The 57671-nt window shown below is 60.4% G+C and carries 49 protein-coding genes, 1 tRNA gene and 3 pseudogenes (2 of these 53 running past the window's edge); 29 read left to right on the top strand and 24 right to left on the bottom strand.

From position 1 onward, the window contains the following. Window positions 1-1117, bottom strand: partial view of an MFS transporter gene (locus tag JQ628_RS23835; RefSeq protein ID WP_212225832.1) — the 5' portion only. Its footprint begins 290 nt before the window's first position; only the first 1117 of its 1407 coding nucleotides appear in the window; it begins with the start codon at window positions 1115-1117; the stop codon falls past the left edge of the window. Window positions 1118-1284: 167 nt separating this feature from the next. On the opposite strand from JQ628_RS23835, the gene sthA reads away from it, so the two are divergent. After that, entirely contained in the window at window positions 1285-2676 is a 1392-nt protein-coding gene (gene sthA / locus JQ628_RS23830) for a Si-specific NAD(P)(+) transhydrogenase (RefSeq protein WP_212225831.1), read from the top strand. Window positions 2677-2776: 100 nt separating this feature from the next. Here the strand turns inward: sthA and JQ628_RS23825 are convergent, their stop codons facing one another. Both JQ628_RS23825 and JQ628_RS23820 read right to left on the bottom strand, forming a co-directional pair. After that, window positions 2777-3859 carry an acyltransferase family protein gene (locus JQ628_RS23825; RefSeq protein WP_212225830.1) on the bottom strand — a complete coding sequence of 361 codons (1083 nt, stop codon included), beginning with the start codon at window positions 3857-3859 and terminating at the stop codon, window positions 2777-2779. A gap of 79 nt (window positions 3860-3938) precedes the next feature. Continuing rightward, complete coding sequence (locus JQ628_RS23820; RefSeq protein WP_212225829.1) at window positions 3939-5567, bottom strand: hypothetical protein; 1629 nt, start codon at window positions 5565-5567, stop codon at window positions 3939-3941. Window positions 5568-5862: 295 nt separating this feature from the next. On the opposite strand from JQ628_RS23820, the gene JQ628_RS23815 reads away from it, so the two are divergent. Beyond that, on the top strand, window positions 5863-7104 hold the full coding sequence (locus tag JQ628_RS23815) for an LLM class flavin-dependent oxidoreductase (RefSeq protein ID WP_212225828.1): 1242 nt from the start codon (window positions 5863-5865) through the stop codon (window positions 7102-7104). A gap of 31 nt (window positions 7105-7135) precedes the next feature. Here JQ628_RS23815 and JQ628_RS23810 read toward each other — a convergent pair whose 3' ends face one another. Further along, window positions 7136-8128: an ABC transporter substrate-binding protein gene (locus JQ628_RS23810; RefSeq protein ID WP_212225827.1), complete on the bottom strand. Its 993-nt coding sequence runs from the start codon at window positions 8126-8128 to the stop codon at window positions 7136-7138. 258 nt (window positions 8129-8386) lie between these two features. On the opposite strand from JQ628_RS23810, the gene JQ628_RS23805 reads away from it, so the two are divergent. Next, on the top strand, window positions 8387-9760 hold the full coding sequence (locus JQ628_RS23805) for a cytochrome P450 (protein WP_212225826.1): 1374 nt from the start codon (window positions 8387-8389) through the stop codon (window positions 9758-9760). 171 nt (window positions 9761-9931) lie between these two features. Here JQ628_RS23805 and JQ628_RS23800 read toward each other — a convergent pair whose 3' ends face one another. From JQ628_RS23800 to JQ628_RS23790, 3 genes are all read right to left on the bottom strand, one after another. Next, window positions 9932-10429, bottom strand: a complete 498-nt coding sequence (locus tag JQ628_RS23800; protein WP_212225824.1) for a cupin domain-containing protein — start codon at window positions 10427-10429, stop codon at window positions 9932-9934. 173 nt (window positions 10430-10602) lie between these two features. After that, window positions 10603-11442 carry an SDR family NAD(P)-dependent oxidoreductase gene (locus tag JQ628_RS23795; protein WP_212225822.1) on the bottom strand — a complete coding sequence of 280 codons (840 nt, stop codon included), beginning with the start codon at window positions 11440-11442 and terminating at the stop codon, window positions 10603-10605. A 25-nt stretch (window positions 11443-11467) separates the two neighbouring features. Beyond that, window positions 11468-12727, bottom strand: a complete 1260-nt coding sequence (locus JQ628_RS23790; protein ID WP_212225820.1) for a serine hydrolase domain-containing protein — start codon at window positions 12725-12727, stop codon at window positions 11468-11470. 158 nt (window positions 12728-12885) lie between these two features. Between JQ628_RS23790 and JQ628_RS23785 the strand changes: the two genes are divergently transcribed. The 6 genes from JQ628_RS23785 to JQ628_RS23760 all read left to right on the top strand — a co-directional run bounded on the left by JQ628_RS23785 (window position 12886) and on the right by JQ628_RS23760 (window position 21085). Beyond that, complete coding sequence (locus JQ628_RS23785; RefSeq protein WP_249128304.1) at window positions 12886-13878, top strand: sensor histidine kinase; 993 nt, start codon at window positions 12886-12888, stop codon at window positions 13876-13878. 176 nt (window positions 13879-14054) lie between these two features. After that, entirely contained in the window at window positions 14055-15830 is a 1776-nt protein-coding gene (locus JQ628_RS23780) for an EAL domain-containing protein (RefSeq protein ID WP_212225818.1), read from the top strand. Window positions 15831-15974: 144 nt separating this feature from the next. Then, window positions 15975-19076 (top strand): bifunctional diguanylate cyclase/phosphodiesterase, encoded by a 3102-nt coding sequence (locus JQ628_RS23775; protein ID WP_433996159.1) that lies wholly within the window; start codon window positions 15975-15977, stop codon window positions 19074-19076. Then, window positions 19076-20149 (top strand): sensor domain-containing diguanylate cyclase, encoded by a 1074-nt coding sequence (locus JQ628_RS23770; protein ID WP_212225816.1) that lies wholly within the window; start codon window positions 19076-19078, stop codon window positions 20147-20149. Before JQ628_RS23775 ends, JQ628_RS23770 begins: the two co-directional genes overlap by 1 nt. 93 nt (window positions 20150-20242) lie before the next feature. After that, window positions 20243-20647, top strand: coding sequence for a YccF domain-containing protein (locus JQ628_RS23765; protein WP_212225814.1), 405 nt, complete (start codon window positions 20243-20245; stop codon window positions 20645-20647). A gap of 132 nt (window positions 20648-20779) precedes the next feature. Next, window positions 20780-21085 (top strand): DUF3303 family protein, encoded by a 306-nt coding sequence (locus JQ628_RS23760; RefSeq protein WP_349628111.1) that lies wholly within the window; start codon window positions 20780-20782, stop codon window positions 21083-21085. Between the two features lie 26 nt (window positions 21086-21111). Here the strand turns inward: JQ628_RS23760 and JQ628_RS23755 are convergent, their stop codons facing one another. Both JQ628_RS23755 and JQ628_RS23750 read right to left on the bottom strand, forming a co-directional pair. Then, window positions 21112-21630, bottom strand: a complete 519-nt coding sequence (locus JQ628_RS23755; protein ID WP_212225812.1) for a hypothetical protein — start codon at window positions 21628-21630, stop codon at window positions 21112-21114. Between the two features lie 69 nt (window positions 21631-21699). Beyond that, on the bottom strand, window positions 21700-22779 hold the full coding sequence (locus tag JQ628_RS23750; protein WP_212225810.1) for an LLM class flavin-dependent oxidoreductase: 1080 nt from the start codon (window positions 22777-22779) through the stop codon (window positions 21700-21702). A gap of 152 nt (window positions 22780-22931) precedes the next feature. Here JQ628_RS23750 and JQ628_RS23745 point away from each other — a divergent pair, with 152 nt between their 5' ends. Beyond that, the gene (locus JQ628_RS23745) at window positions 22932-23222 is read left to right on the top strand and encodes a type II toxin-antitoxin system RelE/ParE family toxin (protein WP_212225809.1); all 291 of its coding nucleotides are present in this window, start codon (window positions 22932-22934) and stop codon (window positions 23220-23222) included. Beyond that, on the top strand, window positions 23219-23539 hold the full coding sequence (locus JQ628_RS23740) for an addiction module antidote protein (RefSeq protein ID WP_212225808.1): 321 nt from the start codon (window positions 23219-23221) through the stop codon (window positions 23537-23539). The genes JQ628_RS23745 and JQ628_RS23740 overlap by 4 nt, the downstream gene beginning before the upstream one ends. A 5-nt stretch (window positions 23540-23544) precedes the next feature. On the opposite strand, the gene JQ628_RS23735 is transcribed toward JQ628_RS23740, so the two are convergent. After that, a complete protein-coding gene (locus JQ628_RS23735; RefSeq protein WP_249128302.1) occupies window positions 23545-25404 on the bottom strand; it encodes a patatin-like phospholipase family protein in 1860 nt (619 codons plus the stop codon). Between the two features lie 205 nt (window positions 25405-25609). On the opposite strand from JQ628_RS23735, the gene JQ628_RS23730 reads away from it, so the two are divergent. The 5 genes from JQ628_RS23730 (at window position 25610) to JQ628_RS23710 (ending at window position 33744) form a co-directional block, all read left to right on the top strand. Continuing rightward, window positions 25610-25686 (top strand) — tRNA-Arg (locus tag JQ628_RS23730). A 692-nt stretch (window positions 25687-26378) separates the two neighbouring features. Then, window positions 26379-28190, top strand: a complete 1812-nt coding sequence (locus JQ628_RS23725; RefSeq protein WP_212225801.1) for a hypothetical protein — start codon at window positions 26379-26381, stop codon at window positions 28188-28190. Beyond that, complete coding sequence (locus JQ628_RS23720) at window positions 28177-31800, top strand: AAA family ATPase (protein ID WP_212225799.1); 3624 nt, start codon at window positions 28177-28179, stop codon at window positions 31798-31800. Before JQ628_RS23725 ends, JQ628_RS23720 begins: the two co-directional genes overlap by 14 nt. 546 nt (window positions 31801-32346) lie before the next feature. Continuing rightward, window positions 32347-33120, top strand: coding sequence for a hypothetical protein (locus JQ628_RS23715; RefSeq protein WP_212225797.1), 774 nt, complete (start codon window positions 32347-32349; stop codon window positions 33118-33120). A 282-nt stretch (window positions 33121-33402) separates the two neighbouring features. Further along, window positions 33403-33744 carry a KTSC domain-containing protein gene (locus JQ628_RS23710; protein ID WP_212225796.1) on the top strand — a complete coding sequence of 114 codons (342 nt, stop codon included), beginning with the start codon at window positions 33403-33405 and terminating at the stop codon, window positions 33742-33744. Between the two features lie 682 nt (window positions 33745-34426). Here the strand turns inward: JQ628_RS23710 and JQ628_RS23705 are convergent. The 3 genes from JQ628_RS23705 to JQ628_RS23695 are packed head-to-tail and all read right to left on the bottom strand — an operon-like array spanning window position 34427 to window position 35132. After that, window positions 34427-34669 (bottom strand): hypothetical protein, encoded by a 243-nt coding sequence (locus tag JQ628_RS23705; RefSeq protein WP_212225794.1) that lies wholly within the window; start codon window positions 34667-34669, stop codon window positions 34427-34429. 11 nt (window positions 34670-34680) lie between these two features. Continuing rightward, on the bottom strand, window positions 34681-34905 hold the full coding sequence (locus JQ628_RS23700; RefSeq protein ID WP_349628110.1) for a hypothetical protein: 225 nt from the start codon (window positions 34903-34905) through the stop codon (window positions 34681-34683). Then, window positions 34899-35132 (bottom strand): hypothetical protein, encoded by a 234-nt coding sequence (locus JQ628_RS23695; RefSeq protein ID WP_212225793.1) that lies wholly within the window; start codon window positions 35130-35132, stop codon window positions 34899-34901. Before JQ628_RS23695 ends, JQ628_RS23700 begins: the two co-directional genes overlap by 7 nt. A 119-nt stretch (window positions 35133-35251) precedes the next feature. On the opposite strand from JQ628_RS23695, the gene JQ628_RS23690 reads away from it, so the two are divergent. Next, on the top strand, window positions 35252-35923 hold the full coding sequence (locus JQ628_RS23690) for an SOS response-associated peptidase (protein WP_212225791.1): 672 nt from the start codon (window positions 35252-35254) through the stop codon (window positions 35921-35923). 159 nt (window positions 35924-36082) lie between these two features. Here the strand turns inward: JQ628_RS23690 and JQ628_RS23685 are convergent, their stop codons facing one another. After that, the gene (locus tag JQ628_RS23685) at window positions 36083-38065 is read right to left on the bottom strand and encodes an acyltransferase family protein (protein WP_212225789.1); all 1983 of its coding nucleotides are present in this window, start codon (window positions 38063-38065) and stop codon (window positions 36083-36085) included. Window positions 38066-38397: 332 nt separating this feature from the next. Continuing rightward, window positions 38398-40008: a recombinase family protein gene (locus JQ628_RS23680; protein ID WP_212225786.1), complete on the bottom strand. Its 1611-nt coding sequence runs from the start codon at window positions 40006-40008 to the stop codon at window positions 38398-38400. 71 nt (window positions 40009-40079) lie between these two features. Here JQ628_RS23680 and JQ628_RS23675 point away from each other — a divergent pair, with 71 nt between their 5' ends. The 4 genes and pseudogenes from JQ628_RS23675 to JQ628_RS23665 all read left to right on the top strand — a co-directional run bounded on the left by JQ628_RS23675 (window position 40080) and on the right by JQ628_RS23665 (window position 44367). Continuing rightward, complete coding sequence (locus JQ628_RS23675) at window positions 40080-40262, top strand: hypothetical protein (RefSeq protein WP_249128300.1); 183 nt, start codon at window positions 40080-40082, stop codon at window positions 40260-40262. 420 nt (window positions 40263-40682) lie between these two features. Continuing rightward, a complete protein-coding gene (locus JQ628_RS23670) occupies window positions 40683-43247 on the top strand; it encodes an FG-GAP-like repeat-containing protein (RefSeq protein WP_212225785.1) in 2565 nt (854 codons plus the stop codon). Between the two features lie 405 nt (window positions 43248-43652). Then, window positions 43653-44061 (top strand): annotated as a pseudogene (locus tag JQ628_RS34585) (hypothetical protein). 42 nt (window positions 44062-44103) lie between these two features. After that, a complete protein-coding gene (locus JQ628_RS23665; RefSeq protein WP_212225784.1) occupies window positions 44104-44367 on the top strand; it encodes a hypothetical protein in 264 nt (87 codons plus the stop codon). Window positions 44368-45171: 804 nt separating this feature from the next. On the opposite strand, the gene JQ628_RS23660 is transcribed toward JQ628_RS23665, so the two are convergent. The 3 genes from JQ628_RS23660 to ligD form a co-directional block, all read right to left on the bottom strand. Further along, window positions 45172-45312: a hypothetical protein gene (locus tag JQ628_RS23660; protein WP_212225783.1), complete on the bottom strand. Its 141-nt coding sequence runs from the start codon at window positions 45310-45312 to the stop codon at window positions 45172-45174. 551 nt (window positions 45313-45863) lie between these two features. Continuing rightward, entirely contained in the window at window positions 45864-46019 is a 156-nt protein-coding gene (locus JQ628_RS23655) for a hypothetical protein (RefSeq protein ID WP_212225782.1), read from the bottom strand. A 259-nt stretch (window positions 46020-46278) separates the two neighbouring features. Further along, on the bottom strand, window positions 46279-47181 hold the full coding sequence (gene ligD / locus JQ628_RS23650) for a non-homologous end-joining DNA ligase (RefSeq protein WP_349628109.1): 903 nt from the start codon (window positions 47179-47181) through the stop codon (window positions 46279-46281). Between the two features lie 457 nt (window positions 47182-47638). On the opposite strand from ligD, the gene JQ628_RS23645 reads away from it, so the two are divergent. Continuing rightward, window positions 47639-47836 (top strand): DUF3606 domain-containing protein, encoded by a 198-nt coding sequence (locus tag JQ628_RS23645; protein WP_212225778.1) that lies wholly within the window; start codon window positions 47639-47641, stop codon window positions 47834-47836. A gap of 435 nt (window positions 47837-48271) precedes the next feature. Here the strand turns inward: JQ628_RS23645 and JQ628_RS23640 are convergent, their stop codons facing one another. Further along, window positions 48272-48892 (bottom strand): general stress protein, encoded by a 621-nt coding sequence (locus JQ628_RS23640; protein ID WP_212225777.1) that lies wholly within the window; start codon window positions 48890-48892, stop codon window positions 48272-48274. A gap of 16 nt (window positions 48893-48908) precedes the next feature. Then, the gene (locus JQ628_RS23635) at window positions 48909-49229 is read right to left on the bottom strand and encodes a hypothetical protein (protein ID WP_212225776.1); all 321 of its coding nucleotides are present in this window, start codon (window positions 49227-49229) and stop codon (window positions 48909-48911) included. A 221-nt stretch (window positions 49230-49450) separates the two neighbouring features. Here JQ628_RS23635 and JQ628_RS23630 point away from each other — a divergent pair, with 221 nt between their 5' ends. From JQ628_RS23630 to JQ628_RS34575, 4 genes and pseudogenes are all read left to right on the top strand, one after another. Continuing rightward, window positions 49451-49936, top strand: a complete 486-nt coding sequence (locus JQ628_RS23630) for a DUF421 domain-containing protein (RefSeq protein WP_212225775.1) — start codon at window positions 49451-49453, stop codon at window positions 49934-49936. Between the two features lie 479 nt (window positions 49937-50415). Next, window positions 50416-51405, top strand: coding sequence for an alpha/beta fold hydrolase (locus JQ628_RS23625; protein ID WP_212225774.1), 990 nt, complete (start codon window positions 50416-50418; stop codon window positions 51403-51405). A 489-nt stretch (window positions 51406-51894) separates the two neighbouring features. After that, window positions 51895-53127, top strand: a complete 1233-nt coding sequence (locus JQ628_RS23620) for a zinc-dependent alcohol dehydrogenase (protein WP_212225772.1) — start codon at window positions 51895-51897, stop codon at window positions 53125-53127. Between the two features lie 243 nt (window positions 53128-53370). Then, window positions 53371-53663: pseudogene (locus tag JQ628_RS34575) on the top strand (septal ring lytic transglycosylase RlpA family protein); the annotation flags it as partial. Between the two features lie 38 nt (window positions 53664-53701). Here the strand turns inward: JQ628_RS34575 and JQ628_RS34570 are convergent. After that, window positions 53702-53902: a hypothetical protein gene (locus JQ628_RS34570; RefSeq protein ID WP_249128329.1), complete on the bottom strand. Its 201-nt coding sequence runs from the start codon at window positions 53900-53902 to the stop codon at window positions 53702-53704. 487 nt (window positions 53903-54389) lie between these two features. Beyond that, window positions 54390-54647, bottom strand: a complete 258-nt coding sequence (locus JQ628_RS23610; RefSeq protein ID WP_212225976.1) for a hypothetical protein — start codon at window positions 54645-54647, stop codon at window positions 54390-54392. 610 nt (window positions 54648-55257) lie between these two features. On the opposite strand from JQ628_RS23610, the gene JQ628_RS23605 reads away from it, so the two are divergent. Beyond that, window positions 55258-55494 carry a hypothetical protein gene (locus tag JQ628_RS23605; protein WP_212225770.1) on the top strand — a complete coding sequence of 79 codons (237 nt, stop codon included), beginning with the start codon at window positions 55258-55260 and terminating at the stop codon, window positions 55492-55494. A gap of 65 nt (window positions 55495-55559) precedes the next feature. Here JQ628_RS23605 and JQ628_RS23600 read toward each other — a convergent pair whose 3' ends face one another. Both JQ628_RS23600 and JQ628_RS23595 read right to left on the bottom strand, forming a co-directional pair. Next, entirely contained in the window at window positions 55560-55748 is a 189-nt protein-coding gene (locus JQ628_RS23600) for a hypothetical protein (protein ID WP_212225769.1), read from the bottom strand. A 434-nt stretch (window positions 55749-56182) separates the two neighbouring features. After that, window positions 56183-56365, bottom strand: a complete 183-nt coding sequence (locus JQ628_RS23595; RefSeq protein ID WP_212225767.1) for a hypothetical protein — start codon at window positions 56363-56365, stop codon at window positions 56183-56185. A gap of 20 nt (window positions 56366-56385) precedes the next feature. On the opposite strand from JQ628_RS23595, the pseudogene JQ628_RS23590 reads away from it, so the two are divergent. Together JQ628_RS23590 and JQ628_RS23585 are read left to right on the top strand one after the other, a co-directional pair. Then, window positions 56386-56852, top strand: a pseudogene (locus JQ628_RS23590) (SOS response-associated peptidase family protein); the annotation flags it as partial. A 779-nt stretch (window positions 56853-57631) separates the two neighbouring features. Continuing rightward, a protein-coding gene (locus JQ628_RS23585; RefSeq protein WP_212225765.1) for a copper-binding protein crosses the window boundary here: on the top strand, window positions 57632-57671 show its start. 260 nt of this gene lie beyond the right edge of the window; only the first 40 of its 300 coding nucleotides appear in the window; the start codon lies at window positions 57632-57634; its stop codon lies off the right edge, out of view.

Here is a 57671-nt window from a genome sequence, read left to right as displayed (position 1 = left end):
CGAGCAGGGTTGCAGACGGCGCTTCGATGCACGCGATCGCGGCAATCAATACCGCAAGACCAACGAGCTGCAACACGCAGCCTTCGAGCAGCACCAGCATGCCGCGATGTTTTGCCCTGATACCGCTGTGGCGCGAGGCGACGACAAAGGCGAGCGCGAGCGGCAGGAACACCAGCCCCGCCTGTAGCGGCGGAATATTGAGCGCCTTCTGCATGAACATGGTCATGACGAGATAGAACGAGAGATTGGCGAAGAAGAAAAAGAATGCCGCACCGAGCCCGCGCATGAAGGTTTCATCCGACAGCAATGCAAGATCGATCAGCGGCATGCCGCCGCGCATCGCGACCGCGTGCTCGAGCCGCAGGAAGGCGGCAAGGATCGCAACGCCCAAACCCATCACCAGCCAGACCCATGGCGCCCAGTGCAAATCGTGGCCGAACAGCAGCGGCCCGATCAGGCACAACAAGCCCGCAAACAGCACGACGGCCCCGGGAATATCGAGCCGCGTGCCCGATCGACGGACGGCCTGCGGCATGATGCGAAGCGCACACGCCACGATCAGAAGTCCGAACGGGACGTTGACGAAAAACACCGTGCGCCAGCCGAAGCCGCCGGGATCGAGCGTCACCAGCACGCCGCCGAGTGCAAAGCCCGCAGCGCCGGCAAGGCCGAGTACGACGCCATAGATCGCAAAGGCGCGGGCGCGCGAGGAGTCCGAAAACAACAGATGCAGTGTCGCGAGCACCTGCGGCACCATCAGCGCCGCCGTCGCGCCTTGCGCCAGCCGTGCAACGATGAGCTCGGGGCCGGATTGCGCAAGGCCACACCACAGCGAAGTAGCGGTGAAGCCGAGCACGCCGGCGATGAAGACATTTTTGGTGCCGTAGATGTCGCCGAGCCGGCCGCCGGAGACGACCAACGTGGCATAGGCGATCAGATAGATCGCGATCACGGCTTCGATCTGCGCGGCGCTCGCGCGCAGTTCAGCCGCAATGGTCGGGATCGCGACGTTGACGATGAAGGCATCGACCCCGAACATGAACTGCGCGGCAACGACGGTCGCCAGCACCCACCAGCGGCTGATGGCGTTGGCTTCGGGCTTGACGATCTGGTGCATGGGCGCGCCTTGTCGGAAATCTGTTGCATCCGACCTTTAAGAATTTCGGTCATCCCGGCGATTACCTCGGAGGTAAGCGATCGCGGTATTGTGGCCCGATTGCTGCATGGCAATCCGGGCCGGTTTGCAGCTTGATTTTCAGAACCTTCGAGCGTTCGGGACTATCCATGTACGACTACGACATGCTGGTGATCGGCTCCGGCCCTTCGGGGCGCCGGGCCGCGATACAATTCGCAAAGCTCGGCAAATCGGTGCTGGTGGTGGAGAAAGGCCGGCGGGTCGGCGGCGTGTCAGTCCACACCGGCACCATCCCCTCCAAGACGCTGCGCGAAACCGTGCTCAACCTGTCGGGCTGGCGCGAACGCGGCTTTTACGGCCGCTCCTACCGGGTGAAGCAGGAGATCGCAGCCACGGACCTGATGATGCGGCTGCAAAAGACGCTCGACCACGAGGTCGAGGTGCTGGAGCATCAGTTCAGCCGCAACCTGGTGCGCACCGCCGCTGGCGAAGCGCGCTTTGCCGGGCCGAACCAGATCGAAATCACCTCGGCGCCCGGCGAGACCAAGCTGGTCACCGCAGCGAACATTCTGATCGCTTGCGGCACAAAGCCGTTCCGCCCCGGCTATGTCCCGTTCGACGGCAAGACGGTGTTCGACAGCGACGAGATCATCGACCTGCCGAAGCTGCCGCGCAGCCTCGCCGTGATCGGCGCGGGCGTGATCGGCGTCGAATACGCCACCATCTTCTCCGCGCTCGATGTCGCCGTGACCCTGATCGAGCCGCGGCCGAGCTTCCTCGACTTCATCGACAAGGAACTGATCGAGGAGTTCATGCATGAGCTGCGCGACCGCAACGTCGCGGTGCGGCTCGGCTCCGCGGTCACGTCGATCGAGCACACCGCCAGCGGAGCGATCCAGATCAGGCTCGCGGACGGCCGCGTGGTGGTGACGGAGATACTGCTATTCGCCGCCGGCCGTGTCGGCGCCACCGACCGGCTCAACCTCGATGCGGCCGGCATCACGGTCGATCACCGCGGACGCATCACGGTCGATCCGGTGACGCTGCAAACCTGCGTGCCGCATATCTATGCCGCGGGCGACGTGATCGGACACCCGAGCCTTGCTTCCACCTCGATGGAGCAGGGCCGCGTGGCGGCGTGCCATGCGCTCGGGATCGAACACCTGGCGCCGCCGGAATTCTATCCGTACGGGATCTACTCGGTGCCGGAAATTTCGACCACGGGCCTCACCGAAGAGGAAGTGCGCAGCCGCGGTATTCCCTATGAAGTCGGCGTGGCGCGATTCCGCGAGACCTCGCGCGGCCACATCATGGGACTGAACAGCGGCATGATGAAGATGATCTTTTCGACCAAGACGCGGCGGCTGCTCGGCGTGCATATTCTAGGCGAAGGCGCCACCGAATTGATCCATATCGGCCAAGCCGTGCTGAACCTGAAAGGCACGATCGACTATTTCATCCAGAACACGTTCAACTATCCGACGCTGGCGGAAGCCTACAAGATCGCCGGCCTCGATGCGTGGAACAGGATGAGCAGGTAGGGCCGTGGCTATTCGGTATTACATGGCTGCATCCCTGCGAATTTCGCCTGGTCGAACGTTCCGTCGTCCGGGCCCAGGCGATCGTGCAGTCAAGCTCGCATCAGCCGACGGCGCCCGCCGGCACCGGCGCATTCGCAGTGGAAGTGATTCTGGCCTGCCGCCAGCGCTCGATCGGGCGCTCGACGTAAACAACCAGCAGCGCCGCCGCAGCAACCGAGGCGACGGCCGGGACGATCCCCGGATATTGCGGCCATGGTGCCGGCGTGACGTCGCGAATGAAAAGCCACACCGGCCAATGCACCAGATACAGCGGAAACGACATGTCGGCGAGGAAGCGATCGACCTTCCATGTCCTGGTCAGGGAGAAAATGTAAGGGAGCAGCGCCGCGAATGCGAACAGATAGACAAAAACCAGCCGCGTCGATCCGCCCAACGGATAAAACAGAACCGCTGCCAGCACTGCCGCGAACATCGCATAGAGGGTCGCTCTGTTCGGTTTCCACGCGATGAGCCGCGAGACCCGATAGGTCACGACGCCCAGAAGGAACATGGCGATCTCGAAGGGAAAGAACCGGTAGGTCCACGGATCGGTGTCGTAGCCGATCGCATACCAGGCAAACCGCGCGGCAAGCGATACTGCAATGATCGCGACCAGGAGGCGCAGGCTGCGGCGTATCAGGAACGGCGCGATAAGATAGAAAAGCAGTTCGAGTTCCAGCGTCCACGCCGGGCTGAGCGTCATCGTTCGCCAGACCGGATAGGGCGAGGACTTGTAGTCCATCGTGAAGTACAGCGAGCCGTCATAGCCCAGCCACAGCGCTTCGGCCGATCCGAAGATGAAGAAGTTGGTGAAAATCGAATAGGCCAGCAATCCGCGCGGAGGAGTGCTGAAGAACCCCGGGTAATCCCTGGTCAGGTATTTGGTGACCAGCGCAACCAGGATGGAGATCACCAGCACGATCCAATAGAGGTAGTAAATTCGCGCCGCGCGGTTGGTGTAGAACAGGTACAGACCGTTGGGCTGGTCCGCATATTTGTTGTCCCAGACCAGCGCGATCAGAAAGCCCGAGATGATGTAGAACGACTGCACCGCCGTGTCGCCGCCGAGCGGAATTGCCCAGGGGAGATGGCCGACATGGGCCCCGACCACGGCGAATGCAAACAGAAAGCGAAGTGTCCCCAAACCCGGTCTCTCCCGCGAAGCCGCAAAGGCCTGCCGGAGGCCTTCTTAGCCGGTGAACCGGCCGGTCGCAACGCGGCTCCTACTCCGGAGCCGTGCTCGCGTAGCTCGCCTTGATCTTTTCGCAGGCGATGCCGACCGTATAGACGTTGATATCCCCGACCTTGCAATGCTCGGGCTTCAGTTCGAACAGGCCAATCGATGTCTTGGCGTCGAACTCGGCGAGAGTCCGTACCACGATGCAAGGATACTCTGCCGCCAGCTTTTGGTAGTCCGTAACCCGGAAATTCTTGAGAAGCTCGTTGCGGTAGAAATTGTGGTCCAGCAGCGGCGTCGTGTAGATGCGCTGATAGGCATTGGAGAAGCGGTCCACGAGCTCCTTCGTGCCAAATGTAAAGTCGCCGCCGAAGTTGAGCAGGTTTTCCGGGGCGCGCACGAACAGTCGCGAGACGTTGGCGCAAGTGGGGCCGGCCGCAACAATCGCTTTCGACAACCGGGCTCCAACCTGGTTGGCCGCGATCACGTTGATCGCCTGACGCCGGACAGTGTTCAGCGTGCTCGCGACCATCACGATACAGGCGAGCCCGGCGATGCCGGAGGCGAGGTACGGTGAACGGGCCGGCCACAGCCGCCTGGATTGGATGACGGCGAGCACGAGCACGCCGCCGGTCAGCACCCAGGAGGCGAGCATATAGTACAGATGAAAATGCTTCGCCGTTGCCACGGCTTGAGCGCCGTAGGCGGCGAACAAGGCCAGAAGCGTGAGGCTGACCGGATCGAGGTAATGGCGCGTGCGCCATATCCGCAGCAATCCGAGGCACGCACCCGCGGCGAACGCCGCGAAAACCACCGGGCCCGAAACGATGATCTCGGCCATATTCGGCCAGAACAGGCTGAAGTCGATGAAGCCCGCCTCGCCGTCTCCGTAAATTCCCTTGTGGGTCGCGAGGCTGACGAGCCAGCGGAACCCGCTGGTGAAGACCAGTGGATTGAAAATTCGATTGATCGCAAAGAACGCGAATACGCCGACAATAGTTGCCGCCGCATAGGCACGCCAGTTGCGCAGCAGCGCCACACTGAGAAGCGCCATCGGCGCGTACAGGTATTTTGACGAAAGGCCGACCGCGAATACCAAGCCCTGCGCCAGACCGAGCGCAGCCGTAGGCGGCTCTTTGTCGAGCGCGGCCTTGAGCACCAGCGCCATGCCGAACACCGCGGACGTCACAAGCAGGCTTTCCGTCGTCAGCATGGCGCCGAGATGCAGGGCATCCGAACTGACAAACGGCGCGCACTGGAAGAACGCAGCCGCGATCGTGCTTCGCGTCGCCCGCCGAACGATGATGCCGCCGGCGAGCAGCGCACCGGCCATCAGGACGATTTGAGCCGCACGCGAGGCATAAATCAGCGCATCGTAATGCCGCAGTCCGAACTCGGCGACATCAGGTTGGCCAGCGAGAAACGCGCCGATCTTGGTGACCAGACCGCTCAGCAGGATCGTGGTCGTGCCGGGGTGAGCATTAAGCATCATGCCGTAGCCCGCCGCCCAGGCGATGCCGTTCATCATGTAAGCGGATTCAGGGTCGACCTGGAGGCCCCACGGCGCCGAATTCGCCGAATGGACCAGCGCGATGGCGAGATAGGCCAGCGGGAGCACCGCCACGCCATATCTTGCCCATATCCCGTCGGCGTCTTGATCCGGAAAATATTTCATGGCGTCGTCTACCGCATGCGCCAACCGGGTTCAAACGCTGCTTTTCATGCGCCGCACGGACGGAGAAGGAAGATCTGACGCGTCTCCAACCATAAAGAGATGAACCCGCTCCGGCGCGCAAGCGCGGGACCGCTCATTGCAAGATTTCCGGGAGACGGCATGCCGGCCGTCTTGCACGACAAACATGCGGCATCGGCGGTTTTGCGCGATTGCCATGGCGTGCGCCGCCCCGTAGCTTGGGCTCCGAAAAGCTCGGCGTGATCCGAGAAACAAGAGAATTCGGGAGAAAAACACAATGGCGCGCCTGAAGTTCGGAGCCTTCCTCGCCCCGCATCACCCGATCGGCGAGCATCCGATGCTGCAATTCCGCAGGGACCTCGACTTCGTCCAGCAGATCGATGACCTCGGCTATGACGAATTCTGGTGCGGCGAGCATCATTCCTCGGGCTGGGAAATGATCGCCTCGCCGGAGATGTTTCTGGCCGCCGCCGGCGAGCGCACCAAGCGCATCAAGCTCGGCACCGGCGTGATCTCGCTGCCCTATCACCATCCCTTCAACGTCGCCCAGCGCATGGTGCAGCTCGACCACATGACCGGCGGCCGGGCGATTTTCGGCTCCGGTCCCGGCGCGCTCGCGTCCGACGCGCATACGCTCGGCATCGACCCGATGACGCAGCGCGACCGCCAGGACGAGGCGATCGCGATCATCCGCCGCCTGTTCAACGGTGAGCGCGTCACCGCCAAGAGCGACTGGTTCGTGATGAACGATGCGGCCTTGCAAATCCTTCCCCTTCAGGAAGACATGCCGTTCGTGGTGGCCTCGCAGATCTCGCCGTCGGGCATGACGCTGGCCGGCAAATACGGCATCGGCATCATCTCGCTCGGCTCGATGTCGACGCAGGGCCTGATGGCGCTGCCGCAGCAATGGCAGTTCGCCGAGGACGCCGCGAAAAAGGCCGGCACCACCGTGAGCCGTTCCAACTGGCGCGTGCTGCTGTCCTGGCACATCGCCGAGACCCGCGAGCAGGCGCGGCGCGAGGCCGGCGCCGGGCTGATGCGCTGGCACAACGAATATAATGTCGGCACCTTGCAGCGGCCGGGGCTGGCGGCCTTCTCCTCGCCAGATGATGCCGTGGACAAGACCGCGTTTGTCGAGGGCGCCGCCTCCACCATCGGTACGCCGGATGATCTCGTGAAAACGATCAAGAACCTGGTGGATGTGTCCGGCGGCGTCGGCACCATCGTCGGCTTCGTGCATGACTGGGCCAATCCGGAAAACACCCGCCGGAGCTGGGACATGGTAGCGCGCTACGTGATCCCCGAGATTAACGGCTACATCACAAAACTGCGCGAGTCGCAGAAGTTCGTGATCGAGAACCGCGCGGTGTTCGAGCGCGCGGGCCAGGCCGTGATGGCCAAGATCATGGAGAACGAAAAGGCCGCCGCCGCGCTTCAGCAGACCGGCCCCGGCCGTATCGCGATCCCCGCGGTGAATGCGCCGGATCTACAGAAGGAAGCCGCGAAGCGGAAGGCGTAACGAATGAGGCGGCCCGGATTGCCGCGCCGCCTCATTCGATCACTTCATCCGCGCGGCTGAACAGCATGGGCGGCAGATCGAGGCCGAGTGCTTTCAAAGTCTTCGCGTTCAACACCAGTTGTAACTTGGTTGGAGCTTGCACCGGCAGCCGATCAGGTTTCTCGCCTCTGAGCAGCCGATCGACATAGCTTGCGGCCCTTCGGTAAAGATCGTTGATCTCGACTCCATAGGAGACGAAGCCGCCATCCGCGACAAAGTAGCGGTATGGGTAGATCGTCGGGATACGATGCGCAGCCGCGGCCTCGATGATCACGGCCCGGTTGACCGTGTTGAAGACGTCGGGAAGGACGATCAGCCCGCTGAAGTCGGTTGTGAATCGACCGATAGCGGGAGCGATGTCTGAAGCATCGGTCAGCGCGATCGGCATCAGCTCGATGCCAAGGCGCGGAGAAGCCTCTTGCAGGACCGAGAGATGGACTCTTCCGCCTCCGCCTCGCGAAGCCGAGGCTTGACTGTACAACACGCCGACCCTGGTGAGGCGAGGTGCAATTTCCTTCAACAGCTCGAGCCATTTTCCGGCGATCGCCGGCTCGAAATTCAGGAAACCGGTCACGTTCCCTCCGGGATTGGCCAGGCTTTCCACGAGACCTTGTCCCACCGGATCGTTGACCTGAACGAACACGATGGGAATGGATTTGGTCGCCTCTTTCAGAGCCAATGTTGCCGGCGCGCTGTTCGCGACGATGACCAAGGGTCTAAGCGCGACCAGTTCCGCGGCAAACCGTTTTGCGCGGTCGACATCGCCTTCGGCCCAGCGTACGTGATATTCCGTGTTGACTCCTTCCTTCCAGCCGAGCGTTTGCATCCCCTCGCGCAGCGACGCCGTTCGGCTCTGGCCCACCGCGTCATCCGCAATCCCCATGAGGACACCGATGCGCATGACGCCGGCAGATTGTTGCGCCTTCACCGCAACCGGCAGCGCGATGGCCGCCCCTAACCCGGCAATGAATTCACGCCGCCTCATTCGGTCACCTCGTCGGCCAGCGCCGGCAGCGCTTGAGGAAACGAGAAGTGCAACAGCTTCGCGGTCTCGAAAGCAGGCAGGAGCCGGGTATTTTGCCGTAATTCAGTCCCTGTCGGCTTCTACTGCATGTCGTGCCTTTGCGCGAACGTAGCATGGCCGCGCGACTTTGTGGCGCGATTTGCTCCGCCCGCGGACTCTTTGCAGCGGCGACGCGGCGCGCTATTTTTCCGCTTTCGGCTACGGACGGAGCAAATCGCGATGTCGATGCAGAATGTCGCTTCTCCCGCTTTCGCCTTTCCTCCCAAGCCCAGCTCACTGCGGCATATCCCCGGCGATGAGGGCTGGCCGTTCATCGGCCGCACGCTTCAGGTTCTGGCCGACCCCAAGGGCGAGGTCGAGCGGATGGCCGCGAAGTACGGACCGGTCTATCGCAGCCGCGTGCTCGGCGAAACCAGTGTCAGCGCGCTCGGCCCGGAAGCCAACGAGCTGGTGCTGTTCGACCAGCAAAAGCTGTTCTCCTCGAAGCACGGCTGGGGCAGCATCCTGGACCTGCTGTTTCCACGCGGCTTGATGCTGCTCGATTTCGACGAGCACCGCCTGCACCGCCGCGCGCTGTCGGTGGCATTCAAGTCGGGACCGATGAAGTCCTATCTGGCCGATATGGACCGCGGCATCTCCGCACGCGTCAGGCAGTGGAAGGCGAAACCGGGCGAGATGCTGCTGTATCCGGCCATGAAGCAGCTCACGCTCGACCTTGCGGCGACCTCGTTCCTCGGCACCGGTCTCGGCCCGCAAATGGACGAGCTCACCCAGGCATTCATCGATATGGTGGCGGCTTCCGTCGCCCCGATCCGCACGCCCCTGCCCGGCACGCAGATGGCGCGCGGCGTGAAGGGCCGCAAGCGCATCGTCGCCTATTTCTCCGAGCAGATCCCGATCCGCCGCGCCCGCGGCGGCGGGGACGACCTGTTCTCGCAACTATGCCAGGCGACCCTCGAGGACGGCGCGCTGCTCTCGACGCCAGACGTCATCGATCACATGAGCTTCCTGATGCTCGCCGCGCACGACACGCTGACCTCGTCGCTGACCAACTTCATCGGCGAGCTCGCGGCACATCCGGAGTGGCAGCAAAGGCTGCGCGCCGAAGTCACCGGCCTCGGCATCGACGCCGGCGATCCGACCAGCTTCGACATGCTGGAAAAGATGCCGTTGTCGGAAATGGCGTTCAAGGAAGCGCTGCGCAAGAAGCCGCCGGTGCCCTCGATCCCGCGCCGCGCGGTGCGCGACTTCACCTTCAAGGGGTTCGATATTCCGGCCGGCACCATGTTCGGCGTCAATCCGCTCTACACGCATCACATGCCGGATATCTGGCCCGATCCGGAAAAATTCGATCCGCTGCGCTTCACCGAGGACGCCCAGCGGGGCCGCCACCGCTTTGCCTGGGTGCCGTTCAGCGGCGGCGCGCATATGTGCCTCGGGCTGCATTTTGCCTACATGCAGGCAAAGACTTTTGCGCGGCACTTTTTGCAGAATCTCGAGGTGTCGCTGGAGCCTGGCTATCAGCCGAAATGGCAGATGTGGCCGATCCCCAAGCCGCGCGATGGCTTGCGGGTGAGGGTGAAGGCGGTGTGATTTCTTCTCCCTCGCCCCGCTCTTGCGGGGAGAGGGTCGGGGTGAGGGGTGCTTCCGCAACGACGGTGAGAGATGGGCTCGCGGAGAGTCCCCCTCACCCGGATTGCATCCTTGATGCAATCCGACCTCTCCCCGCAAGCGGGGCGAGGTAAAGGAAGGCGCAGCGCGATCTCACTGCTTCAGCAGCGTCGTGAGCTGCGCGCCTTCATCGGCCACGAACACCGCGATCAATTCCGCGGGCTCGGTGCTGCTGGCGTTGGCCGAGACCAGGTGCGTCGAGCCCGGCGGCTCGAAGAAGGACTGGCCGACCTTGAAGGTCTCGACCGGGCCGCCGCCGAGCTGCGAGCGGATCTCGCCCTTGGTGATGTAGGCTGTCACAGAGCCGGAATGATAATGCGGCGGCGTGAAGCCGCCGGGGCCGTAGAACACGCGCACCACGGTGATGCGCTTGCCCGCGACGTTCGGCAGCGCATGCGAGGCGATCGGCTCGACGACATTTTCCGACGAGTTGGCCGCGGATGTCATACAGAGCGGATCGATGAGGACGGCGGCGATGTCGCGCGTAAGCGGCAGGTGATTTCCGATCATGAACGCGCAGGCAAGGCCGGCGATGATGGCGAGATGGAGCGGGCGAGGTTCGGGGATTCGGAGTGTAGCTGTTGCGAACATTGTTTTCTCCCTTCAACTGATCTCACCGTCATTGCGAGGAGCCAACGGGTCGCGCGAATGCGCGCCCGATGACAGGCTCCGCGGACGAAGCAATCCAGCTTTCTTGTCGTGGCAAGGAAAGCTGGATTGCTTCGCTTCGCTCGCAATGACGGCGGAAGCGCCGCGCGCTCCCCTCACGCCCCCTGCTCGAACGTCTTGCGCAGCGTGACGTAGCCCTGCTGCTGCTGGGTCCAGTTGCGGCCGCCGGTGATGGCGCCGTCGACAACGAAATCATGGCCGTTCACGAACGTCGACTCGTCGCTGGCCAGGAACAACGCGGCGTAAGCGATGTCATCCGGCGTGCCGGCGCGCGGGATCGGCTGGGCCGACTTGTAGACCCCGTGCATCAGTTCGGGCGTCTTCTCCGCCGCCTCCACCGACAGGCCGAGCGCCTTGCCGAAGATGCCGGTCGCAATCACGCCGGGCGAGATCGAGTTGACGCGGATGCCGGCTTCGCCAAGCTCCATGGCGACGCATTTGGTGAGATGGATGACGGCGGCTTTGGCCGCGCCATAGACCAGCGAGGTGGAATAGCCGCCGAGGTGCCCGGCGATGCTGCCATTGTTGATGATGCTGCCGGAACCCTGCTTCTTCATATGGGGCGCGGCGTGCTTCATGCCGAGCATGACGCTGCGCAGCAACGTTCCCATCGCCGCATCGAAGCGGTCGACTTCGAGCCCTTCGATGCCACCTACCTGCGCCGGACCGCCGGCATTATTGAACAGGCAGTCGATCCTGCCGAACTTGTCGACCGCCAGCGAGATCAGCGCTTTCATCTGCTCTTCGACGGCGACGTCGGTCTGGCGGAAAACGCAAGCGGCGCCGAGCTTTTTCGCCAGCGCTTCGCCTTCGGGAATGCGGCGCCCGGCCACCACGACCTTTGCACCTTCCGCGACGAACACCTCCGCCGTGCGCAGCCCGATGCCGCTCGTCGCGCCCGTGATCACCGCAACCTTGCCGTCCAGCCGTCCCATTTCGCCCACCCTGTTGTCGTGAAAATTAATCGATGATCGCGGACTGGACCATGGTCCGGAACTGGTTGCGCAACATGATGCGGTCGCCATCGCTGACCTGCACCATGTAGATCGCGATCAGTTGCTCCTTCGGATCGATCCAGAACAGCGTGCCGGCATTGCCGGCCCAGCCATATTCGCCGAGCGAGCCCGGCAGCGCAGAATCGCCGACGCTGGTGCGCACCTCGAAGCCGAGGCCGAATCCGAGCCCGGGCGGTCGTCCCGGCCGGCTGCTGCCCGTGTGATCCGCCGTCATGAATTCGAGCGTCTTGCTGCCGAGCAGGCGCTTGCCCCCAAGTTTGCCGCCGTCGGCGAGCATCACCGCAAAGCGCAGGTAATCGTCCATGGTGCTGGTGAGGCCGCCACCGCCCGATTCAAAGCGCGGCTTCTGTGCGACGTCGAAACGGGGCGTCATCGGCGGCGCCTCCGGCATCTGCCAGGGCTGCGCGGCGCGCGCGAGCTTGTCGGCCGGCACGTAGAAGCCGGTGTCGGTCATGCCGAGCGGCGCAAGAATCCGTTCGCCGAGGAATTCGCCGAGCGTCTTGCCCGAGACGACCTCGACGAGGCGGCCGAGCACGTCGGTCGAGACGCCGTATTCCCAGCGCTCGCCGGGCGAGAAGCGCAACGGCAGCTTTGAAAGCTTTGCCACGAACTCTTCATTGCTGACGTCGCGGCTGCCGATCTTCGCCTCGACATAGGCGGCATTGATCAGCGATTTGCCGCGCGTGCCGTAGATCAGGCCGGAGGTGTGCCGGAGCAGGCCCTGCACTGTCATTGCGCGCGCGGGATCGACCAACTGGAGCGTGGTCTTGCCGTCCTCCGATGTCTCGACGCCGACCTTCATCTTGCCGATCTCGGGCAGATATTTTGCGACGGGGTCGTTGATCTGTAGGCGGCCTTCCTCGACCAGCATCATGATCGCAACGGAGACGATCGGCTTGGTCATGGAATAGATGCGGAAAATCGAGTCCGGCCGCATCGGATCCTTTGCCGCACGGTCGCGGAAGCCGAGAGTTTTCGTCCAGGCGACCTTGCCCTTGCGGGCCACCAGCATCACCGCGCCGGGGACGAGGCCGGTTTCGACATGCCGCTGCGTGACGGCTTCGATGCGCGCAAGCTGTGCCGACGACAGGCCGACTTCCTCGGGCGTTGCCGCTATCGGCAGAACAGAATCGGCCCGAACGGTTCCCGCTGTCACAAAAGCGAACAGGAGCAGCGCGCAAAGGACCTGGACGCGGCGGAGCATGGCATTCCTCCCGTTTTTTGTTTGGACCACTATCCCTTCCGGCCGGAAACAAGGCAAGCGATGCCGGGCCGGAGACGGGCGATAAAGGCGGGAAATGCCCGTTTTGCTTGCTGGGCCGTCATATTTTGGATTTGCTGGTCACGTGAAGTGACGAACCCATGTCAAAAATCCCTATGGCAAAATCGACCACGGCAAGACTGATCGACGAGTTCCGGCGCGGCTGGCAGGGGGATTTCCATCCCCCGCTGCTGCTGAGCATCGGATTTGCGATCCTTTGCCTGGCATTGGGGACATTGGGACGGTGGGGACTCTCCCACATCCGGCCCGATGTGTTCTTCACGCCGTACTTTCCGGCTGTGATGATCGTCACCGTGTTCAGCGGAGTCCGGATCGGCATTCTGACCGCGGCCGCCGCCGGCGCACTCGGCGTCATCATCAATTTCGGCGATACGGCGACGGATTCGGCCAGAATTGTGCTGCTGCTGATCTTCTGGGCGGTATGCGCGGTTGCCATCTGGGGCGTCGAGCATTACCGCTCGATCGCCGCGCAGCAGCACGAGATCTCCAAACGCCTGATCCAGGAGGAGGAATACCGCAAGCTGGTGGTCGACGAGTTGCAGCACCGGCTCAAGAACAAGCTGTCGGTCATGCATGCGGTGCTGCATCAGGTGCTGCACGACCAGCCGGAGGTCTGGGCGACGATCGACCATCGCATCCGCGCGTTGTCGGCGACCGACGATTTGATTGCCCGGGTCGACGGCCGCGGCTGCGACATCCGCGACTTGCTTCGTTCCGAGCTTGGGCCTTACGGCCATGTCCGCTTCAACCTGAACGGCGATGCGCTGTTCCTTCCCGACAAGCTGGCCGTCAGCCTCGCGCTGATGTTGCATGAACTCGCCACCAATGCCGGCAAATACGGCGCGTTCTCCTCGGCAAAAGGGTTTTTGCAGGTGTCGTGGACCGTCGACGACGACCGGCTCACCATCGTGTGGGACGAGACGGAAGGACCGCCCGTAGAGACCATCGGCAAGCCCGGCTTCGGCACAAAGCTGCTGAATTCGGCGCTACTGGCCTTCCACGGCAAGACCGAGATCAGCTTTCTGAAGAGCGGCATTCACTGCACCATGCAGTGCCGGATTCCGCCGGGTTGAACGCCGATCGCGAACGAAGCGAAAGCGCCCGCGAAAGCGGCGCGCCTCCGCGTTGACACTCTGTTAATGACGATTGCCGCAACGCCGGTGCGGTGTATCGCTCCTGTACATTTGCTGCGGCCTTTCAGAGGTTCGCTTAACCAAAACTACAAGGGACGCTGCCAAGCTCTGCGCCCATGCACGATCCCAACCGATATGACCTTCACACGGCCGCCGAGGCCGTCAATGAAGGCGCAAACGATTCCGAACTGAATATCCTGAGGGATATCTTCAGGATGCTGCCCTGCGGGGTGACCTTGCAGGACGAATACGGGCATGTCCTGCTGGCCAATGACGCGGCGACCGCGCAGTTGCAGGTCGGCGCAGCCGAGCCTTCCAGCGAAATGGGGCAGCGCCGCGAAGCGGCAACCGAGCTGTTGCGGGCGGGCCGCGCGGCAGTTGTAGAAGAATCCACTGCAAGCGTTGCTGGCAAGCAGGTCTTCCTGACCAGCCACCGCCCGGTCCGCATCGCCGGCCGCGATCTGTTGTTGTCGAGCTCCGCCGACATCACCGAGCAAAAGGCATTCGAAGACACGCTGTTCCGCTCGGCCTATTACGACGAATTGACCGGCCTGCCCTCGCGGCGGGTGATCGAGCACCGCGTCAACAAGCTGCTCGCGCAAGGCGGCCAAGCCAGCCAAGCCGGCTTTGCGCTCGCCTTTCTCGACATCGACAATTTCAAGCACATCAACGACTATTATGGACATGCGATCGGCGATGCGCTGCTGGTGGAGATGACCCGGCGCCTCGGCATGACCTTGCGCGAATCCGACATGCTCTCGCGTATCAGCGGCGACGAATTCCTGCTGCTGCTGCATCCGGTGCAGAGCCAGCAGGAGGTCGCGGAATATCTGCATTTCATGCTGGAGCGGATTCGCGCGCCGCTCTTTATCGACAGTTCGGAGATCTTTGCATCCGTCTCGGTCGGCGTCAGCCTCTATCCCGAGCACGGTCAAAGCTACGACGCGCTGCGCCAGAACGCCGACATCGCGATGTATCGCGTCAAGAACAACGGCAAGGGCACGGCCGTGTTTTTCGACGCCAGCATGGAGCGCGAGGCGCAGGCCCGCACCAGGATCGAGCAGTCGCTGCGGCTTGCGATCCTGGAAAAACGCTTTTGCTGCGTGTTCCAGCCCAAAGTCGACATCCGCACCAGCCAGGTCAAGGGCATCGAGGCTCTGGTGCGTCTGCGCGACGACGAAGGCGTGATTCAGGCCCCGGGGACCTTCATCAACCTCGCGGTCGAGCTTGGCCTGATCGATGAGCTGACCCATCTGGTGCTGGCCGAGATCGTCAAATCGATCGACTCGATCAACGAGACATTCGGGCCCGATACCACCATCAGCATCAATGTCGCGGCCAAGCAGGCCGGCAATGCGGAATTCATGCGGCCATTTGCCGACGCGATCGAGCAGACCGGCTTTCCAAAACGCTTCATGATCGAGGTGACGGAGGACGCGTTCGTCACCAAGACGCTGTTCCAGGACGAAATCCTGCCGATACTTCGCAATATCGGCGTCGGCATCTCGATCGACGATTTCGGCATCGGCTATTCGTCGCTGTCGGCGCTGGCCGACATCACCGCCGACGAGATCAAGATCGACCGTTCCTTCATCACTGACATCCACAAGCGGCCGCGCAGCCAGGGCATTTTGCGCGCGATCGAATCGCTCTCCGAAGCGCTCGGCATGACCGTGATCGCCGAAGGCGTCGAAACGTACGAAGAGCTCGCTTATCTCCAGGCCGCGACCCGCATCCGCTACGCCCAGGGCTATTACTTCTCCAGGCCGATTTTCCTGGAAGATCTGAAGCCGGCGGTGCCGCGTTCGAGCGAAAGCCGCGCCGGCCTTGCCAGCCGGCCGGCGCAGGAAAGCCGTCCGGCCTATTCGCGCGCCGGCCGCTATCGCCGCTGAGCGGCTTGTTTCGCCGAGCCGGTAAAGGAACGCTAAACGATAAGCCTGCGCATCGGGCGACATGCGGCATCAATCAAGCGTTAACTTGATTTCGTAACGTCAACGCCATTTGTGCGGCGTACGCATGTTCCCCGGGAGTAGGGAATGCGGCACACGTTTTACGACATGTCGGCTACACCATCTCGGCCCGCGGCGATCGCACGGAGTTTCGCTACCACGGTCCGCGGTCCGGCATTATGGCTGACCCTGTGCGGCGGATTGCTGGTCACGGCGATCTTCGCCGTCACCATCATGATGGTCGGCCAATTCCGCGAACGCGCGCTGGTCAACAGCGAGCGCGAGCTGAAAAATACCGTGCTGCTGCTGACGCGCCACTTCGACCAGCAATTCGAGGACTCCAAGACCATCGCAGGCGATCTCGTCGCGCAGTTGCAGGTCTCCCGCATCGCATCGCCGGAAGCGTTCCGGCAGCGGATGTTGCTGGCGGAAACGCACGAGATCCTGAAATACAAGGGCCTTAGCTATCTCGGCGACGTGTCGGTGTTCGACGCCGAAGGCGACCTGCTCACCTGGTCGCGCGCTCTGCCGGCACCCGCCCTCAACATTTCCGAACGCAACTATTTCAGGACGTTCAAGTCCGATCCGCAATCGAGGCCGGTGCTGGCGGAGGCCGTCCGCAGCCTCATCCGCGGCAAGCTGCAAACCGTGATCGCCCACCGGCTGACCGGCGAGAACGGCATCTTCCTGGGCGTAATGACGCGGCGCATCGAGCCGGCGCAGTATGAAAAATTCTTTGCCTCCGTGGCACCGGGATCGGGCGCGGCCATTTCCATGTTCCACGCCGATGGGACCTTGATGGCGCGCTTCCCGCATGTCGATCATCTGATCGGGCAGAACTTTGCGACCGCTCCGCTCCTCCAGCATGTCCTGAACAACAGCGGCCCGCAGACCCTGCGGGTGCAAAGCCCGGTCGACGGCAAGGAGCGGCTTGGCTCCGCAGCGATGCTGAGCCAGTTCCCCGGCGCGGTCGTCGCCACCAATACGCTGTCGGCCGCGCTGGCCGATTGGCGCGCGCAAACCCGGCTCATGGTCGGCGCCGCGGGCCTGGCGGCATTGGTCATCGCCCTCGTCCTGTTCGTCATCATCCGCCAGATGCTCCGGCATGGCCGGGAATCGCAGGAACGCCTGCGGACCCAGAAGCAACAGCTCGACACCGCGCTCAACAACATGACGCAAGGTCTCGTGCTGTACGACGGATCCGAGCGGCTGGTGCTGTGCAACGAGCGCTTCATCGACATGTTCGGACTGTCGCGGGACGTCGTCAAACCCGGCGCCGATGCCCGCGCCATCATGCATCACCGCGTGGCGACCGGATCGTTCGAAGGCGACCCCGACGGGTTCTACAACCAGATCCAGCGCAGCCTTGCCAACGGCGAGGTCACCACGACCATCGCAAATTCAATCTGTGGCCGCTGGTTCCAGATCGTCAACCAGCCGCTGGCGCAAGGCGGCTGGGTAGCGACCATCGAGGAAATCACCGAACGGCGCAAACTCGAACAGGAGCGCGACCGCAACCAGGCTTTCCTGCGCGAGATCATCGATCACATCCCCTCGCAGATCACCGTGAAGGATGTCCGCGAGCGGCGCTACGTACTGGTCAACCGCGTGGCCGAAACCCATTTCGGGGTGCCGCGCGAGGCGATCCTGGGCAAGACCGCGCCCGACCTGTTCCCGCCGCGATCCGCCGAGATCATCGCAGCGGATGACGAAACCACGCTGCAATCGCCCGAAGGCATGTTCAAGGATGAGCACGTCTGGGAGAGCCAGGCGGTGGGCAAGCGCTTCATCACCTCGCGGCGCCTTGCGATCCGCGACAAGGAGGGCGAAGCCCGCTACCTGATCAACATCGTCGACGACGTCACCGAGCGCCGCCGTGCCCATGAGCGGATCGCGCATCTGGCGCACTACGATCCGCTCACCGACCTGCCAAACCGGGTGCTGTTTTGCGAGCAGATCGAACGCGAGCTGCAAAAGGTCAGCCGCGGCGAGCAGTTCGCCCTGCTATATATCGACGTCGACGAATTCAAGGGCATCAACGACTCGCTCGGTCACCATGTCGGCGACGAGCTGCTGAAGGCGGTGGCGGGCCGCCTGCGCGCCTGCATCCGCGAAACCGACCTGATCGCGCGTCTGGGCGGCGACGAATTTGCCGTGATCCAGACCGGGGTGAAGAACGTCACCGACGTGCTGGAATTCGTCACGCGCATCTACGAGGCGATCCGAAAGCCCTATCAGTGCCTCGGCCATCATCTTTCGACCGACGCGTCGATCGGCATCGCAATGGCGCCGCAGGACGGCACCAACCTCGATCAGTTGATCAAGAATGCCGATCTCGCCATGTATGGCGCCAAGGCCGACGGCCGACGCACGTACCGCTTCTTCGAGCCCGAGATGGACGCCAGCGCCAAGGCGCGGCTTGCCATGGAGCAGGATCTGCGCCAGGCGATCCGCGAAGGCGGGTTCGAAATCCACTACCAGCCGCTGGTCTGTCTCAAGACCGATTCTGTGACCGGCTGCGAGGCGCTGTTGCGCTGGCGCCATGCCGAACGCGGCATGATCTCGCCGGCCGAATTCATTCCCGTGCTGGAAGACACCGGCCTCGTCAACGAGCTCGGCGAATGGGTGTTGAGAACGGCCTGCACCGAGGCCGCCGGCTGGCCGGACCATGTCCGCCTCGCGGTCAACGTCTCCCCGGTCCAGCTCAAATGCGAAGGTCTGGCGCTGAAGATCGCCAGCGCGCTTGCATCGTCCGGCCTGCCGGCCAACCGGCTCGAGCTCGAGATCACCGAGGCGGTGCTGATCCATGACGACGAGGCGGCGCTGGCCATCCTGCACCAGTTGCGCGCCATCGGCGTGCGCATCGCGCTCGACGATTTCGGCACCGGCTATTCCTCGCTGAGCTACCTGAAGCGCTTCCCGTTCGACAAGATCAAGATCGATCGCTGCTTCGTCACCGACCTCGCCGAAATGGACTCTTCCGCCGCGATCGTGCAGGCGGTGGTCAACATCGCCGCTTCCCGCAACATGACGACGGTGGCCGAAGGCGTCGAGACGATCGAGCAGAAGGGCGTGCTGCGCGCGCTCGGCTGTACGCAGATGCAGGGCTTTTTGTTCAGCGCGGCCAGGCCCGGTCCCGAGGTGCGGAAACTGTTCAGCGCGGCCCGCGCGGCCGTGGTGGCGGCGTGATGGCACGCAGACCGCGCCAGCAACGCAACAAGCCTTCGCTGGCCGGCAGCTCGGAGCTGGCGCATGCCTATGCGGTGCGGCTGCTCCAGCATCTGGTGGTGCCGACCTTCGTGATCGACCCGCGACGGCGCGTCGTGGTCTGGAACCGCGCCTGCGAGCGGCTCACCGGCATGAGCGCCGCCGAAGTGCTCGGCACCAGCCGGCACTGGGAAGCCTTTTACGAGAACGAGCGCTATTGCCTCGCCGACGTGGTGGCGCTGGGCGAACAGCACAGGATCGGCGAGCTCTACGCCCATCACTCCCTGTCGAACGACGGCAGCTTCGGCGCCAGTGCGGAAAACTGGTGCCATATGCCAAAACTCGGCAATCATCTTTATCTGGCGATCGACGCCGGCCCGATCCACGACGATGACGGCAATCTGATCGCCGTGGTGGAAACGCTGCGCGACATGACCGACCAGAAGCGCGCCGAGATGGCGCTGAAGACGCTGGCCGCCAAGGACGCGCTTACCGATCTCGCCAACCGCCGCTCGTTCGACCAGGCGCTTCAGATGGAATGGTCGCGCGGCCTGCGCAGCGGCCGGCCGCTGGCGCTGCTGTTTGCCGACGTCGATCATTTCAAGCTGTTCAACGACCGGCACGGCCATCAGCGCGGCGATGAAGCCTTGCGCACCATCGCGGGCGTGATCGGCAAGACCGCGATCCGGCCGACCGACCTCGCCACCCGCTATGGCGGCGAGGAATTTGCCATCATCATGCCGGACACCGACATGGCCGCGGCTTGCAGCGTCGCCGAACGGCTGCGCGAGGCGGTCATCGAGCTCGATATCGCGCTCGGCGATGTCAGCACCGGTTCGATCGTGACGCTGAGCATCGGCGTCGCTTCCCATGTCCCGGGCAGCAATGAGGCCGGGCCCGACTGGCTGCTCGGACAGGCCGACCAGGCGGTATATGCGGCAAAGCGTCTCGGCCGGAATCGCGTCGTTTCCGCCGATGCCATGCTGGGCGAATTTGCAAGACGGCATCCCGGCACGGCCGCCGTCTCCGATTTCCGGCGCGCCGCAAAGCGGTAGTTTTTCTCCGGACGCTCGAACCCGCCCTGTCCGTGCATCCGGCGCGCCCTTATATGCGCTGTAGGCAATCAAGCCAGAAGCGGGGATTATCGCATGCAGCCGGTTTCCATCCTCCTCAACATCCTCTGGATCCTCATCGGCGGCGCCTGGATGGCGTTCGGCTGGCTGGTCGCCGCTATCATCATGGCGATCACCATCATCGGCATCCCCTGGGCGCGGGCGGCGTTCAATATCGCGGTTTACACGCTGCTTCCGTTCGGTTCGCGCGCGGTGCGGCGCGACGAAGTCACGGGCATGGAGGATATCGGCACCGGCCCGCTCGGCGTGATCGGCAACCTGATCTGGCTTGTGCTCGCGGGCTGGTGGCTGGCGCTCGGGCACGTCATCACGGCGGTGCTGCTCGCGGTGACCATCATCGGCATTCCCTTTGCCTGGGCGCATCTCAAGCTTGCGGGCATCGCGCTGTGGCCGATCGGCAAGGTGATCGTGCCGGCATGACGTTGTAGGGTGGACAAAGGCGCATCTGCGCCGTGCCCACCATCTGGCCAGACCGTTGCCTTGAACGGCGGGCACGCTACGCTTTGCCAACCCCGTGGTCTTTGCCCACCCTGCGATCTGCGGAGAATTAACGTGCCCGCCCTGTTTCTGGTGATTTCGACGCCGCGGCCGGAACGGCCGTCGGACATGGCCGAACGGCGGCAGAGTTTTTGGCCATGGATCGGCAGGTATGAAGCGGCAGGTGTCTGCAAGCAGGTCTATGCCCGCGTCGGCCGCGGTGCGGTCGCCGTCTTCGACGTGGAGAGCAACGATCAACTGCACCGCATTCTGAACGAATGGGCCGATATCATTCCGGCCGAATTCGACGTCTATCCGCTGGTCGATATCGAAGCCACGCGAAAAATGCTGGCCGCGCAGGTGGCGATGAGCAAGGCATAGGATGGTCCTGCCCGCCTGGCCTCACTCTATAGCTCCCTCTCCGGATCGGTTTCGGAGACGGACTCGTGCAATGCGAAAATACGCGGGCCGATCGGATCGCCGTCCTCGTCGACTTCAAAAAGTCCCCATGAGAAATTCTGTAGCTCCGCCTCGGTAAACATCGGGTCGTCCAATAGATAACAGAGGCCGAACAGGAACTCGGCTTGCACACCACGCACGATGTCGGTGAGATCTTGAGCCGATACACCTTTCTCGAGGCATCTCCGGACTGCGGGCGCGACTGGCCCATCAGGAGAACGCTCCGCGTTTTGAAGCAAGGACCGTATCCACTGCTCATCGCCATTGCGAACGACCTGGCTCCAAGCCTGTCTGAGAAACAGGAACCTCTGAAGTTGCGGAATTCCCTCATCAAGCTGGGATCTCGCCCAGGATTCTGGCTCCCTGGCGCCATATTTCGCAAACAGCGCCGTCAGTTCCTTCAGATTACGCGGGATGTGCATCTGTGTTGCCTCGGTGGGCGCCAGCGCGACGTCGAGCTTCGCCACGGACCAACAATACCGTCTGACATCTGTGCGACAACCGCTTGACGTGTCCGTAAGCCAACGAATTCGCTGTCACGCCGCCAATCGCCCGCGGTTATTCTCAGCCAGGATCGGACGGATCAGCCGGCCGAAGCGCTCGGCCTCCTCGTCATGCAGATAGCCGGACAGGCAGAACGAGTGGCAACCGGCGTCGATGAATTGCTGTAGCGTCGCCGCGCATTGCTCGGGATTGCCGACCACCGCGATGCCGGCGCCCGGCCGCACTTTTGTGATACCGGTCCACAGATGCGGCAAGAGAAGATCGCCGTGCTCGCGGGCGAGCTGCTGCACCCGCTGATTGGCTTCTGACTTGTTGTAGAGCGTCTTCATCTCCTGCTTCTGCCGCTCGGTGGCATGGCGCACCAGTTGGTCGGCGGCCTCCCACGCATCGGCCTCGTTCTCGCGGCAGATCACCTGTAGCCGCATGCCAAAGCCGATCTCGTGGTGGCGGTCGTGCGCGCGCGCCATCTCGCGGATCTCGGCGATGTTGGATGCGATCTTCTCCGGCAGATCACCCCAGAACAGGTGCACGTCGGAATGCTTTGCCGACAGCTCCCAGGCCTGGCGCGAGCCGCCGCCGAGATAGAATTTTGGAAATGGCTGCTGCAACGGCCGCGGGCGGATGAAAGCGCCGGATATCTTGTGGAACTTGCCGTCGAAATGCACGGGGCCGCGTGTGGTCCAGAGCGACTTGAGGATCGAGACTTCCTCCTCCATCAGCGCGTAGCGCTCTTCCTTGGCGTAGCGCACGCCTTCGCTCTCGACCTCGCTCTCGTTCTGGCCCGCGATCAGGTTGATGCAGATGCGCCCGCCCGACATCTGGTCGAAGGTCGAGATCATTTTCGCCATCAGCACCGGATTGATGTAGCCCGGCCGTGCCGCGATCAGCGGCTTGATCCTGTGCGAGCGCGCCGCCATGAACGCGCCTGATATCCAGGCCTCCCAGCAGGTCGAGCCGACCGGAATCAGCAGATATTCGAAGCCGGCGGCCTCGGCCGCGGTTACCACACGCTCGCACAGTTCCGGCGAGCCTGCGATCTGCGCTTCCATCAGGCCGTAGGCCGTGGTGTCGCCATGCGTGGGGAGATACCAGCCGAATTCGAGCGGACGCATGCCTGTGTCTCCTGATGCACGTCGATTTGCGCGTGAGTCTCGATTTGCGTCGTAGTTTACAGGCTGTAGCGGGCGGGACAATGCAGGATGCCGGTTGCTGCTTCAGCGCCACTTGATCATATGTCGCCCATAGGCTACATTGGGTGCGGGCCATGATAGAGGTGCGTCAGACAAGGGAATTTTCAATCTGGCTGCACCGGCTGAAAGACGCCAATGCGGTCGCGCGCATAGTTGCCCGCATTCGCCGCTTGGAGAAGGGAAATCCCGGGGACACAAAAAGTGTCGGCGCAGGGATATTGGAAATGCGTGTCGACTATGGACCTGGCTACCGCGTCTACTACGTGCAACGTGGCGTGCAAATTGTGATCCTTCTCTGTGGCGGTGACAAGCGGACGCAGCAACAGGACATTAAGCAGGCCCAAGTTCTGGCAGAGACCGTATGATGAGCAAAACGACCCGATTTGATGCCGCAGACTATCTCGATACCAAGGAGCGTCAGGTTGCCTACATAACCGCCGCACTCGAATCCGGCGATGCTGATTTTATTCGTGATGCCCTCGGCCTCGTCGCCCGCGCGCGCGGCATGAGCGAGATAGCGAAGAGTGCGGGCCTGAATCGAGAGAGCCTTTACAAGGCACTTGGCGAGACTGGAAATCCTGAATTCAGCACAGTGATGCGCGTCGTCCGCGCCCTGGGCCTCACTCTTTCTGCCCGGCCGGCAACGGCCGGACGAACATCCCGGCAGCGCCGGAGCGCCTGAGCAAATCAATTCGTCAGCACCTTGCTCTGGAACACGGCCGCGGGACGCGGCCGCCGCGACGGTGATTTGCCGCTCGACAGGATGGCCTCCAGCGCCGGGCTCCCTTCCGCCTCCAGAGCGGCAATCGTGGCCTGCGCCCAGAGATAGGAGGCGCGGAAGATATCGCTGTGGCGGTCGAAATCGGTGACGTCGATATCGGGCGGGATCGGCGGGCGCATCACGACATCGAACGGCGTGGTGGGCAGGATGTCGTAGCGCTGGTGCGCCACGAGGCTTCGCCACAGCACGTTGACGGCGCTGGGCGCCGAGGGGAGCAGCTTTTTGCGGAACGGCATCAGGAGCGAAGCGAACAGCTCGAAACGTCCGGGCAGCGCGGCATAGTCGACATTGAATGTTTCGGTGGCCGGCTCGCCGAAATGCACCACCAGATTGGGGCCGCTTTTGAGCTGATGCATCGGGGCGAGCGGAACGTTGTCGATCAGGCAGCCGTCGACCAGCATCGCGCCGTCAGGCGTGTAGAACGGCGGCAGCAGCCCGGGAATCGCGCTGGAAGCGCGCACCGCCTGCCAGAGCAGGCCGGAGCGGATCAATTCGATGCTGTGGGTGGAAAGATTGGTCGCCACCGCCGCAAACGGCCGCCAGCAATCCTCGATCCGGCAGTCGCGGCCATATTGCTCGGCCAGCGCCCGATCGAACACCTTGTGATCCAGCAGCGAATAACGCGGCCAGGTCGGCCGGCGAAAGCTGCGGCCCTTGACGAATATCTCGTGCGTGCCGCGCTCGAGATCCTCGGCCTCGAGATTTTTGGCAAATCCCGCCGCCATCGCCGAGCCGACGCTGGTGCCGACAAAGATGTCGAACATCACGCCGCGTTCGCGAAACGCCTTGTAGAGGCCGACATGTGCGGTGCCAAAGCTGCCGCCGCCGGAGGCGACGAAGCCGATCGCGCGGCCGGAGAGGAAGCGGATCAGGCTGTCGATATCGATCTGGTCTTCGAGCGCGACATGATGGTGCATGAAGGACGGCAGCCGCGCGAGCCAGGCGGCGGTGCCGCGGACCTCGCTGCTTCGCCGGTCGTGAATGCGGACGAGGCGCCGCACTGATGCCGGATGAACCGAACAGGCAAAGGCTTCGAGCTCGGTCCGCGCGCCGCCAGGTGCTTCGCCCCGGCACAGGAACACGACCATGTCGGCCTGGCGGATCGCCTTGCGCGCCCATGGCGTGGCTTCGCGGCCGCCGAAATAGACCACGAGCGGCGCGGTGTGTTCGAGCTTGTTGAGCCAGTCGGCGACCTCGGGCGTATCGAGTTCGCAGCCGGGGAATCTGGCCGCCAGACGCGCGGGATCGACGATCTCGGCATCGGTCGCCGCCAGTCCCTCGCGCATGCGGCGCTCGAACAGGCCAGGGGACGGTTCGGTGCCGGCCTCGATCAGCGCGACCGTTCGCGCCTTGGGCGAGGCACGCAGCGGCGTCAGCCGCGCGGTTTCCTTGGCGAAGCGGCGTGCGAGCGCGGCGAGCAGCACCTCGACAATCGCCGGCGCATCCCGTGCGAGTTCCTGGTAGGCCGCGCGCGTCAGCACCAGCATGCTGGTGTCGCGGATGGCGACAACATCGGCCGTGCGCGGGAGATTTCCGAAAAAGCCGATCTCGCCGACGATCTCGCCGCCGCGCAGTTCGGCGATCGGTTCGACCTCGCCGGCCCGGCGCACCGCGAGGGCGCCATGCAGCACCAGATAGAGCGAATCCGAAGGCTCGCCTTGTGCCACCAGCAACTCCCCGCGCAGCAGATCCTGCCGGACCAGGGCATGGAACGCCCGCAGCCGCTGCTCCGAACTGAGCGTTCGAAACAGTGCAAAATCCTCCAACCCGTTCCCCCAGGGAAAGGGGGTGCTCCCTAGACTCATTGACGCAACCCGGCTCGATGGCGCGATCTGACTTTAGCCCCGCCCAGCCGCCGCTGCGAGGGCAATGAGGCGCTAACGCGCGGCTGCCGCGGCCGGCGTCACCAAGGAAGCGGTGCAACAAGAGCCGTTGCCCCTGCCCGGCCAATCGGCTAAATGGGGGCCCTCAGCACCCGTAGCTCAGCTGGATAGAGCGTTGCCCTCCGAAGGCAAAGGTCACACGTTCGAATCGTGTCGGGTGCGCCAACAAGATCAAGTATTTAGTTTATTTCCGGTGCCCGTCCCACACTGCCGTCCCACACAATCGACTGTAGTAGAATAGGCGCATGTCACCGAGCCCACTCTCAATTTTCACAGCAAGGGACGATGATGCCTCGAACCGTTGTAAAGTCGGGCGTGAGGTCAAGCCATTGGTCGATTGTTAGTGACGAACGCTCGAGCTCGATTTAGAGATCGATAATCCGGAAGCTCTCGAAGGGTTGGTTAGGCAACTCCCTACCATACGAGGATGCTCGCGTGGAGTTCAAATACGATCTACGTGGCGCGGACGTACTAGAGTTTAACCATATTACGGTGCGCTCGATAGAACCGTGCATGTACCGGTGACGCCTGCGGCCGGTACCATCCATTCGGAAGTGGTTCGACGGCCCAATCGACTAGCCGACCTTGCATCAGCAGGTGCTGCAACAGACTGGCAAGCGATTTCGACGGCGCCGATAGCTGCGGACGTCTCGAAAACAAGCCACTTGCGCGCTTAAATCCAGTCATCGCCCCGGCGACTGCAGGTGCAAGCCTGCCCAATTTTGTGGTATCAAGCCTCTTCCCAACCTACAAGTTGTATGCCCTCCTACATCCTCTTAGCAATCGGGTGCAAACATCTCCTCTAGTATCGCCAGTTTCCCCAGAGATGGACGTTCCTCTCGGACGTTCCTCCCATCATGATCCACATCTCACGCGTAGACCTAACCGAGCGGGGCATCCTGCTGCCACACGATCGAGTGGGGATGGTGATTGCCCAACCACATCTGACATTGACGCAGCAGGAGCCTTATAAGACCGCGCCTGTCCATAAACCCGAGCTATTGAGCGATCTGACCGCGACGCTGGCTGTCGCGCGTGACGGGCCGCATCAAGCCGAGAAAACGCATTTCACGATATTCCCGGAGTACAGTATCCCCAGTTTGGAGGGCGTCGACTTGGTCGACGCCGCTCTCGCGGACCCGCAATGGCCCGTCGGAACAATCGTCATCGGGGGGTTGGATGCGCTTTCGAAGACCGATTTCGAAGATCTGGCCGGTCGCGTAGGTAGCCACCTCGACATCGAGCATAACGGGCTGGGCCAAATCGGCGCCGGCGAATGGATCAATTGCGCGATCATCTGGACGAAGGCTGCAGATGGAACGGTCGAACGGTGGTTGCAGCCCAAGCTTTGGCCAGCATGGGATGAACAAAACATCAGCTACCAGAATATGTACCGGGGCAAATCGATATTTTCCTTCAAAGGGAATTTGTCGAATAGCCTGAAGTACCGCTTTTCATCGCTGATCTGCTTCGACTGGATCGCCACGATTGGCACCAAGCCGTCCTGGAGATGGGCTCTCGATGATCTTGGCGTCCAAGCTGGTGAAGGCGAGCTGGCGCTTTCATGGATGTTCGTTATCCAGCACAACCCGCGCCCTTCGCATCCAACATTTATGGGCCAGGTAGAGTCCTTCTTCGATGGAACGATCGTGCAGAACGTCCGTCGGGACCGCACATGCCTCGTATTCGCCAATAGCGCAGGCAAACCCGTCCCCGGGCGATCCGAACTCTACGGCGGCACCAGCGTGCTTTTTTCACCGAAAACGCTCTTTCAGGAAGCCGCTTCACGGCCTACGGTCGCCAAGGGTGGTCAACGGTTCAGGGGGCATACGCTGTTGAATGCCTTCCGCGATACGTATTTCCGTGAGAAGGGTGCATGCATTCATTCATTCGTCCAGATCAACCCCGACTCTGTGGGTGCTGGAGCAGCACACCGCACCTTCGCGATCGATCGACCGTTCGTATTCCCACTGGCCAATTCCCTCGATCCGCGCACACCATCCGATCTGGTCCCGGCCTGCGTCAAATGGATCAACGATGAGCTCGATAATATAACGAGCCTGAGCGACATGCAGCCCCCAGGCGATCTTTGCACCCGTGCCGATGCCGCTCATGAGGTGTCGATCGCAAAACTGCGCGCGCTGTCCGCATCCTCCTGCAGCCGGGTTATACGGTTGGCTACCGTGCACGAGGGCCAAGCCACCGGGCGAGCGGCGCCGCAAGACGCCGATGAGTGGGATGCCGATGAACGCGGCGCTCTCGATCACGTGGTGCACACGCTCGATCTATTTGGCGTGTGCGGCGGCGTTACTGCGAACGATCAGGATGCCGGACATGCGACGGTGTCGGTCGGCGGGAAGACGCTTGATCTGCTCGCGGTTCGGGGCAAGACGCATGAGCAATGCCACAAATACGCGCAAGCCCAATTCACGCCGAATGCACGCCGGCAGGCAATCCTGGTCACACGCGATCGGGATAATCTGCCGCGCAGACGCCGATCCGGAAATATCCTCCAAACCAGCACGCCGAAACTCGGTGACGAGCGCAAGATCACGGATCCGGAAAGCGCGATCATCCACGTCGACTATCAAGGATTGATAGCTGCCTTCAACGACGCGGCCACCGTTCAGGAATTCTCACAACAAGTTGGCGCGCATGTCGGCGCTTAACGAACGTCATGCGGCGGCGGTGAAGGCGTGCCTGGGTCACGTGCCGGGAGGTACCCTGTCAGAGTTGGAGGCAGGAACGGGCGTCCCAATCACTATCCTGCAAATCGATCGGATTGTTGCCGCCTTTGTTTTTGCCGGTTTGGACCCTCTCGCAACGTTCGAGGAAACTTACGAGGCATTCAAGGTCCAGGCTGAACGATCGAAGGAGTGGGATCAATTCGATCTGTCCTACGTGTTCTGCATTGCGAGCGACACCGACAAGCTCGACCAGCTGGCGTCACGTATCGAAACCGACGTCTATTTTTGCCGAAAATTCGTGGTGCCCCTGACCGAGCCCGTCGGAAACGCGCTCGCGCGGCTTCCTTTCCTGCCACTGACACAACCTAACGGCCCGGACCTTCGTCCCGCATCGGCCCAGACATTCCTTCAGCAGTCAGACGTACCGTCAGCGCTGGCCCGGCATATCGTGGTCCAGCACGAACGGAGCGCAGAGCGGATCGTCGAAGCTTGTCTTGACAACGAATACGGAAGCCCGAACCCGCCGACACGGGTGGCCACGCTGTCCGCGGTCACCAGCGAGCAAAGCAGCGCGCCCGTTTTGCTGGAATCCGTCACGATCGAGAACTTCCGGGCGTACCGCGCTCCAATGACATTCGAGATCGGCAGCGAGATCACCGTGCTCTATGGGCCTAACGGGTTCGGCAAGACCTCATTCTTCGACGCCATCGACTTCGGCATTACCGGTTCGATCGGACGCTTGAAAGTCACCGACAACGATCACTTCCGCAAGGTCGCGAAGCATCTCGATAGCGACGCAGAAGACGCCCGGGTCGCCCTGATATACCAATCTAACGGGACGTCGCACACGATCAATAGGACCGTCGCTGATGCGGCGCGCGCGACCTTGGACGGATCGCCGGCCGACCGCAAGTCGGTCCTCAAGCAGCTGACCAAGAGCGGTGAGGCCGTTGCCGAGCGCGTCGACAATCTCATCAGCTTGTTCCGTGCCTCCCACTTGTTCAGCCAAGACAATCAAGCGCTAACGCAAAGTTTCAAGGATCATTGTACACTTCCGCGCGAGATCGTCTCGCGCATGCTCGCGTTCGAAGATTATGAAAACGCATTGAAAAAGTCCGCCAACATCGTGACGATACTCGAGAGTAGTCTCGATGCGCTTTCTTCCGAAATATCGGAAACCACGGCTTCCCTGAAAACGGACAAGTCCGAGCTCGGCGGGCTTCGTCGTACCATCAAGGACAAGTCGAACATTGGCGCCCTCAATGCCGAGCTGCGCAATTTGCGCGCCGCGTTGAAGGATATCGGCATCGACGCCGGCTCCGGTGCGACCGATGCCACGGCGGCGCGTGGTTGGCGGGCAGCGTTGGAGGCTCGCAACGCCGAATGCGAGGGCAGGATCGCCCTCCTTTCCGAGCTCGCGAAAGAAGTCGTCCGGCTGCCGCCTCTCATTCAGGAAGGGAAGGACCTGCGCGCGCAGCTCGCAGCGGGTGATGCCCGCAGGGTGATTGCCGAGCAAACGAAGGCATCCGTTCAGCAGCAACTGGACGCCGCCCGCAAGCGCGTTGCAGAGATCGCCGCCCAGATCCGGCAGGCTCAATCGACACTCGACAACCTCAAATGGGTGCGCGATCAGCGCCCAGGTTACGCGACCGCGCTCAACTCGCTCAAGGTCCAAACCGAGCGTCTTAATCGAGCGACCGAGGCGATCGCCGCAGATCGCAACCGGTTAGCAACCAACTCGGCCGACTTGCAGCAAAAATCCAATCAGCTCGCGATGTCGGTTGAATGGCAAGCTGCGGCGCGAAAACGGTCCGCCGATCTGGAAGCGCTTCGTGTTGCCTTGGGCCCGTGGAAGGCAAGTACAGACCGTCTCGCCGAAATCAGGCAGCAGGAAGCGGTCCTGAACCAGACCTGGCTGCAGTTGCGCGCGGCAGCGCCAACGCTTCAAGCGCAACTGGATTCGAATGCCGCGCATCAGACAGCCCTCGAGCGGGTGATCGCTGATGCCGATCGCAGCCAATCCGAGCTTCGACAGTTACTTTCCCAGCTGCAAAAACATATCACGGACGGCAACTGCCCGCTGTGCGGCGTCGATCACGGAAGCCAGGATGAGCTGGTCCACAAAATCCAACAGCAGATGACGCTTGACAGTGCGGGGACGGCACGGACCGAACTTGCCGGGTTGCGGCAGCGTATCCAGAAAATTACCCGCCAGCTGGCAGGAAATCGTGAGGCGCAAATGTCCGCTCAAGCCCAGTTGAGCCAACTCGCAAACGATCGCATGTCTCGTGATCGCGAGATTAATCTCTTGGCGAACGCTGCAAATGTCCTCGGTCTGAATGCATCTGCCGATTTGACTGAATTGGCCCGACAGATCACGGACAATTCCACTGAAGCGCACAAGGAGATCGAAGACAGCAATGCTGCCGTGAAGGCGGCCGCGAATGCCGTCGATGCGGCTAAGGCCACACTTGATGCCCTCACCAAGTCGATTTCGCAGCAGGAGTCGGCAGCGACGGCGATGAATACGGAACTGGAACGAATTCGCAAAGGTCTCACGACGTTACGTGGCGACCCGCGTTTGAGTGGCGTAACGTTGGATTCGAGCGATGATGCATTGAATGAAGCGGAGCAAGATCGCTCAAGGCAGCTCGATGAGCTTCGCCAATCTCACGATGCCGCAACACAGGAACAAGCACGACTTCAAGGAATGGTCGATGCGGAGTCGCGCATTATCGCGGAGCTCGCGGGCCAACTCCCTGTCCTTCGCAGGCGCGCGAACGAGAACGAACAAGCACGCAAGTCCATCATCGCGCGGCTTGCCGACGCTGATTTGCCCGAAGATTCCGACGAGCAGGAATTGATCGACAAGTTGGGTGAAGAGACCCAAGCGCTCGCCCGTCTGCACGCCTTGCACCAACGTGTTGCAGGTGCCGAGATCGGGCTTGATGCCGCGACGACCGCCGCCGCGCTCGCTCGGCTTGAAGCAACCATAGCGTCGAAAGAAAAGCTCATTGCTGAGAAGAACGCGTCGCGCGCCGCTCGAAAACCCTGGCGTGATTACTTCGCTACGATCGAGAGAATTCTTTCTGACGAACAGGCTGCGGCCATCGCCAACTTCACGCGCCAATACGGCCCGCGGACCTCGGTCATTCAGCGCCGCCTTCGATCGGTCTACGGCTTCGACGACGTCGAGATCGTCAATCGCAGGTCCGAGATTTCGGTCATGGTCAAGCGGCACGGCGTCGAGCTTCGGCCGGTCGACTATTTCAGCGAATCCCAAAAGCAAACACTGCAGCTCGGGCTCTTCCTGACGGCGTGCAGCGGACAAAACTGGTCATCGTTGGCACCGGTCTTTCTTGATGACCCCGTCACGCATTTCGACGATCTCAACATCTATGCGCTTTTGGATCTAATCATGGGTCTGCTGAAGTCGGACTTCGGCACCCGGCAATTCATCATCTCGACATGCGATGAAAAATTCTTCCAGCTCGCGCGCCAGAAATTCAACTATCTGCAGGATAGCGTTCGCTTCTACCGCTTCCGCGCCATCGGCGAAGACGGTCCGGTCATCGACCGGATCGGCTCCTGAGTCGATCAGCCGGCGCCAAGACAGCAGGATAAAACACTTCGGCCGGGGCTGGTTGTCACCGTATTTTACGTCAAATCGCGCAAAATAGTGACCGCACCGGTCTACGCCGATATTCTGCAAAGCGGGAGCTTCCAAATGGGACCGGAGAATTTTGGCGATTTGCCACCGAACTTAGGTTGAAGTCTGAGGCCGGACACGTGTCCAAATGCGCGAACCGCCCGGATTTTCGGCCGCCTTCATTGGGGCCACGTCGTCGAGATTAGCCAGGGGCCGGTTGGGTCGTGAGTGCGCGCTTTGCTCAATTGATCATAGGATGCATTCTTGCGAACGCGGCAGGCGATGTTCTCCTCCGCACGCTCATGCATGCGCTGTGAACGGTATTTCGGCTTGGAGTGATTTGGCCCTGCTCCCCGTGTTCGAAGGTGGTTCGAAGCGCGCCCAGCGTTGCCCCGCGCCCGCCGCACCACGCCGGCCTGTGGCTGGAATGCAACGAAGCTGCATTCCTGCATCCCAGTAGGCTTTAATCGCCTTGATCTCACGTGGAGGTTGCGCTTCGATATCGGCGGGTATTGGGGTATTTTCATGCGTAAAGTTATATTGCTGGCGCTCTGCGCCACTGTAAGCGGCTGCACGACCGCTGGCGAAACGCTTTCATTCCGGCCGTCGAATCCACAGCAGCAGGCGATGGTCCGTGACGGGCGCCCGGCGCTCGTCTCCCGCCAGAAGAACTCGCTGGTGCTGGTGAGCCCGGCCGCCCGCCAACAGCAGACATATGGCCGGCCGGTCTTCGTCGTCGGCATCAACAATATCAGCCGACAGCCGGTCGACTTCCGGGTCGCCCAGGTCGAGGCCATCCAGCACGTCGCCGGCAGCGACTTCTCCATGTCGATCGTCACGTATGAGATGCTGGTTCAAGAGGAGAAAAATCGGCAAGTCGTTGCCGCCATTCTCACGGGCGTGGCCGCTGGAGCGAACGCTGCCGCGGCTTCGCAAGCTGGCCGCGGCACCTACACGACGCCCAGCGGACGAACCGGCACGTTCTATAGCCCAACTGCTAACGCGATCGCTCAAGGCAACGCTGCCGCTCAGAACGAAGCCTTGATCGCGGCAACGGTCGAAACCGGCCAGCGCAACATGGCGGCGCTCGAGCAAGCCGTGATCAAAGACAACACGCTGATGCCTGGAGAATGGTATGGTGGTCAGTTGCACGTGTCGCCGCCGACCGACCAAGGCGGCGCGCAAAAGTCCTACACGCTTGTCATCACGGTTGGCCCCGACCGGCACGTCGTCGAGATCAGTCAGGGGCCTGTTGGGTCGTGAGTACGCGCTTAGCTCAATTGATCATAGGATGCGTTCTTGCGATTGGCGCGGGCGGGTCCGCAAGCGCGTACTGCTCGGCCCCTTCGGCACCGTATTGCGCGGAACGATATGGCGCATTCGATGACGAGGATGCCTTCGAGCGTTGCAAGCGAGAGATGGAAGACTTTCAAATTGAGACGCAAACTTTTCTCGCTTGCCTGAAGCGGGACTCCGATAGAGGGGTCGAGGCCTACAACGATGCTGTCGCGAGCTTTAATCGACGCGCCCGCGGATACTGATCGCATGATCCGCATGATGGTCGCCGCCTTCGCCCTGCTATTCGCGACGCCGGCCATTTGCGAGGCGGTCGACGTGAAGTACCGAGGCATTGTCGACCTAAGGCCATTTGCGTGCACCGAAACGCCACGCAGCAGTTTCATCCAGCGGGTCTGCTACGACAAACTGCAGAGCTACATGCTGATCAATCTTCGCGGGACCTATTACCACTACTGCGAGCTGCCGCCCGAGGTGTTCAGCGCTTTTCTGGCCGCACCGTCGATGGGAATATTCTACAATCAGCGCATCAAGGGGACCGGTTCAGACGGCCCGTTTGATTGCAGAACCCATCGAATGCCGACGTATTGAGCATATCTGACGACCGGCATCTGCCGGCAGATACACCGCCATTACCTTTCTTCATTGCGACCTTTCGCAAATTGCTCGACCGTCATCGCGATGACGCGGGGTGATTCGATGGTTGTCGGAACTCAAGAGACCTATCTGGATGGGCTGAATCCGGAACAGCGCAGGGCCGTCGAGCACGGCGTTGCTGCCGACCGCGTCATAGGATCATCGCCGCGATCGTTCCGGCTGACCTGTTGAGCACGCGCCTTATCTGTCGGCTGCGGCCCCTGCTTCCGCTGCCACTTGCTGGCCTCACGTGGCCGCGGCCATGTAATGGGCCTCAAGCTCCGCGATCGCGAGGCGCTCATAATCATAGGCTTGAGCTAATAGCGACCATTTTTGAGCGGGACGGAACGCTGCCGTCTGCCGATACAGAGAGGCGATGGTTCGATATCGGCGCACCGTCTCTTGGATAGCTATCCCGCTCATAGGATTCCCCATTTCTTTGCGAGCCGACTTTGCGCGGGACAATCTTCCAAATCGTTAGCGGGATGGGAAAACAATACGAATGGTTTGCGGACTGTTGATCGTAAGGACGGTCGCACCAGCCATGTTACCTTTGAGGCGAACGCAAATGCAGGCGCTAGGCTGATAGCAGGATCAGTAGAACGAGAGTCAACTTCTTGTTGCTTCCTCAATCGAATCAATTCGTTTGGTGGCCGCCGATCAGCCTTCGAACGAGCAGCTTAGCCTGGTCCCGCGTCACCCTCGAGTCCGCGGCCGGCAAATCGGGAATAAACGCTTTGTCGACCATTTCTTCGGCCATGTTTGAAATTTCGTTCCGTGCCATGTCGCGATCTTCGCACTCACCGATGTAGAGATTCACTATGAGCGAGAGCAGTGTCTGGATGGCGATCTGCCCGGCTTCAGCGGAGACGTCAGTCATCTGATGTCCTTTCAACTGTTCCGAAGCAGGAGGTTGAGTTTTGCAACGGCGTTCGCGATCGTCTCGGCCTCTCGGGCGGTGAGGTAGTTGCTGGCGTGCGTGTAGCGGGACCTATGCAAGTCCTGCCGGTGCGTGACGGCCAGGATGAACCTTCCCGTGGCATCGACGACTTGAAAGCAATCGTCGTACTTGATGACCTTCCATGGCTCCTGCAACCGAACCAGTTCGTTCACCACTTCCGGCCTCCGAGCACCTGGCGCGGTCTCGCTGTCGGTTGCTCGGCCTTCAGCCTGTCGCGCTGCTCGCAAAGGCCGTCTATTGTGTTGAGCATGCGCTCCAGCAGGGCTTCTGCCGAGGCCGTCCGCACGCCGGCCCGCTGCAACTGCAATATCTCCTTGCGCTGGCGCCCCACTTGGACGCGCATTCGTTCAATTTCGGCGCGGTAATGCTCGAGATCGGGCATTTGTCTCACCCTGCCATATCCTGCCACTGGATCGGGGCATGAGAACAAATTAAGAACATCTTGGCAAGCCACTACCGCTTGGTGTTCTATTGGCGGAACACCCCACAGCCCGGGCCGTCATGTGCAATCTCTATTCGATCACTACCAACCAGGAAGCCCTGCGTCGGCTATTTCGAAAGGTGAACCGCTATGTCGGCAACCTTGCGCCGATGACCGGCGTGTTTCCGGACTTTCCGGCGCCTGTCATCCGCGCCGGCGCCGACGACACTTGGGATCTCGCCATGATGCGCTGGGGAATGCCGCCTCCCCCGCGCACCGGCGGGCCGCCGGTCACCAACATCAGGAACACCTCCTCTCCGCATTGGCGAGGCTGGCTGGCGCCGGAGCACCGCTGCCTAGTGCCGTTCAACAGCTTTGCCGAATATGCGCCGGAGCCCAATCCTGAGACGAAGAAGAAGGATGTCGTCTGGTTCGCGCTCGATGACGATCGGACGCTCGCGGCATTTGCCGGGATTTGGACCGTATACCGCGGCGATCGCGGTACGAAGTCGAAACCAATCCCCGGACCGCATGACGTATACGGACTTCTGACGACTGAACCGAATGCGATCGTTGAGCCGATTCATCCCAAAGCGATGCCGGTGATCCTGGCCACCGAGGACGAGTACGACGTCTGGATGCGCGCGCCGTGGGACGAAGCAAAAGCGTTGCAACGGCCCCTTGCCGCCAACGCGTTGAAGATAGTCATGCGTGGGCCGGACAAGGAAGATAAGGTTGCCAGCATGCCTTGATTGGGCCGCATGTCGCGTCTGAAGCTCGCTACCACGAATAGCAAGGGCCCGCCGGTCGACGCCGGCGGGCATCACTGTTTCAGCGGCGAGGCGCACTGTCGACGCGCGTCTCCATTGTGACCGCCCATCAGGCGAACCGCTCTGCGTGAGGACATCGCTTCAACGGTCTGTAAGCAAAAAGTCAAAAAGCAAGACATGATTGCTCACGAACCGCGGACGCAAATGGGCGCCGTCGGCGAATTTCGGCTCGCCTTCTCCAAAGAACGGAGAGCATGTGTGTCCCATGCCGCAGACGTCGGGGAAGGCGTCTAGCAGTTTGGCTCTGGTTCGGTCAGCTATTGCGCGCAGCTCTCCATCATTTATCGCGTGCACCGACCGCAGTTCGTCAATCGAGATCGGTCTTTCGATATTGGGATCGATTCGGAGTCCAGTGATCCGGCGCTCAACCATATGCTTCGGATCTAAGCGCGCTTTGGAATTCGGAATTCCGCGCAAGAGGTAGACCGTCGAGGTTTGTTGCAACTCGCGGACGTACGCTTCGAGGCTATCATAGAAGGCACGCTGTCCATTCTTTCCGTCTAACGGGACTGGTTTTCCGTCCCTTGTGATGAAAGAATCTTTGTTTGGGATGTAGGAAACGCCGAGCACGACGGAGTCCGCCCTCTCTCGTTTGATGAGATCGGACAGACTTTTCACCACATTGGAGCATTTGACGAATTCGTTGGGATCTACGAGGCTTGGTACGACTTGGCAGCCTGGGCCGGTGACAAAGAAGACTGTAGACGACAGGCTGCCCTCGTCAGCGAGCCGTTGTACGCGAGGACCAAAGTGAAGAATCGCGCTGTTGCCTGCGAACACCACGGTTCGATTACCGTGCCCGATTTGAGATACCATGGCGTAGCGGCGGTCGGTGTTGAATTCCAACACCTTCATTCCGCTGGTCGGCGCGTACGTTTCATCGGAAATGGCGTCATTGATTTTTTTGAGATCGAGGCTGGATGAAAAACGTTGGGGTAAGCCGCCGGATATCCAGATGACCAGGCCGCAAACGCCGACAGCAGCGACCCCAACCGCAGCAAATTTTGTGAGCATCGCCCGGCTTGATCCGAAGCGGACGGGGCGCTCGATGAGACAATATGTTGCCCAAGCAAGCAGTGCGCTTGCAATCACAAGGCCGAGGGCCATCAGCGATGTCGGCAACTTGTCTCGAATGATGTAGCTGAATGAGATCAGCGGCCAATGCCATAGATAGAGCGGATAGCTGATCAGACCGATCGAGACCGCAGCTCGGTTCGAAAGGATGACGCGATTTGCCGCGGCGGCCGGCCCGGCGGCGATCACGGCTACTGCGCCAGCTACCGGCAGCAGCGCGATCCAGCCGGGAAAGCTCATTTCCGGTGTGAACAGAATGGCCGATGTTAGGATCGCTCCGCAGCCTGCCAGTGAAAGCAAATGACGTAAGTTTCGATGGATTGTAATTTCGCCGTGCCACGCCAGCGCGGCGCCCGCTAATAATTCCCAAAACCGCGTGATTGGTAGATAGAAGTCACCAGATAAGTCGGTGAGCGACAGCGCGACGTTCACGGCAAACGACCCAACGAACAGCACGGAAATTAGCCATCCGACCCTAACTTTCGATCGAAAGGCCAGCATAAGGATCGGCGGCCAAAGGATATAGAACTGTTCCTCCACTCCCAAAGACCAAAGATGCAGCAAGGGCTTTGAAATTGCGGCACTATCGAAATAGCCGCTCTCGCTCCAGAACGCGAAGTTGGAGAGGAAGCTCGCGCCAAAGAATGCGTGTTTACCGAGTAGCGCCAGCTCAGAAGGCATAAGCACCAGGAAGCCGTAGGCAAGTACAGCCAGGAGAACTACCGCCAGCGCCGGGAAAATGCGCCGTATACGACGTCGGTAGAACTCAACAACCGAGAATTGATGCTGGCCCAGTTCCGCAAGGATGAGCTTCGAGATCAGGAAGCCCGAAATAACAAAGAACACGTCCACGCCAATAAAGCCGCCAGTGAGCCATTTCTCATCGGGGAAGGCATGGAAGACCACTACTGCCAGTACAGCGACGGCGCGCAGGCCATCAATGTCCGCTCTGTAGGCGCTTGAGGTTTTCGAGACGATCGGGGCGTGCATCGCTCGGCCTTAACACTCACCCCCTCGCCCCACAAGAGAAGGCAAAGGCCGGTACGGTTACCCACAATTTGCCAGCGATGCCCATCTTCAGGCCTTGCTCAGTAAGGCTATGGAGCTGTCGCCCGAGCCAGGTACTTGCACGAGATCCGCGTATTGGACATTTTTTCTTTTCCACATCCCCTCCCTCCCACTTTCTGACGACCGGCCTAGCTTAACTTTCGACCGAACGCACGGGTTCAGCAACACCACGATCACCTCAGACAAAGAACAACGTGATCGCGAAGAACAAGCCGAAGCCGTCGAGCGCGTGACGGATTTCTGGGCTGATCGCGCTACGAAGGCGCTGTATGGAAGTGATCACGGTTCGCATCAGTTCGACGACAGACCTTCTTCATGATGGCCTGCACAACCTCACGGATTGAAGCGCAGCGATATTTGGCAAACCGGGAGCGATCCGTCGCCGTGAGACAAATCCGGTCCTTCGCCATCTGATAAAGCGGCAGCAGGAAATAGTCCATGACCTCCCTGTTTTCCTCATCCAGCCTCAGCGCGAGAATAAGCGATGCCGGCTCGATCACACGACGATTAACCAGCCAACCCGGAGCGTGAGTGGCGGATAGATAGTACCGCGCGAAGCGAAGCGAAATACTCAGGCGGGCCTCGACGTTCATCACCTTCGTTTCGGCATCAAAGACGGCCACCGCGCCCAGAGCTCGAATGCGCATGGCAATGGCTGATGCTCGTTTGAACAGTTCGGCATCCAATTGCTGTCTCATGTCGATGTAGTCGAAATCGCGCTCGGAATTCACGTAACCCACGAGGCGGAAAGCTTCTCGTAAGCTGCCGAATCGATGGGCATACAAAGCCGCGCTCGGCATACCGTCCATCGCCTGGAGGATCGAAGCGCTCAGCCTACCTTTCTCCTGTAGCGCGCTCCGGAGCTTGCTCAGCAATACCTCGTCCGAAAGCCTGACATATTGCTCCTTCAAGAGGACTTGCGCTTTTCGGAAAATGCTTCTGTCAACGATTGGCTCAAAAAGACCGGCCGCCCTGACCCACAGTTCAGGCGGGTTCCTCTTCTTCTCCAGTTTCAATCGAAATGACTTCCGGTTGTAGATGTTGTTACCGATGTAGTTTTCGTTGCTGAGAATATTGCGGATCATCGTGTCAGACCAAGGCGTCCCGCGGTGGTTAGGGACCCGCTCGTTGTTGAGCAGCCGAGCAATCGCCGCTTGCGATCTCCTATGAACCACGAACTGACGGAAGATCTGAGCGACGATCTCTTGCTCACCTTGAGAACCAGGGCGGATCAGCACCCGATCGGTTTGCAGATGTTTGCGCTGACCCTTCTCGAGAATTCCCTTTGACGTTCTATCCTCGTCGACGAGTTCTCGCCGGAGTCCGTAGCCGACGGCGCCGCCTTGCTTGAATCCCAAGCCGGCGACGCGGCATGCCCCCGCATGAACCTTTACAGAAAGCTCTCTGCTGAACTCGGCCGCCATAACCCTCTTGAGGTTTTTCACGATGCTCGCGATGACGCTTCCGTCGTTGTCAAACTCCTCCGCGCAATAGCAGACCTTGATGCCTGCTTGTCGGCAGGTGAATTCGTAGTATGCGCTTTCATCTACGTCCTGAAACCTTCCCCAGCGGCTGACGTCGTAGACAAGGATGTGGTCAAAATCCGCTCGTCCGAAGCGGACGTCGTTGATCAATTCTATGAGGCCGTCGCGCCGCTTTATCACAACGCCGCTTCGACCTTCGTCGGCGTAGGTTCGCACAATTGTCAGACCATGCTGTGCGGCGTAAACGGCTATCGTAGCCGCCTGATTTTGGCTCGAGTACCGCTGATGGTCGGTGGACATTCGGACATACTGGGCAGCGCGCCCAGCGCTGGTTGGCGGCACCAAAGCGGATGGGCCACGAACGATCAGCGAATTTGTCATTTCGCGCCTCCCAACTGTTTGAGCAACTCTTATGTCATTGTGCTAGTCTTCCTTCCGGGCAGGAGATTTCGATGACCGATCCGAGAGACGTAATTTACGCGGCGATCCATTCTGCGTTCGTAAAGTATCCCAAGGAGGATGATCCAGGTTCTCACGACCACTGGATACAACCGGACGAAGCGATCCATCTGACCAAGGTAGTCATGGCTGAGCTGACCGCGAACGGATTCGAAATAGTGAAGACGCAGAAATAGCGACAAGGAGGCCCTCCCGATCAGTGCCCGCTCCATGCGAACCGTGATAACCACAGCGCTGCTGCTACCACTGCGGAAATCAGCCCTAGGCAAGTGAATGATCGGCTACGCGCCGCGCTGAGAGAACGCAGATAAAGAAAAGCGCCGATAACTAGTCCGTAGTTCCTCCGGAAGTCGCCGTTACGCTTGGCGATTTCTACCAGCTCTGAGGATTGACCGGTCGGTTCCAACATAGGCGTCACGTCTCCATTTCTGTTTTTCGGAAGACGCTCCTTCTAAAACTGATTTGCCCGACAGCGCAAGCATAATTTCCGGTTTTCAGAATTTTTTGTACGCCCCGCTGCGGTTGAGCGCAGCTTGACGCACCTTCGAAAATTGTAATACGGTCAAAAACGCAATCGTTTATTGATCAATATTGGAATGGCGCCAGTCAACAACGCACCGTCGATCGGTGCTTTCAAACCTACCTACATCCTCACGCGCGTCTCGACTGACGCTGCGGGTACGCAGGGCAATTCCGAAGCGGCCGAGCCCGTGTTCTCGCCCGATGGCAGCAAGATTGCGTTTTCGAGCATGGCCTCGAACCTGGTGGCGGGCGACTCCATCGGCGACTACGATATCTTCATCAAGGACCTCGCGACCGGCGCGATCGATCTGGTCTCCAGCGAGCCGGATATTTACGGCGGTAGCACTCCCGTGTTCTCGCCGGATGGTAGTAAGATCGCATTCGTCGGCTCTGGCTTGGTCGGCAGCGGCATCTTCGTCAAGGATATTGTCACCGGAGCGATTGCCCTGGTCTCCACAAGTGCCGCGGGCACGCCGGCGAATGGCGGCAGCTACGATCTCACATTCTCGCCCGACGGCAGCAAGATCGCGTTTGCGAGCCCGGCCACGAACCTGGTGGCGGGCGACACCAACGGCGCCTACGACATCTTCGTCAAGGACCTCACGACCGGCGCAGTCACCCGCGTCTCGGTTGACGCTGCCGGCGCGGAGGGCGATGGCTACAGCGACACTCCGGTGTTTTCGCCCGATGGCAACAAGATCGCATTCCAAAGCTCCGCCTCGAACCTGGTTGCCGGCGACACCAACAATGCCACCGACGTCTTCGTCAAGGACCTCACGACTGGCACAGTCACCCTCGTCTCGGTCAATGGCGTCGGTGCGCAGGGCAATCTCGCCAGCGGCACACCGGTGTTCTCGCCCGATGGCAACAAGGTCGCATTCCAAAGCGGCGCCTCTAACCTGGTTCCTGGAGACACCAATGACTCCTTTGACATCTTCGTCAAGGACCTGACAACAGGGGCGATTACCCGCGTCTCAGTCAACACTGCGGGCGTGCAGGCCAACGGCCACAGCGGCGAGCCGGTGTTCTCGCCCGAGGGCGGCAGGATCGCGTTCTTCAGCGACGCCTCCAATCTGGTGGCCGGCGATACCAACGGCAGCCGCGACATCTTCGTCATGGACCTGACGACCGGCGAGGTCAGCCGCATCTCCATCGGCGCAGCGGGTCCCGAGGGTAACGGCCACAGCTTCCAGCTGGTGTTCTCGCCCGATGGCAGCAGTATCGCGTTCTTCAGCCTTGCCCCTAATTTGGTGGCCGGCGACACCAACCATACCAGCGACATATTCCTCGGGAGATCGACGTTCGACCCTGAAGACCCCGCCGTCTATGTGGAGAACGCAGCACCAGTTCGCGTCGCCACCCAGCCGGTCACGGTGACCGACATTGACAATTCGGACTTCGACGGCGGTTCGCTGACGGTAGCGCTGACGGCGGGAAGCCATGCCGGAGACAGCCTGACGCTGATCGTGTCGCAAACAGCGGGAAGCGGCATCGAACTTTCCGGCGCAACCGTGAACTACTACGGCACGGCGATTGGAACGCTGTCCGGCAGCGGCACGGCGAGCCTGTCGATTGCGCTCAATGCCCATGCTGACGCGGTGGCGGTCGGAGCGCTCGCGCGCGCAGTCGGCTTCTCCTCGACCAGCGACGATCCAACCGTCGATGCCCGGACCGTGACCTTTACGCTTGTCGACGGTTCGGGCACCGCCAATGGCGGCGCGGACACGGGCTCCTTTACCCAGACCGTAATGGTCACGCCCGTCAACGACGCGCCCAATGACTTCAACGGCGATGGCAGGAGCGACATCGTCTGGCGTCACGATTCCGGCGTCGGGCAAATTTGGGACATGGACGGCGCGACCATTCTCGACGCCAACTCGCTGGGCGCGGTACCCACCACTTGGGATGTCGCTGGGACAGGCGACTTTAACGCTGACGGCAAGGCGGATTTGCTCTGGCGCAACGATGCCGGCGTCGCACAGATTTGGAACATGGACGACGGCGCCATCGCCAGCACCCACGCGCTCGGCGCGATCCCGACGGCCTGGAAGCTTCTGGGCACCGGGGACTTCAACGGTGACGGCACGACGGATTTGCTCTGGCGTCACGACAACGGCTCCGTGCAAATGTGGGACATGAACGATGGCGCCATTATCGACACGCACGCTCTCGGGGTCATCCCCGCGGCATGGAAGCTCGCGGGTACCGGCGACTTCAATGGCGACGGCAAGTCCGACCTGTTGTGGCGCAACGATTCCGGCGTCGCACAAATCTGGGACATGGATGGTGGCAACGTCCTGAGCGCCAATTCGCTCGGCGCGATCCCGACCACCTGGCAGATCGCCGGCATCGGCGATTTCAACGGCGACAGGATGAGCGACATCCTGTGGCGCAGCGATTCTGGTGTCGCGCAGGTCTGGAACATGAATGACGCCACCATCCAGAGCACCCGCGCGCTCGGGCTGATCCCGAACGAATGGAAGGTCGGCGCGGTCGGCGATTACAACGGCGACCACATGAGCGATATCATCTGGCGCAACGATTCCGGTCTCACCCAGATGTGGCAGATGAACGACGGCGCGATCGCCCAGGCCACCTCGCTGGGCGTGGTGCCGACCAACTGGCATATCATCGCCTGAAAATTTTGTTCGAACGGGCAGTTGGCGTTGATCGCGCCGGGCGGGATCAACAATCTTTACTTGAGGTGCGCAAGTAGCGTCGGTGAAATTCGGATGCATAACCCTCGCCGCATAGAATTTTGATAGCTGCCGTCCTACTTCGGCTGGGTGCTTTGGATCTGCTTACGCTAGTTTGTTTCTGTCATGAAAAGCTCTAGGCGAGTGCCGCCGGCCCGGACGGCTCTGATTGCGTGGCTGGTGTTCTGCTGGTTGCTGGTCCCGTATCCCTACGGGCTATTGCTGTTCGTATTGAGCGCGGCCTGTTGCCGGCCTTCGGTGATCACCGACCCACAGTAGCGAGCGACCGTTCCGAGCCACAACAGCTTAAGAATTTGCCAAGTCTGTTTTGCCGCGGAATCATGCGGCATGACGACCAAGTCTCGCGAATATCTATTCGGCACCACGATCAAAATGTCGGCCGAGCGCGCCGCTCACGCGCGCAAGGAGGCCGACAGGCTGGCATGCGAGGCTTGGAACAATCGAATGCTAGGTTATAAGGGCCTGCCCAGCCCTCGCCGATGCTAGGGGATGCGCTGAACGCGGGCTATCGATATCTTGAAGTCCGATGCTTGGGCTGCGACACCCACCAGACCGTTGCTCCGTCCGGCGTCCGAAAGAGACAACGCCGATCCACGAGTTAGAGCGCTACATGCGGTGTAAGAACTGCTCAGAGTTGCAGGGGCGCCCGTACAAGCGAAGCCATCTCGTAGCGCTGCGGACGACGAAAATCTCGGTGGTGCATCCGGCGACGACCTGGTGGCCGCGAGAAAGATAATTCAGCGATTTCGGAGCAGATCGAATCGGGCATAGAGGTCGCATGAAGTTGACCCAAGAACGCCCTTACGCCAATCCCGAGAAAGCCGCGCGCCGCCTGATGGAGCACGCTCACGCCTTCGAGCCGATCCAAGACGGCCGGATCTACATTGAGAAGATCAATTGGCCGTTTCTGTCAGAGGACAAGGGCAGCGTTCCCGAATACAGCGCAGGGCTGAAGCTGTGCATCGAGCGCGGCTGGCTCGAGATGCACGAGAGCGGAACGTTCGTCAGACTGGCGCCCGCCGGTGCCGAGCTATTCGCCTGATGCCGGCCGACAAGGGAAAGATATTTGTCGCCTCAGCCTGGATCGCCTTCGCTGCTGCTGTCCTGCTCTGGCTGTTCTTCGGCTAAACGAAAACCGGCCCATCGTTGGACGCGCGTTCAACTGATGGGCCGTTCCCGGTGGATGGCACGAACGATCGCGCCACAGACCGGAGTTTTAATCTCTCAGATTGGAAGTCGTTCCTAAGCGATTACCAATTGAGACCGCTTCGGGGCGACTAGGTGCAAATTGGAACCGCCGCGTGATGGCGCGATTAACCTGCGAGTCATAGTGAGAGTTGGATTGATGACCCCTGAACAGGCCCGCGCCTTGGCTAGCGAGTTCAAACTGAAGTCTCAGGTGCCCAACACTTCCAAAGACTGCGCTTTCATCATGAGGAACATCGCGCGAAGCTTCGTAGGTTTAGCCACTCAGCTTGACATGCTCGCATCCAAAACCAGAGAAGAAGCCGCAAAAGGCACGGCTTCCTTATAGGATCAAGAGCCGGGCTCGCGTGGCAGAACATCGGCCTTCGTGAAGCTTAGGACAACCAGGTCACAATTCATAGATCGGCACGGGACTCGCTTCTTAGTCGTGCGGACGCGGCGATCAAAGAGGCCCGACAACTCCGCGATGAACGCTCCCGTGAGAGGGAGCGTTTTGCTGCCTCTCGCCGACGGGCAGCCCAGGCCACGGCCCTTCAAAACAATTTACCCCCGCCTTCGTCGATCTAGTTGCTGGTCCGGGCCACCAACTAAGGCGCCTTACTCTTCAACTACTCTTGCGCTCAAGCATTACCATTTCAACCTAATCCGCAAGCACTGTGAGATGGCTTGCCAGTCGATCAAACATATCGCGCTTGGCTTTGTCAGTCGCGAGATCGCGGATCATGGCGCATTCTGCCGCGTCCTTCCGTAGCTTCTCAACCTGCGCCTGATAGTCTTTCATCGCGGGGGCTGAAGTCCCGCAGACCGCAGCCACTCGCTCATGTGCGCGCCGACCTCTGCTTGGTTTGCTCTGCGAAGCAGCTCATCTCGCGCCGCACCAGGTTTCAGCTTTGCAGCCTCCTCGCGCAGGCGCTTTGCAGTTTCGGCTAAGCGATCTTCAAGCTGATCGGTTTGTTTGATCCGAAGGCGTTTTGGCATGGGCCACCTCCAATTCCTGACAGGCCCACCATGTTCCCTCAATCGGAACCGCGCCACAATTATCTTTTGACACTCACGCCGAACTTACCTGTCAACCGGGAGATAAGTTCACTTTGTAACACAGGTTTAATGCGACGGCGCGCCAAAGCGGAATACTCCGTCCGATGGATCGCCCTTCCTACCGCGCCCTTGAATTGCTTTGTCGCCAGCAGGCGGCGATCTCGTCCACGCCGGTGCCCGGGAAGTCCTAGAGCGAATGGCCCGCGATTACGGAGCCCAAGCTGATTGGCATGATCAACACTGGCCGGAAGCCAAGCCAAACGAAGAAAAGAGTAGGTTGTCTAAAGAGGACCCTTATTTCGATTTGTCTTGAAGCCCCTGGGCGAGCTTCAGCCATTCGTCGGCCATTCGATGCAGTCTGTCTCTATCAATCGGGCTGACTGCCTTCGCCGCTAGGCGACGACACTCCTCGGCTTCTCTGCGATAGCGGTTCTCATCAGTTTCGGTCATGGCGGTAGCACCCAAAGGGAAAAGATCGGCTGCGAAAATCGTTCCCGTCGCGCTAACCACACATCAGAGTCAATGCCTGCGAGTCGGCCTCGGGCCAATCACTTCGCTCGTGTTGGGCTCCTCGATACCTTCGTTGATATCATCCGACCTATTGCACTCACAGAGCATCCCGCCGCCGCACACGCAGCCAATATCCTCATCCCATGCGCGGTTCGGATGATTTTCACAGACCCAACCCACACCTAGACATACTGGGCAGCTAGGATTTGTCATTCCTCGATAGCCCTTTGAACGAGCTGGCGCGCAGCAAACCCTCCGAGGTGATGTCTCGATATTCAACATCGGCAAAGAACTTCGGTTCGACCCAGGTGGCCTTCGGTTTCCTGACAGGCTTGGTGAGTTTGGACTTTGGGCTCACCACAGTGTCGAGCTGCTTGCGTATCCGGCTCGAGGTCGTCCGATTCCAGCCGGTGCCAACCTTCCCCATGTAACGCAACTCTTTGCCTTCCTGCTTCCCGAGATAGAGAGCAGCGACGCCCGAGGGGTCTTTGATGAAGCCAACGACGGGAAACTTCTCACGCTGGATGGCCTTCACCTTTACCCAGGCTTCACCGCGTTCGGATTTGTAGGGGGAGTCTGCGCGTTTCGAGATGATGCCTTCAAAGTTCAGTTTGCTGGCGTGCTTGAACAGGACCTGTCCATCCCCGGTGAGGTGTTCGGAGTAGATAACCGGCAGATCGATGTCGTTTTCACCAAGGAGGTCGGATAAAGCCTGCTTTCGCTGGAGCTGGGACAGCTTTCGGAGATCTCCGTCGCGCCATAGAAGATCGAACGCGTAGTAGACCAGCCTGCCTTGTCGGCCGGCGGCAAGTTCGGCTTGAAGCTCGGAGAAGTTCGTGCGGCCTTCGTGAACAACCACCACTTCGCCGTCGATGATGGCTTGGCCTGGAATATCGAATGCGCCAGCAATGGTGGAGAAACGCTTCGTCCAATCCAGGCCGTTGCGGGTGTAGGCCTTCTTACGTCCGCCGTTGATGTGAATCTGGATGCGGTAGCCGTCGTACTTGATTTCGTGAAGCCACTGCTCGCCTTTAGGGGCTTTTGACCTGAGAGTCGCAAGCTGAGGTTTAATGAACCCCGGCATCTCCGCTGAACGCTTCACAACATAACTCGCATTAATGAAACTTGAGACTAACGACCTAGCTTTATCAAAAGCTACTTTCCCTGTCGGGAAATTCTACACCTTCGCTTTTCTTTTACCGAGGTTCAGATGATTACTGAGGACGAATTCATCAAGGGGCGCGTGGAGCACATACGCGAATTGGCGGCCAACACCGACCCCTTCATCAAACGCCGGTTACTCGACCTCGCCAATAGCTACGAGCGAAGGCTCAGCCAGCCCCAGCGTGCCAAGCCAATGAGCATAGGAGCGCCTCCCCCAACACCTCGCGACGAACGCGGTTAGGAAGGTCGTGTTATCGGGTGTCTCGACGAATATCCGAGCCCGCGATAGATCATCTAACGCCCTCCCCGAAACTCATAAGCAGTTCTAAGTTCGCCTGAACGGAACTCCGAACACATGCCGAGCGTTCCTAGCGTCCACTGAGGAGGATTAACGGATGGCGAAGAAAGCCAGGAAGCTCACGACGTTCGGCCGCAACCAGGACCGAACGCGCGTCGCAGGCGGCCAGGATTACGAGGTTCGATATACGGCGAAGAAGACGAAGAAGTCTGCTTCCGCTGTTAAGAAGGCGGTCAAGAAAGTCGGCAACAGCCGCAAGAAGGTTACGAAGGCGCTCAAACGCGGCCGTCGCTGATAAGTAAAAGCCGGAGGCGCACGCGCTCTCCGGCTCAACTGTCTGCCGTTTCATTGTTGCGAACCTTCTTGCTTTTAATGCGGCAGTCACACCATCGTCGGATATAGCGCGCAGTCCTCAGTAAAAAATCTTCGCGTATTAGGATGATGGACTCTCCAACCATTCCGTCCGGGACCAGGACGTCGATTGCGATAGCGCCCAACGCATCCCTGTGCGCGGCGCTTCGCCGATTAGCGTCCGGCACGCTTGGCGGCGACCATATCAAGGAGGCGTCGATTCCCTTCGGAGTTCGAGACCGTTGCAATCGAACAAAACATTGGCCTCAGCGCCCTCGTCAGACGCTGGGCCTTGCCGGCTTTCCATCCTGCCATCGTTGCTGAGAGACAAGCGTACGGCGAGAACAAGACAGCCAATCGCGTTTGTTCAGTCCGCTCGTTACCTCAAGCCGCCAGCATAAAGTTGGCGCTCGCGGCGAACGTCGTCCGCTCCATAAGGCCTTGCGGACGGGTCGAAGCTGTTCCAGCCATCTTTTTGCCAAGCTGCCCGACGATCGGTCAGGTTGACCGAGGACTGGTTGAGGATTGCTTCGTAGCGCGCGCGGTCGGCGTCAGGTACCCTTGCCGAAACCAGCGTACCGCCGCGCCGAATGCCTTCGGCATAAAGCGGAGCTTCTTCCTCAGACACCCCAGCCTGGGTCAGAGCCCCCACGACTCCGCCCGTCGCAGCTCCCGCGGCCGCACCCAGCGCGGTAGAGGCGAGCCAACCCGCGGCGACGACGGGACCGAGGCCTGGAATGGCCATCAATCCGAGCCCAGCCAGCAGGCCCGCGGCGCCGCCAAGGCCCGCGCCGACACCGGCACCAGTCGCCGCTCCTTCCGCACGATCATCGGTCCCGTCGCGGTCTCGATCGATCTTCCTGTCCGAATTGTACCAGTTGTCCGAATTGTTGGCGACGATGCTGAGGTCGGAATGCGGCACTCCGGCTGCTTCGAGGCTTGAAACGGCGCGTTGTGCGTCAGAGTAGTTGTCGTAGAGCCGCGAAATCGTAACGGTCATAATTCAAATCCTGTGCTCACTTCGCTGCGTTGACGTTGCCTTGGAAATCGAGGCTGACATCGGTGGTCGAGCCGCCCTTGCTCGCTTTGCCGCGCCAAACACCATTGTCGTCCTTCCTCAGCGAAGTGACGTTGGTGTAACCGGCTTCCTCGATTCTCGATCTGGCTTGGCCCTCGGTGAAACTGTTCGCCCCGGCGACAGGTCGATTGGAGTTGTTCTGGTCAGAGCTGTTGACGGCGTTGTTGTTCGGCCGATCGGCTGCCGGGGGATTTTGCGCCAGGGCCGGGCCCGCAATAAGCAAAGTTGCTGAGATCAATGAATAGTACGCGCGTTTCATCTTGTCCTCCAGTTGATCGCGGACTTCGACAACCGAAGAACTGGCGAGGAGTTCCTATCTTTCCCTTTTCGGCAGATGAGCGAAACTGAGAGCGGCTCGATCTCCGGGAAGCGCCGTGATCGGACTTTCTTCGGTTATTTGCGGTAGTGCAAACGACCGGAATGCCTCATCACCTTTGCGCACCGGCGAGCGCGTTGGTCATTAAACACGAGGAACTCGCCATGCAAATCAGCTGGAGCGACGTCTTCTTACCCAACCTCGGGATCGCCGAAATAATTGTGCGCGGCACTCTCATGTACCTCGGCCTTTTCTTCGTTCTGCGCTTTATGGCCCGCCGCCAAGCTGGCCATTTTGGGCCAGCAGATCTCTTGGTGATCGTGCTGATTGCCGACGCAGCTCAGAACGGCTTGGGAAAGGAATACCAATCCGTCACCGAAGGTCTTGTGTTGGTCGCGACCATCGTAACTTGGGAATATGTCATCGATTGGCTGACGTATAGGTATGCTGTCTTGCGCCCGATATTGAGGCCACCGTCTCTTACTGTGATAAAGGATGGGCGTATCGTCGATGAGGCAATGCGAAAAGAACTGCTCTTGACGGAAGAGCTTCTATCTCAGCTTCGCCAGCATCAAATCGAAAAGGTAGAAGACGTAAAGCTCGCTCGCTTGGAAGGCGATGGCCAATTCAGCGCTATCCGATATGATTAACGTGTCTGGGAGGCGAGGTTATCGACACCGCTGAGCTGAGCGGTTCCCATTTGATGGCGCCTCGGCATCCGAAATGCGCAGCAACTCCTCCATACGCTGACGATTGAAGTCAACGGAGGAGACTATGACCTACAATGGCGATGTTCGGCGAACCGAACTAGGTCGCTGGAGCGTGGCAGCTACCCTCGGGCTTTTGGCCATAGCTTATGTCTGGCGTCGCCTTGGGGAGAGGTTTCCATCGCGGAAAATTGGGTTTGCCATCTTGGTTCTCCGGTGATTTGGGTTGATGACTCGCCCGAGTCTCCTTGCCGGGAAACGCCATGTGGTGAAACCGTTCCAGAGCCCCACACTCTTTTCTGTCGTCCTCATCCTCAGCCCTCGATGTCACTTAGGAACGGGCAGCTACATGTCCCGGTTATGCCGAAGTCAGGCCTGCTCGCCTGCAACTTCGATTGTGATCACTTCGTGAGGCTTAGCGCATGAGTTCCGCTCTAATCGTGTTCCTCATCGTTGTGGGCATTCTTCTTATGCTGGCAATCGGGAATATCGTGTTCTCATTCCTGGCTGAACGGAAGAATCCCCCAATAGGAAGCTTCATCGATTGCGAGGGCGTGCGACTTCATTACCTCCAGCAAGGCGATCCATTAGCGCCCAGCGTCGTCCTGTTCCACGGCAACGGCTCCTTGATTCAGGATTTTATCATTAGCGGACTTGTGGATCGTCTTGCTCGCCGCAATCGTGTTCTGTGTTTTGATCGGCCAGGCTTCGGATACAGCCAACGCCCCCGCGATTGCATCTGGACTGCCACGTCGCAAGCGGCTCTATTCGCGAAAGCTTTAGATCATCTCGCTGTGCGCGATCCTGTGGTGTTGGGTCATTCCTGGGGCGCACTGGTCGCTCTCGCCCTCGGGTTGCAGGATAACTTCTCCGTCCGAGGCCTCGTGGTCGCCTCCGGCTATTATTTTCCGACGTCTCGTTGGGACTTTTGGATGATGTCAGGTCCAGCTATACCGGGGCTCGGGGATATGATGCGCTATACGTTCGCACCAGTTATCTCATGGGCCATTCTGCCTGCCTTGCTTCGCAAGATATTTGCACCCCGCTCCATTCCCGGACGCTTCAAGGAGAACTTTCCCGCCTCCCTGACGCTCCGGCCGAAGCAACTGAAAGCGGCCGCGGAGGAAAGTGCGCTCCTCATCCCGGAAGCGAAGAGACTGCAATCTCGCTATTCAGACATTCGGTGCCCAGTCCATATTTTCCATGGAACAGGAGACCGTCTTATTGAGTCTGAGCAGGCGAGACGGCTTCACAAAGTCCTCGGCCGCGCCAACCTATACCTCGTGAATGATGCCGGACACATGGTCACTTATGCCGACGGTGGTAACATCGCGCAGGTCGTTGACAGCCTAAATGTGCCCGAAGGGCCACTGAGGACGGTCTCGTCGCGGGATGGAGGTAGCAACCGTTAAACGCAAACGCTGGCAAACGAGCGACGCCCGCAATTTCGATTCACGTTACTACGGCCGCTCCTCGAGTAATCGTTGCGCTGAGGCGGTGTCAACGCTTGCGGATAAAACGAGCAGTGCGGTAATGACCGAAGCCACAATCGGAGGGCGCTGCACAGCAAAACGTGCAGATTGTCGCGTCGATGCATGGGACGATGTTGGCTGGCGAGCACAGCCTCACTCCATGATCCAGAATGCAAATCTGTTCGTGATCGACGTCCTCGGCGTTTGGCGTTGGCTTTCTAGGGCTGAGAAGGCACCTGCTGAGTTTCGCCTCCCCAGATCGCAGCCCATCCGCTCGAAGATATCCAGGTACTTATCCTTGCTAGTTCTCCCGCGGCGAGCCCGTCCGCCACCGGCAGCTGGCCCAGCTTCGAGTGCTCCGCCGTAGGAACGGAATGGCTCCAAACTGCTTGTCCATGCGAGATTTCTCGATTGCACTGGAATTAACACATGAAAGCTTTGGTCTACCATGGTCGCGGAGACGTCCGCTGCGAAGCCGTTCCTGATCCTATGATTGAAGAAGGCCGCGACGCCATTATCAAGGTGACGGCTTGCGCGATATGCGGATCCGATCTCCATCTCATCGGCGGCTTCGTGCCGGAGATGAAGAGCGGCGACCTCTTGGGCCACGAATGCATGGGCGAAGTGGTCGAGGTAGGGTGTGACAATAAGCGGCTGAAGATTGGCGACCGGGTAGTCATCCCGTTCTGCCTCGCTTGCGGCGAATGCCGCATGTGCAAGATGGAGCTCTATTCCTGCTGCGAGAAGTCGAACCGAAACGGCGCGGACCAGGCAAAATCACTTGGCTATCCGGTCGCCGGCGCGCTCGGCTATTCGCACATGACCGGCGGCTATGCGGGGGGCCAGGCGGAATACGTGCGGGTGCCCTTCGCGGATTTTGGCGCTTTCGTTGTTCCGCAGGACTTCTCTGACGAACAGGTGCTCTTCCTCTCAGATATTTTTCCGACGGGCTACATGGCGGCGGAAAATTGCGACATCAAGAAGGGTCAGACCGTTGCGGTCTGGGGCTGTGGTCCTGTTGGTCTGTTTTCGATCATGTCCGCCTTCGTGCTCGGAGCTGAACGCGTCATCGCCATTGATACGGTGAAGGAACGCATAGAATTAGCGCGCAGGCTCGGCGCGGAAGTGATCGACTACAAGGATGGCAATGTGCACGAACAGATCCTTGGGCTCACAAAGGGACAAGGTCCGGATGCGGTTATTGAAGCTGTTGGCATGGAAAGCTTGGGCTCCGAAACGGCAATGCAAGCAGTGGCCTCTGCCGTTCAGTCCACGATCTCGGCTACCGATCGCCCGTATGCGTTGAATCAGGCGATCATGTCGTGCCGGCCCGGTGGGGTCGTCTCTGTTCCCGGCGTCTATATCGGCTCGGCCGTCGCTACAGCCATGGGCGCTTTCATGAACAAAGGGCTGACGATGAAAACCGGTCAAACCCATGTGCACAGGTACCTCAAGAAGCTCATGCGGCTGATAGAGGAAGGCAAGGTCGATCCGACTCTGATCATCAGCCATCGCACCGCCAATCTCGAGGATGGGCCGAACCTCTACGAAACGTTTCAGGAAAAGAAGGATGGTTGCGTAAAGGTTGTCATGTTTCCTCATGGAAGGACGAGCGCTTCAGCGACGCGGCCCGCCGAGGCGACCGCCCCGGCCAACCCATGACCCTGCACCGCGCTAGCTGCCAAACACCGCATCGATCTCTGGAGGTGCCTGTAACTAGACGTGCTCTTGGCGAGGAGACGCGCACGGCATGACATCACTTCGTTCGACGTTTGTCGTCGCATTGCAACACGTCGTCTTCGACCCGGGGATTGTTCAGCGGAACAATCTCAAGGAACCAAGCGAATGTAGAATAGTTGCTCATCTGGGCGGGAAGCTAGGAAGAAAATGATGGCCCGTCCGTTCATGGTCGCAGCGGCATTTGCCTGTGCCTTATCTCCATCTGCATCTGCAGAGACCTGCATCGCTTCTCACTATGGCTACAGTGGCGGTCGGACCGCTTCAGGTGAGCGGATGAAACCCAGCCTGATGACTGCCGCTCATCGCACCAGGTCATTTGGCTCTCTGTCACGGTTACCTCACACGCAAGCGGCCGAAGCGTCACCGTGCGGATCAATGACCGCGGTCCATTCGTGAAAGGACGTTGCATTGACCTGTCCACCGGCGCAGCGCGCGCGCTGGTAATGGCCGGCCCTTCAAACGGTCACCCTCCGCTGAGCTTTGATTTTGACGAGTTTCAGCCGATTGAAATCGTCTGCTTTAAGGAAACGATTTCCAGAATTTCCGTAGCTGGTATAAAGGACACCCCATGCCTCGATCGATCACGATTGCTCTCGCGATAACCTTTGGCTGCTTCGCCGCCACCGCCTCCGCCGAACAATGCGCGGACAAACTCCAGCAGGACAAATCCCAGCAGAACTCGGCCGACGAGGCTCAAGTGAGGGGCCATCTTGAGGCTGGTTCGGAATGTGCTACTTCACGCGACAAGGAAGACTCCGCAAGGAAGACCGAAGATAGAGCCGCAAAGCTCAAGAGGGAGGGGAAGGTCGAAAACCACACCTCCGGACGAGCGCAGCCAAGAGAATAGAACCCGGACTGAGGAGCGTTCGATGGTCGTAGTGAAACGTGAAAGGTCAGTTCAGCTGCGGCGCTTGCGATGGGAATGTTGATGTTCAAATCTCCGGCACGAGACTTGATGGACCAGAAATTGACCGGAGAAGGTTGTCGTCCTCTTCCGACCACGTTTAGACGGCTCGGTGCGGATACGGCGGCTTCCGCATACCACTCAAATGGAAAATAATCCCTCGTCTCTCCGGCGGCCGCGGTGGCCATGTACTTCGAATAGAATTCTGCGACCCGCGCGCGCCAGGGGCCTCAGCGATTGACCTCAGGGGTCGCGGGGCCCTTTAATTACTAGATGGCACTCACTGGGGCCAATCCTTGAAGAGCGTGATCCCGATCATGATCAGCGAGCCGATTGCGACCGCGGCAGGAAAGACAAATGGCAACTCTTCCAGTTTGCCGACAACGACCGCCCGAAAGCGAAAAGCTCTCTTTACATGCGCGAAACGATAACCTGCCACACCCATCGGATCGTCTCCGTTGGCCCCCAGCGCGGCGATCTCATTTTTCCCGATTGACGATGCCAGGCCATATGCCAGTTCGGGTGTTCCATAGATCAAAGTGAAGGAATCCTTGTTTGGATGGCTAACCTACAATTGCACTGACGGGCGCTCGCGATCGTCCCCCGCGGCCGATCATGATCGCCCCGACGATCAATCACCTCCTTATTGGGGCGGCTCATCGAACCATGACAGGGACCGGCAGATGGCGCACCGGACCAGCCGATGGTTTTTGCCGTTGAGGGTTTCGAGTGCGGGCGTGTACCCGGCGATGCAACCGCATTTGCTGCATGCCTGTCGTCGTTGCGCCGGCTGGCGTGGTTGGCCAGCGACGCGGGTAGTTCTCTTTGAATGCATGAAGCGCCATCCCGCCACACCCATCGGACATCTCCGTTTTTGCCCCAGCGGCGGTCTAATTGTTTACCCGTGAGGCGATGCGCGGCCATACACCAGTTCGGGTATGGCATGGATCAAGGTGAAGGAACCCTTGCCTGTTGGCTGACCTTACCCGCCGCCGCGATGTCGACCGCGCCGACTGCTGGCACATCTGTTGCGGTGCCGTCGCGTCGGCACCCTCGCGCGCTGCGTCCCCCAATGCCACCGGACTCCCACTGCGCTTCAATGTGTCTTATGACAGAGCAACGTCGTAATATGCGCGTAGCCTGCCGGAATGCTGAAGACGTATTTTCTCGATGTGAAAGCCGGCGAGCACACGCTCAATCGCTTTAATGTGCGCTTTGCCCATGACGGTGAAGCCGTTCAGCACAGCAAGGAACTTGCGGCGATGTTGAGGCACAGACATTTTAACAGTCAGCCGGGTTTGGTGATCGTGGTGCTCGATCGGTCGAGCGGGAAGATTCACGAGGAAATGGTCTACCCCGACGCAAGCCCGCACTCTGACGGATAGCCCGCAAGATCACTGGGCATTGACCCGCCGCGCAAGAATGCTACGCGTCTTGAACGCCTTGTCGCTCAAGCCCCGCGCCAGACGTGCAGCACCGCCTCGCGGAAGCCGCCGACGAAATGATCCGATACGTCGCGGGGCAAGATGCGGCTGATTTCGTCAAACGACCCTCTCGCCAGTGCAGCAAGATCATGGGGCGAAGCATGTTCGGCCCAGCGCCGTCCTGCCTCCAAGCCACGTTCGCGCTCTGCGTCCATCGCATTATCCCAGACGGCTTGGGGCCCCGGCGCAGATGTGAGAGGAGGGCTGCGCCGGGACCGCACGCGCCGCCGGTGTGTCGCAGGGGGTGGAAGTGGCAGACGTGCACCTTAAGTAAAACACAACCACAACGATTTTGACAGTGCAGTTTGTGCCAAGCTGTTTCTTTCAGGGAAACTGGAACTGGTGGGCTAGTCTTCAAGCGGCAGCAGCGAGGCTTGTGTCTACAATTGCACCGACGGCGCCCGCGTGGCTGCTGTACACTCCACACGTCCTGCGCTGCCTTCCCATCGAACTCCTCACGCGCAGGGTGCTTCCGACGAGGGCTGACTCCGCGGCGCTTGCAAACCCGCAGCGGGCCAAGCCCTCTCGGGGCGCAGGCCGACCCACGCTAGACGTTGCGGCGATGAAGAGGCTGCCAGCTGAGGCGGCTTTATTTCGCGCTACTCTTGCGTTCAAGCATGACCATTTCGACCTGATCCGCTAAAACGGTGAGATGACTGGCGAGGCGGTCGAACATGTCGCGCTTGGCCTTGTCGGTTGCAAGTTCGCGGATCATTGCGCACTCCGCTGCGTCCTTCCGCAGCTTTTCGATTTGGGCTTGGTAGTCCTTCATCGCGCCTGTCCCCGGCTCGCGGCCCGCCAGTCACCAACATCCGCAACACGTCATCGCCGCACTGGCGAGGCTGGCTGAAGCCGGAGCACCGCTGCCTCGTCCCCGCCAACAGCTTCGCGGAATAGGCCTGAGACGAACCCGGCGACGAAGAAGAAGGACGTGGTGTGGTTTGCGCTCAATGACAGCCGACCGCTGTTTGCCTTCGCCGGCATCTGGACCACATTCAATGGTGATCGCGGCACCAAGTCCAAACCTATTCCGGGACCGCATCTCGTCTATGGTTTCCTGACGACCGCGCCGAACGCCATCGTCGAGCCGATCCACCCGAAGGCGATGCCGGTGATCCTGACGACCGAGGAAGAGCGCGACGTTTGGATGCGCGCGCCCTGGGACGAAGCGAAGGCGTTGCAGCGACCATTGCCCCGACGACGTGTTGAAGATCGTGATGCGCGGCGGGGAGAAAGAAGATAAGATGGCTGGTGCATAAAATTTTGAATCAATTGGCGAGGCGGAGGCATCAATGAGATTGTTGGTTTGCGCGATTTTTGGAGTGGCTCTGTTTTTGACTGGAACGGCCCAAGGTCAGCAAGGTGTTCCGGACAAGATGGGGGGAACCGGTTATGCAAAACAGGTTGGGAAATCTTGCTCGGTGTACGCGAATGCATGTCTGAAGAACAATCCCAGTGCGTCAGGCAAATGTCAGTCTGCCCGTGTTCGATGCATGGAAACTGGCACCTTTGTCGGGCCACAAGGAGCGTCGTTCTCGGGCCTGGCCAAGAACTAGCCCCCGACACTGACCCAGGCCGGCACCGGCCCTAGACGCCCTGCCTTGCAGCGATGACATGGGATGGTGACGCTGCCATCCGTGTTCTTCTTGATCTTGTCGATGTCGAAGTACGACAGCATGTTCGGTTCGACTTGCTGTCGACAAACGAACAGGTGGGGCGGTCGTCCGAGCTTCATGAGGTCGAACGCTGGTCCTTGTGTGCCGGCAATCAAATGTTTGCTGATTGATGAAATTGATCGAGCGATCAGGAGTGCTTATGAAAGATGCGCATTGCTTCAGCATGCGTGCGCAATGAACGAGCCAATGATTAAAGACGCACCCGATTCTGTTGCACCGTCATAGTTTCGCCGCGACCGCCACTGATGGCGATGCGGTCCGTATGAGCGTAGCCGAGCTGAACTCGCAATCGAGATACCATCCAGCGCGATCAGCCTATTGGAGTCCTCGGACGAGACTGATGATACGAAGAGGAGTCCATTTTGAAGGTTTTCAAGCGGGTGGCTGGTGGGGCGCTGTTGG

The sequence above is a fragment of the Bradyrhizobium lablabi genome (assembly GCF_018129385.1).
Taxonomy (GTDB): domain Bacteria; phylum Pseudomonadota; class Alphaproteobacteria; order Rhizobiales; family Xanthobacteraceae; genus Bradyrhizobium; species Bradyrhizobium lablabi_C.
The sequence above is the reverse complement of the archived record's forward strand: the minus strand, read 5'-3'. Positions and strand labels throughout refer to the sequence as shown.

Coding starts and splice junctions, on each gene's coding strand:
- JQ628_RS23645 (WP_212225778.1), top strand. CDS start 47,639: ATGGCGAAGAAAGCCAGGAAGCTCACGACGTTCGGCCGCAACCAGGAC.
- JQ628_RS23680 (WP_212225786.1), bottom strand. CDS start 40,008: ATGACAAATTCGCTGATCGTTCGTGGCCCATCCGCTTTGGTGCCGCCA.
- JQ628_RS23770 (WP_212225816.1), top strand. CDS start 19,076: ATGGCACGCAGACCGCGCCAGCAACGCAACAAGCCTTCGCTGGCCGGC.
- JQ628_RS23815 (WP_212225828.1), top strand. CDS start 5,863: ATGGCGCGCCTGAAGTTCGGAGCCTTCCTCGCCCCGCATCACCCGATC.
- JQ628_RS23810 (WP_212225827.1), bottom strand. CDS start 8,128: ATGAGGCGGCGTGAATTCATTGCCGGGTTAGGGGCGGCCATCGCGCTG.
- JQ628_RS23660 (WP_212225783.1), bottom strand. CDS start 45,312: ATGAAAGACTATCAGGCGCAGGTTGAGAAGCTACGGAAGGACGCGGCA.
- JQ628_RS23710 (WP_212225796.1), top strand. CDS start 33,403: ATGATCCGCATGATGGTCGCCGCCTTCGCCCTGCTATTCGCGACGCCG.
- JQ628_RS23685 (WP_212225789.1), bottom strand. CDS start 38,065: ATGCACGCCCCGATCGTCTCGAAAACCTCAAGCGCCTACAGAGCGGAC.
- JQ628_RS23595 (WP_212225767.1), bottom strand. CDS start 56,365: ATGAAGGACTACCAAGCCCAAATCGAAAAGCTGCGGAAGGACGCAGCG.
- sthA (WP_212225831.1), top strand. CDS start 1,285: ATGTACGACTACGACATGCTGGTGATCGGCTCCGGCCCTTCGGGGCGC.
- JQ628_RS23795 (WP_212225822.1), bottom strand. CDS start 11,442: ATGGGACGGCTGGACGGCAAGGTTGCGGTGATCACGGGCGCGACGAGC.
- JQ628_RS23765 (WP_212225814.1), top strand. CDS start 20,243: ATGCAGCCGGTTTCCATCCTCCTCAACATCCTCTGGATCCTCATCGGC.
- JQ628_RS23675 (WP_249128300.1), top strand. CDS start 40,080: ATGACCGATCCGAGAGACGTAATTTACGCGGCGATCCATTCTGCGTTC.
- JQ628_RS23690 (WP_212225791.1), top strand. CDS start 35,252: ATGTGCAATCTCTATTCGATCACTACCAACCAGGAAGCCCTGCGTCGG.
- JQ628_RS23635 (WP_212225776.1), bottom strand. CDS start 49,229: ATGAAACGCGCGTACTATTCATTGATCTCAGCAACTTTGCTTATTGCG.
- JQ628_RS23600 (WP_212225769.1), bottom strand. CDS start 55,748: ATGGACGCAGAGCGCGAACGTGGCTTGGAGGCAGGACGGCGCTGGGCC.
- JQ628_RS23630 (WP_212225775.1), top strand. CDS start 49,451: ATGCAAATCAGCTGGAGCGACGTCTTCTTACCCAACCTCGGGATCGCC.
- JQ628_RS23655 (WP_212225782.1), bottom strand. CDS start 46,019: ATGACCGAAACTGATGAGAACCGCTATCGCAGAGAAGCCGAGGAGTGT.
- JQ628_RS23785 (WP_249128304.1), top strand. CDS start 12,886: ATGTCAAAAATCCCTATGGCAAAATCGACCACGGCAAGACTGATCGAC.
- JQ628_RS23775 (WP_433996159.1), top strand. CDS start 15,975: ATGCGGCACACGTTTTACGACATGTCGGCTACACCATCTCGGCCCGCG.
- JQ628_RS23605 (WP_212225770.1), top strand. CDS start 55,258: ATGCTGAAGACGTATTTTCTCGATGTGAAAGCCGGCGAGCACACGCTC.
- JQ628_RS23800 (WP_212225824.1), bottom strand. CDS start 10,429: ATGTTCGCAACAGCTACACTCCGAATCCCCGAACCTCGCCCGCTCCAT.
- JQ628_RS23725 (WP_212225801.1), top strand. CDS start 26,379: ATGATCCACATCTCACGCGTAGACCTAACCGAGCGGGGCATCCTGCTG.
- JQ628_RS23790 (WP_212225820.1), bottom strand. CDS start 12,727: ATGCTCCGCCGCGTCCAGGTCCTTTGCGCGCTGCTCCTGTTCGCTTTT.
- JQ628_RS23805 (WP_212225826.1), top strand. CDS start 8,387: ATGTCGATGCAGAATGTCGCTTCTCCCGCTTTCGCCTTTCCTCCCAAG.
- JQ628_RS23705 (WP_212225794.1), bottom strand. CDS start 34,669: ATGACTGACGTCTCCGCTGAAGCCGGGCAGATCGCCATCCAGACACTG.
- JQ628_RS23620 (WP_212225772.1), top strand. CDS start 51,895: ATGAAAGCTTTGGTCTACCATGGTCGCGGAGACGTCCGCTGCGAAGCC.
- JQ628_RS23780 (WP_212225818.1), top strand. CDS start 14,055: ATGCACGATCCCAACCGATATGACCTTCACACGGCCGCCGAGGCCGTC.
- JQ628_RS23745 (WP_212225809.1), top strand. CDS start 22,932: ATGATAGAGGTGCGTCAGACAAGGGAATTTTCAATCTGGCTGCACCGG.
- JQ628_RS23625 (WP_212225774.1), top strand. CDS start 50,416: ATGAGTTCCGCTCTAATCGTGTTCCTCATCGTTGTGGGCATTCTTCTT.
- JQ628_RS23820 (WP_212225829.1), bottom strand. CDS start 5,567: ATGAAATATTTTCCGGATCAAGACGCCGACGGGATATGGGCAAGATAT.
- JQ628_RS23640 (WP_212225777.1), bottom strand. CDS start 48,892: ATGACCGTTACGATTTCGCGGCTCTACGACAACTACTCTGACGCACAA.
- JQ628_RS23665 (WP_212225784.1), top strand. CDS start 44,104: ATGAAGTTGACCCAAGAACGCCCTTACGCCAATCCCGAGAAAGCCGCG.
- JQ628_RS23695 (WP_212225793.1), bottom strand. CDS start 35,132: ATGCCCGATCTCGAGCATTACCGCGCCGAAATTGAACGAATGCGCGTC.
- JQ628_RS23720 (WP_212225799.1), top strand. CDS start 28,177: ATGTCGGCGCTTAACGAACGTCATGCGGCGGCGGTGAAGGCGTGCCTG.
- JQ628_RS23750 (WP_212225810.1), bottom strand. CDS start 22,779: ATGCGTCCGCTCGAATTCGGCTGGTATCTCCCCACGCATGGCGACACC.
- JQ628_RS23670 (WP_212225785.1), top strand. CDS start 40,683: ATGGCGCCAGTCAACAACGCACCGTCGATCGGTGCTTTCAAACCTACC.
- JQ628_RS23740 (WP_212225808.1), top strand. CDS start 23,219: ATGATGAGCAAAACGACCCGATTTGATGCCGCAGACTATCTCGATACC.